The sequence below is a fragment of the Actinacidiphila bryophytorum genome, assembly GCF_016916835.1.
In the GTDB taxonomy this organism is placed as follows: Bacteria; Actinomycetota; Actinomycetes; order Streptomycetales; family Streptomycetaceae; genus Actinacidiphila; species Actinacidiphila bryophytorum.
This window is the reverse complement of record NZ_JAFFIX010000005.1, coordinates 55,592-113,262: the sequence shown is the minus strand read 5'-3', so window position 1 is coordinate 113,262 and position 57,671 is coordinate 55,592. Positions and strand designations below refer to the sequence as shown.

Genomic DNA, 57,671 nt, shown 5'->3' with positions numbered 1-57,671 from the left:
CGGCGGTCCTGTCCGGGACCGACGACCACGAACCCGTGCTCTGCTCGCCGTTGTGCACGGCGATCCGCAGCTCCACGGTCAGCGACGTCAGGGTCTGACTCGTGGTCAGCTGGACGTCGCTCTGCGTCCAGTAGTCGTTGCTGGCGGACGCGATGGCGCCGTTGGACGACAGCGGCCCGTCGGCCTGCGGGTGCGCCCCGCCGGGGGTGCCGCCCGTTGGCCCGGGCGAGCTGCCCTGCCCGGCCGGGGGCGGCACCTGCGTGGGCGGCACCGCTGGGGTGGTGCGGCCCGGTGTGCCGTGCGGCGGGGCGCTGGTCTTGTGGTGCCCGCTCACCGCCGAGCTGTGCCGCGGCACCGGAACCCGGCCGTCGGCGCTGCCCGAGGTGCCGGCGGAGGCGGGCGGCGAGGCGGCGCTGCTCGTGCCGCCCGAGGTCACCACGGTGCCGGACTGCTGGCCCGTGCCGGTCACCGCTCCCACGGCGAGGCCGCCGATGCCGATCGCGCCGGCCACCGCAGCGGTCACCGCCGTCACCCGCATCCAGGGCGCCGCGGGCGGCCGGTCGTGGCCCCTGGCGCCGGAGTCCGCGCCGTCCTCGGCCATGGCGTGCTCGACCCTGGCCAGCATGCGTTCCCTGTCGGGCCGGTGGGCGCCGGCCGCGTTCCGCAGCCGCTCCGGCAGATCGGTCATCACATTCCCCGTCCCGTACGAGTACGAGCACGAGTCACAGGACCCGCCGCACCCAGCAATCGCTGTGCACCCGGGCCGATTCCACCCGCAGCGCCGTCTGCCGCACCGGCCGTGCCGTCCGGTTGCCCGGCGAGCGGCAGGCGCTGACGACCGGCGGAAGCACGTACGGCAGCCGTACCGGCCTCCTGCACCGTACCGGCTTCTGCTGTCCAGGGTTCGAGCAGCCTTTCCAACTCCGCGATGCCGCGGGAGGTCTGGCTCTTCACCGTGCCGACCGATATGCCCAGCGCGGCCGCCGTGTCACGCTCCGACAGGTCGAAGGCGTGCCGCAGGACCACGCAGGCGCGCTTGCGGAAGGGCAGCCGCTGCAGCGCCTCCCGCAGGTCCAGCACCGCCGGCAGGTCGGGTCCGTCCGTGCGCTCGGGGCGCTGCGACCAGAACAGGGCGACCCGGCGCCGCTCGCGCACCGCGCTGCGTATCCGGGAACGGGCCAGGTTGGCCACCACGCCGCGCGCGTACGCCACCGGGTGGTCCGCGTCCCGCACCCGGTCCCAGCGCCGCCACAGGGCCACCAGGGCGTCCGCCGCGAGGTCGTCAGCGGCATCCGCCTCGCCGGTCAACAGGTGGGCCAGACGGGCGAGTTCGGCGTAATGCCGTTCGAAGAACGCGTGGAACGCGACGGCATCGTCGTCGACGGCAGTGCCCACGGTCACCTCTTCCTGCCCGGACCTCCCCGCCACGGCGCGGCGAGAGCGTAGCAGCGGGGAAAGGCTCTGGGCAGAGGTCGGGAATCATCTTCTTTCCCGCGGTAACCGCTGGTCCACGTGGTGTGACCGCGGCGGGGCCGGGTGATTGCCGCCGGCATGGGCGGCGGGCATCAGCCGCCGGAGCGCACGCACCGCTGGACGCGGGTCACCATGGGCAGGTCGAACTCGCCCTCGGCCGTCTCCGGTTGCGCCCGCAGGTAGTCCCGCAGGCCCGCCTTGACCGCCTCGCGCTCGGCCTCCTCCATCACCAGGATGTGCGAGTGCGTCGCCACCGTGGCCACCAGCGACTCGACGGTCCGCCGCATGGCGTGCGGGAAGTCCGCGTCCACCGCGACCGAGAAGTCCGGGTGCGGCTCGATCCTGCGGCCCGGGCTCGTCGCCCAGCCCAGGTACGACACCTGGGTCGGCGAGACGTCGCCGGCGCCGGCGACCCACGGGACCCGGTCGTCCTCGGCGTTGGAGAGCGTGGCCAGCGCGCCGCCGGGACGCAGCACCCGGGCGATCTCCGGCAGCGCCTTGTCCTGGTCGAACCAGTGGATGGCCTGCCCCACGACGACCGCGTCCACCGAGGCGTCGGGCAGCGGGATGTCCTCCGCGCTGCCGTTGAGCGCGGCGGCCTGCGGGGCCTGGCGGCGCAGCTCGTCGAGCATCGCCGGGTCGGGCTCCACCGCGGTCACACGGTGGCCGAGGGCAAGCAGGCCCCGGGTGAGCTTGCCGGTGCCGGCGGCGAGGTCGAGGACGTGCAGTTGCGTGGTCCGCGCTGCGGCGGGCGCGAGCGCCCACTGGATGGCCGCGGCCGGATAGTCCGGGCGGTGTGCGGCGTACTCGGCTGCCACCGCGCCGAAGGACGATGCTCGTTTCGCGTACAGCTCCGGGTCGTACCCGGTCCCCTGGTTGCCCATGCACCCGACCCTACGGTCGTCCCTCCGCGGGCGGTCGGGCACCCCTGGGGCAGGTCCTGGGGCACGTCTCTGGGGCACGGGGGCGCCGGGCCACCGGGTCAGAGGCGGCGGGTGGCGAGCAGCAGGCGGTCGCGGGCGTCGAAGAGCGCGTCCTTGATCATCTGCTCGTGCGCGGGCGTCAGCCGCGCCACCGGCACCGAGCAGCTCACCGCGTCGCGCGCGGGCGTGCGGTAGGGCACCGCGATGCCGAAGCAGCGCAGGCCCAGGGTGTTCTCCTCGCGGTCCACCGCGAAGCCCTGCTCCCGGATGACCGCCAGTTCGGCGATCAGCTTCTCCCGGTCGGTGTGGGTGTGCTCGGTCAGCGGCTCCAGCGTCTCCGGCAGCAGCTTGCGCACCTGCTCGTCGGTGTACGTGGCGAGCAGCGCCTTGCCCAGCGACGTGGAGTGCGCGGGCAGCCGGCGGCCGACCCGGGTGAAGGGCCGCAGGTAGTGCTGCGACTGCCGGGTCGCCAGGTAGACCACGCTGGTGCCGTCGAGGCGGGCCAGGTGGATGGTCTCGCTGGTGTCGTCCGACATCCGGTCCAGCGTGGGGCGGGCCGCGGCCACGACCTCGTCGCCGTCGATGTAGGACGTGCCGACCAGCAGTGCGCGCACGCCGATGCCGTAGCGCGTACCGGTCGCGTCCGTCTCGATCCAGCCGAGGTCGACCAGGGTGCGCAGCAGCATGTAGAGGCTGGACTTGGGGTAGCCGACCGACTCCTGCACCGACGCCAGGCTGTGCATGCCGGGGCGGCCCGCGAAGAACTCCAGCAGCTCCACCGTGCGGACCGCGGACTTGACCTGGGAACCGGCTCCCTCGGCAGCACCCATTGCGCTCGACCCCTCTTGTTCGCGCGGGAGGCCCGGACGTAGGCTCCCCTGAGATTCACATGTGAAGACGTTGTTCAGTATATAGAACTGACGACGGTATGAGTGCGGAAATGTGGAGGTTATTCCGGTGGCAGTACCAGTCTGGAGCGTCGACCCCCGTACCGGGAAGCAGCGCGAGCAGGTCGCCGTCGAGGCCACGGCGGAGGACGTCGACGCCGCTGTCCGCGCCGCAGCCGCCGCGATCCCCGCACTCGCCGACCGCAGCGTACGCTCCCGGCTGCTGCGGGCGGCCGCCGGGGCGCTGGAGGAATCCGCCGCCGACGTCGTCGCCACCGCCGACGCCGAGACCGCGCTGGGCGCCCCCCGACTCACGGGCGAGCTGGCCCGCACCGCCTACCAGCTGCGCGCCTTCGCCGACGTCGTGGACGAGGGCGCCTTCCTCGACGTGATCATCGACCACGCCGACCCGGCCGCGCAGCCCATCCCGCGGCCCGACCTGCGCCGGATGAAGATCCCGCTGGGCGTCGTCGCGGTCTACGCGGCAAGCAACTTCCCGCTCGCCTTCTCCGTCCCCGGCGGCGACACCGCAAGCGCGCTCGCCGCCGGCTGCCCCGTCGTCGTCAAGGCCCACCCCGACCACCCGGCCACCTCCGCGCTGTGCGCCGGGCTCCTGCGCGGCGCCGCCGAGTCCGTCGGCCTGCCCGCCGACACCGTCGTGCTGCTGCACGGCTTCCAGGCCGGCGTCGAGCTGGTACGCCACCCCGCCGTCGCCGCCGCGGGCTTCACCGGCTCCGTCCCCGGCGGACGCGCCCTCTACGACGCCGCGGCGGCCCGCCCGCAGCCCATCCCCTTCTACGGCGAACTGGGCAGCCTCAACCCGGTCGTCGTCACCGAGGCCGCCGCCGCCGAGCGGGCCGAGCAGATCGGCACCGGGCTCGCGGGTTCCTTCACCCTCGGCGTCGGGCAGTTCTGCACCAAGCCCGGCCTGGTGCTCGCCCCCGCCGGCTCCGACGGCGACCGGCTGGTCGCCGCGCTCACCGGGGCGGCGGACTCCGCGGCGCCCGGGGTGCTCCTCGACTCCCGCATGCGCACCAACTTCCTGGCCGGCGCCGCCGCCCGCGCGGCCCTCCCCGGCGTGTCCGCGCCCGTCGCGCCCGCAGGCGAGGGCGAGACCGGGGTACGGCCCGGCTTCGTCACCGTCCCGGCCGCCGAACTGACCGACCTGCTCCTGGAGGAGTGCTTCGGCCCGCTGACCGTGGTCGTACGCTACGGCTCCGCGGCCGAGCTGTCCGCGGTCCTCGACCGCCTCCCTGGCAACCTCACCGCGACCGCCCACCTCGGCACGGCGGAAGCCGCCGAGGAGGACGGCCCCGCGGCCACCCTGCTGTCCCGCCTGACCGCGGTCGCCGGCCGCGTCCTGGTCAACGGCTGGCCGACCGGCGTCGCGGTGGCCCCCGCCCAGCACCACGGCGGCCCCTACCCGGCGACGACCTCCACGTCCACGTCGGTCGGCGCCACGGCGATCGAGCGCTGGCTCCGCCCCGTCACCTACCAGGACACCCCCCCGGCCCTGCTCCCGGCGGAACTCCGCGAGTCCAACCCCCTGTCCCTGCCGAGGCGGGTCGACGGGGTGCGGTCGTAGGCCGCCGCACGCGGCGCCGGGTCAGGGCTTCCAGCCCGCCTGGACGCAGGCCCGGGTCAGGGCGTCGGTGTGGGTCTGCCAGTAGGCCGTGTCGCCTGCGACTCCGTCGCCCAGGGACTTGGACTCGGACGCGATGCCGTTCGTGTGGGACTTCCGGGCCGACGTGTCGACCTTCTTGTACAGGGCCTGCTGCTCGCTCGTCGTCTTCGCCGAGGCGAGGCCGTGGGCCAGGTCGTCGCAGGCCTGGCGGGCCGGGGCGTCCAACCGGGTCGGATCGGTGGGCTTCGCGTCGTCGCCGCCGGACGAACAGGCGGTGAGGGCCAGGAGGGCGGCGGCGAAGGTCACAGCTACGAGTCGTGGTCGCATCCCACCAGCGTGGCCGAGGGCGGTCGGCGCCGCGGGCTTGTGACAGCTCTGTGACTCATGTGGTCCGGGCCGGCCGCAGGGCGAGCGCGGTGGCCAGGGCGGTCAGGGTGACCAGGGCCGCCGCGATCAGCAGGCTCCGGCGCATGCCCGTCAGGAAGTGGGCCTGGTCGGCGACCAGGGAGCCGAAGAGGGCCACGCTCAGGCCGCCCGCGACCTGGCGGCCCGCGTTGAGGACGCCGGCCGCCAGGCCTGCGCGCTCCGCCGGGACGGCGCCCATCGCCGCGGCCGTCAGCGGAGGGACCGCGAGCGCCCCGCCGACCCCGAGCGGCACCATCGCCGCGGCCAGCAGGGCGACGGGGGTGGCGGCGCCGACGGGGAGCAGCAGGAGCAGGCCCGCGGCCATCAGCAGCTGGCCGGCGAGCATCGGCAGGCGCGGGCCGTAACGGGTGGTGAGCCGGCCCGAGATGACGTTGACGGTGGAGATCAGCAGGGTCATGGGCAGGAACATCAGGCCCGCGGTGAGCGCGGACTGGCCGCGTACCTCCTGGAAGAACAGGCCGAGCACGAAGAACATCCCGAAGAAGCCGACGCTGAGCGCGGAACCCGCCGCGATCGACACGGCGACGACGCGGTTGCGGAACAGGCCGAGCGGCACCACCGGGTGCGGGTGCCGGGACTCGATCAGGAAGAAGGCCGCGGTCGCCACGGCCGCGACCCCCGCCGCCGCCCACCCGGCGCTTCCGCCCTCGACCACCGCGAAGGTCAGCGCGGCCAGCGCCACCACGGCGGTGAGCTGGCCAGGGGCGTCCAGCGGCGCCCGGCGGCGCTCGGAACGGGCCGCCGAACGGGCGGGGAGGAGCAGGGCCAGGACGGCGAAGGGCAGGTTCACCAGGAAGATGCCGCGCCAATTCCACGCCGTGGTCAGTGCGCCACCCGCGACCGGGCCGAGCGCGATCGCCGACGAACCCCCCACCGCCCACAGGGAGATGGCCCTGGCCCGCCGGGCCGCGTCGGGGTAGGCCTGCCTGACCAGGGCGAGCGAGGACGGCAGCACGACCGCGGCAGCCGCACCCTGCAGAACCCTCGCCGCGATCAGCACGCCGAGCCCGGGGGCCGCGCCGCAGGCCAACGAGGCCGCCGCGAAGACCGCGACGCCCCAGGCGAAGGCCCGCCCGGCGCCGATCCGGTCGGACAGCGCGCCGGTGGACAGCATCAGCGCGGCGAAGGCCAGCGTGTAGCCGTCGACCACCCACTGCAGCGCGGACAGCCCGCCGTGCAGGTCGCTGCCGACGGCGGGGAGCGCCACGTTCACGACGGAGGCGTCGAGGGTGATGAGGAAGAAGCCGAGCAGTGCGGCGGCCAGGGTGCGGCCGGCGGACACGGGCGGCGGCACGGCGGCCGCCGCGTCATCCCGGGTGGGGGAGGGGCGCCCGGCACGTGCGGTGAGGTCCTGAGGCATGCCCACCAGCCTGGCCGGGCACGGCCGCGTACAGTAGTGGCCGCAATGCCAAGCACCCGGAGGTTCTGGCCATGCCCAGCACGCCCGCCGAACCACCCGCGCCCGACGCCCGCACAGCCCGTACCGCCCCCCACCGCGTCGCCGTCATCGCGGGCCGACCGGTGTCGATGTTCAACCTCGCCGTCCCCGAGATGCTCTTCGCGAAGGTCGAGGTGGACGGCGGCCCCGGGTACGAGGTCGAGCTGTGCACCCCGCAGCCGGGCGTCGTCGGCACCAGCGGCGGCGCGGAGGTGGTGATCCGCAGCGGGCTGGACGCGGTGGGGCGGGCCGACACGGTGATCGTGGCGGGTACGGGGTCGCGGGCCGAGCCCGACCCGCGGGTGCTGGCCGCGCTGCGCACCGCCGCCGCCGCGGGCAAGCGGGTCGCCTCGATCTGCACGGGCGCCTTCCTCCTGGCCGAGGCGGGCCTGCTGGACGGCCGCAAGGCGACCACCTACTGGACGTACACCACGGAACTCACCGCCCGCTACCCGGCGGTGGACGTCCAGCCCGACGTGCTGTTCGTGCAGGACGGGCAGATGGTGACGTCGTCGGGGTACGCCGCGGGCATCGACCTGTGCCTGCACATCATCCGCACCGACTACGGCGCCGCCGTCGCCAACAGCGTGGCGCGGTACGCCCTGGTGGCACCCGTACGGCCCGGCGGCCAGGCGCAGTTCACCGAGACGCCGCTGCCCGCCGAGACCGGCACGTCCTTCGCCGAGACCCGCGCGTGGGCGATGACCCGGCTCGACCAGCCGCTCACGCTGACCGACCTGGCCCGGCACGCGGCGGTCAGCGTCCGCACCCTGACCCGGCGCTTCCACGCCGAGACCGGGCTCAGCCCCCTGCAGTGGCTGCTGCACCAACGGGTCGAGCGGGCACGCGAGTTGCTGGAGACGACCACGCTGCCGGTCGACCAGGTGGCGCGGGCCAGCGGCCTGGGCACCGCGGACTCGCTGCGCCAGCACCTGCTGCGCCGGGTCGGCCTGACCCCCAGCGACTACCGCAGCAGCTTCAGCCGGCTCACGGCGGTGTGAGCCGGATCAGCCGCGCGCCCGGGGGCGGACCCCGGGGCGGCCGCGTCAGGCGCCGCCGACCTCGTACAGTGCGGTCATGGGCGACGTACTGCACATCAAGGGCCGCATCCTGGCAGGACCGGACGACGTACACGACGAGCTGTGGGTCGTCGGCGGCCGGATCAGCTACCGGCGGCCGGCCGCGGAGGCCGTCACCGTCGAGGGCTGGGCGCTGCCCGGCCTGGTCGACGCGCACTGCCACGTCGGGCTCGACGCGCACGGGGCCGTCGACCGCGCCACCGCGGAGAAGCAGGCACTGAACGACCGGGACGCGGGGGCGCTGCTGCTGCGGGACGCGGGTTCGCCCAGCGACACCCGCTGGACCGACGAGCGCGACGACCTGCCGCGGATCATCAGGGCCGGCCGGCACATCGCCCGCACCCGCCGCTACATCCGCAACTACGCCCACGAGATCGAGCCCGGCGACCTGACCGCCTACGTGCGCCGGGAGGCCAGGCGCGGCGACGGCTGGGTCAAGCTGGTCGGCGACTGGATCGACCGGGAGCAGGGCGACCTGGCGCCCTGCTGGCCCAAGGGCGCGCTGGCGGAGGCGATTTCGGCCGCGCACCAGGAGGGCGCCCGGGTCACCGCGCACTGCTTCGCCGAGGACTCGCTGGCCGACCTCGTGACCGCCGGCATCGACTGCATCGAGCACGCCACCGGGCTCACCGACGAGACGGTGCCGCTGTTCGCCGAGCACGGCGTCGCGATCGTGCCGACGCTGGTCAACATCGCCACCTTCCCCCGGCTCGCGGCCGGTGGCGAGGCCAAGTTCCCGCGCTGGGCCGAGCACTTGAGGCGGCTGCACGCCCGCAGGTACGAGACCGTACGCAACGCCCACGACGCCGGCATCGCCGTCTACGCCGGTACGGACGCCGGCGGCAGCCTCCCGCACGGGATGGTCGCCGCGGAGGTCGGGGAGTTGGTGACCGCGGGCCTGCCGGTCGAGGCGGCCCTGTCCGCGGCGACCTGGGGGGCACGCAAATGGCTCGGCCGCCCGGGCCTGACCGAGGGCGCACCGGCCGACCTGGTCGTCTACGGCTCCGACCCGCGCGCGGACGTGCGGGTGCTGGCGGCGCCGCGCCGCGTCGTCCTGCGCGGCGCGGTGGTGGCCTGACCTCACGGCGGCAGGGCGGTACGGCGGACCCGCGCGGCTTCGCCCGTACGGTACGCCGCCCGCCGCGTGTGCGCGGGCGCACTGCTGACGCGGCCGTAACGCCACGCGGTGGCGGCGCGTTGGACACCGCCGTGCGATCCGGCACGTCAACGGGCGTGCGGGCGTGATCCTGCCGGACGAGTGACGCACGGGAACTTCCGTGCAGCGGAATTCGAAGATACTCACGGAAACCACCCTTATGGGTGAACTAGCGGCGCGTAGCCGCGAATTCACTCTCAGTGCGTAAACATGGCTGCCCTAGTAGCCCTGGCAGCTGTCCCCAGCACCACTTCGCTGCCCGGGCAGTCCGTCGAACCCGACTTCACCCGTGGGGGTCCCACACCGTGTACCGCACCATCAACTTCCGTCTGCCCGCCCGCCGTTCGGCCGCCGCCGCGGGCGCGGCCGTCGCCCTCGCCGCAGGTGCCGCCGCCTTCGCCCCCACCGTGCAGGCGGCGCCCGCCGGCGCACCGGGCGGCGGCACCTCCAGTGCGGCCGTGCTGCGGGCCGGCCTCGACCTCTCGCTGCTCGGGCGGAGCGTGGACGTCCCGGTGAACGTGTCGCTCAACGACGTGCGCGCACCCGCGGACGCCCGCAAGACCGCGCTCACCGTGAAGGTCGGCAGCGGTGTGGAGGGCGGGCGCGGCATCAGCATCCTGCGGGCCGACGTGGCCACCGCGAACGCCACCGCCGACGCCGGGAAGGCGGAGGGTTACGCCAACGTCGCGCACGCCGAGGTCCACCTGCCGGGCCTGCCGCTGCTCGCCCTGGTCAAGGCCGACACCATCACGTCCAAGGCCACCTGCGAGGCCGGGCACCGGCCCACCGCCCACTCCGAGCTGCTCGGGCTGACCGTGCTCGGGCAGCGGATCACGCTCGGCGCGGTCGGCACCACGGACCTCACCGTGCCGGGGGTCGGCCGGGTGAGTCTGGACCTCACCAGGACCTCGACCACCACCGCGTCGGCAGCCGCGACCGCGCTGCAGCTCAGGGTGCACCTCAACCCGCTGAGCCTGGGTGTGGCCGAGATCAGCGGCCAGGTCACGCTGGCGCAGGCCACCTGCACGACACCGCACAAGGGCGGCTCGGCGTCGGGCGGTTCGACCACCGGGTCGACCTCGGGCTCGACGTCCGGGTCGACGTCGGGGTCGACGTCGGGGTCGACCTCCGGTTCCACCTCCGGCTCCACCAGCGGCTCCACGTCCGGTTCGACCTCCGGCTCCACCAGCGGCTCCACGTCCGGCTCCACCAGCGGCTCCACGTCCGGCTCGACCAGCGGCTCCACCACCGGCGGCTCCGGCAACGGCGGCTCCACCTCCGGCAGTTCCGCGGCCGGCGGCGGCAACGGCGGCGGTGCGGCCGGCGCCTCCGGCGGCAGCGGCTCCGCGGGCGGCACCGCCATCGGCGGCAGCGGCTCCTCCGGCGGCGCCGACACCGTCACCCAGACCACCCCGAACACCGGCAACCTCGCCGAGACGGGCGCGAGTTCGTCCACGCCCTACCTGGCGATCGGCGCCGCGGGTCTGGTGACCGCGGGCGCGGCGACGTACCTGCTGACCGCCCGCCGCCGCAGGACCGCCTCCGCCGCCGACGCACAGGACTGACGGCATAGGGAGACAGACCCGTAGCAAGGTCACAAGGGGGGAACGAAAGCCTCCAGGGCGGCGTCGCACCACGGACGCCGCCCTCTAGGCTTTCCCCCGAGACCGGCGACTCGCCAGGGTCCTGACGAGTCGGCGCGGGTCTGACTCGGCTCGGCGCTGGGGGACACGGTGGGCGCTGGGCACACAGGCGGGCGGGGCAGGGATGACGGACGGGCTTTTCGCGGGGCGCTACCAACTGCAGGAGCTGCTCGGCGCCGGGGGCATGGCCCGCGTCCACCGGGCGCAGGACACCCGCATGGGCCGTACCGTCGCCGTCAAGACGCTGCTGCCGGAACTGGCGGGCGACCCCGACGCCCGGCGCCGCTTCGCCCGTGAGGCGCAGGCGGCGGGCGCGCTCAACCACCCGGGCATCGTCACCGTCCACGACCAGGACGAGGTCCGCGACGGCGACGATGTGGTGCCCTACCTCGTCATGGAGTACGTGCGCGGCGGCACCCTCGCCCAACTCGTGCGGCAGCAGGTCTACTTCGCCCCCGAGCGGGCGGTGCGGATCACCTGCGACATCCTCGACGCGCTCGCCCACGCCCACCGGCACGGCACCGTCCACCGCGACGTGAAGCCCGCGAACGTGATGGTCACCACCGAAGGTGTCGTCAAGGTCGCCGACTTCGGCATCGCCCGCGTCCTGGACACCGACGCCCGGCTGACCACCACCGGGTCCGCCATCGGCACCCCCAGCTACATGTCGCCCGAGCAGATCAACGGCGCCGAGGTCGACGCCCGCAGCGACGTCTACTCGGTCGGCTGCGTCCTGACGGAACTGCTCACCGGGCGGCCGCCGTTCACCGACGGCAACCCGATCAACCTGATGTACTGGCACGTCCACACCCCGCCGCCCGCCCCCTCGGCCCGCAACCCGCGGGTGCCCGCGGAACTGGACGCGCTGGTGCTCACCGCGCTCGCCAAGGACCCGGCCGACCGGCACTTCGACGCGGCGGTCTTCCGCGACCGGCTGCGCAACTGGCTGACGGTGTCCGGGCATTCGGCGCTGCTGGCCGGTCCTGCCGCGCCGCCCGCCGACGACCGGGCGACCCGGCCGCTGGGCTCCGCCACGGGTGACCCTCGGGCCACCTTCGGGACGGGCGCGGGCCTTCCCGCGGCCCCGTCCCTGCAGAAGCCGCCGACGCCCGCGCAGCCGTCCACGCCCCCGCAGCCGGTGCCCCCGCAGTCCACGCCCCCGGCGTCCACGCCGCCGCCGGCGACCCCGCCCCGGGCGAACCCCTTCGGGGCCGCCCCCGAGTCCACCCCGCCGCCGTCCGCACCGGCCGAGCACCCGGCGTACGCGCTCCGGCCGCAGGTGCCGCTGCCGCCGCCGTACCACCCCGGCACCCCGCCGCCGCTCAACGGCCCCAGCGGCACAGGTGAGTTCGACCCGGCCCGGCGGGCCAGGCGGCGCTGGATAGCGGGCGTGTCGGGCCTCGCGGTGGCCGCCGTCGCGGCGACCGTGACCTTCGTCTTCGTCCCCCTCGGCAGCGGCAAGGGCGGCGACGACCCGACGACACCGCCCACCCACCCGCCGACCGTCACCCTCGCGCAGGACGCGGCGCTGAAGATGCACGGCGGCAAGGAGGGCGCAGGATACGGCGGCGGTCTCGACGGCGTCGTCAAGCCGTCGAGCAAGCGGGGCGGCACCCTGCAACTGGCCGCGTCCAGCACCGAGGACGGCATGCTCGACCCGGCGCGCACCTACTCGCAGCCGTCGTGGAACGTGCAGCGCCTCTACCTGCGCAAGCTGGTCGACTACGCGCCGAAGCCGGGCGCCGCCGGCCGCGCCCTGATGCCCGACCTCGCCACGGACACCGGCCGGGTCAGCTCCGACGGCTACACCTGGACCTTCACCCTGAAATCCGGTGTCACCTTCCAGGACGGCACCCCCATCACGTCCCAGGACATCAAGTACGGCATCGAACGGACCTTCGACCGCACGGTGTTCGGCACAGGACCCACCTACTTCGTGGACCTTCTGGACCAGGGGCAGAACTACCCGGGGCCTTACAAGGACACCGACCCCGACAAGCTGGGCCTGCACTCGATCGCCACCCCCGACAAGAAGACGATCGTCTTCACCCTCTCCAAGCCCTTCGCCGACTTCCGTTACGTACTGGCGATGTCGATGGCCGCACCCGTGCCGCGCGACAAGGACACCGGCGGCGGCAAGGACTTCCAGAACAAGCCGGTCAGCAGCGGTCCTTACGAGGTGAAGACCTTCACCGACGGCAGCTCGCTGCGCCTGGTGCGCAACTCGCACTGGGACCCGGCGACCGACTCCATACACTCCGCGCTGCCCGACGAGATCGACCTGCGCTACTACAGCAGCCAGGAAGCCGTCGAGGACGCGCTGCTGTCGGGCTCCGCCGACCTCGACCTCAACGGGGAGACGCTCTCCGACGGTGCCGAGACCAAACTGCTCAACGACCCCGCCCTGAAAAGCCGCTCCGACCTCGTCTACAACGGGGCCACCCGCTACCTCACCCTGCAGACGGGCGTCGCCCCCTTCGGCAACCAGCAGTGCCGCTGGGCCATCGAGTACGCCGTCGACCGCTCCCAGATACGGGCCGTGCTCGGCGGGCAGTACGACGGCGGGGACGTCGCCACCACGATGCTGCCCCCCGTGGTCGACGGCTACGACCCCGACGCCACCCCCTTCGGCTACTCCGACGGCACCGCCTACCCGACACAGGCCAAGCAGCAGCTGGCGGCCTGCCACAAGCCGAACGGCTTCGACGTCACCCTTGCGGGGCCGAGCAACTCACCGAGGCTGGAGGACGCCATGCTGACCATCCAGCACTCGCTGGCCGCCGTCGGCATCCGGGTCAAGATCGTGCAGGTCAGCACCGCCGACTACTACGCCACCCTGACCGACCCCGGCAAGCTGAAGAAGGCCGGCTGGGGCATGGCGCTGACCGTGTGGGCCGCCGACTGGCCCACCGGCGGCGGCTTCCTGCGCACCCTGGTCCAGCCCGGCAACCCCAACAACTACGCAGGCCTGAACGACAGCAACCTCAACGGCATGGTCGAGAAGGCCGACACCCTCACCGACCCCGCGGCGGCCGCCGCGCAGTGGAAGAAGGTCGACGCCGCCGTGATGAGCGACTCCACGATGGTGCCCCTGGTCTACGCCCGGCACCTCGTCTACCGCGGCAGCCGCCTCACCAACGCCTACGAGCAGCAGGTGCTCGGCGGGATCGACCTCACAGCCCTGGGAGTTCAGTCCTAGCGGTGCCCAGCGCGTTGAGGAAGCCGTCGGTGGTCCTGCGGTCCCGCACCGCCACCCGCAGCCAGTCGGGGCCGAGGCCCGGGAAGGTGTCGGCCCTGCGCACCGCGTAGCCCAGCACCCGCAGCCGCTCCCTGACCCGGTCGGCGGCCGGCATCCGCAGCAGCACGAAGGGCGCCGCAGGTGCCTCGCCCGCGACCTGCACCCCGTCGAAGTCCCGCAGCCGGGACAGCAGATACGCCCGGTCGGCCGCCACCTGCCCGGCTGCCGCCGCCGCCTCCGCGAGCGCGTCCGCCTCCATGCACGCCCCGGCCGCCGCCAGCGCCGGGGTGGAGACCGCCCACAGCGGCTGCGCGCGCTCCAACTCGGCGACCAGGTCGCGCGTACCGAGGACGTAGCCGATCCGCAGCCCCGCCAGCCCCCAGGTCTTGGTCAGGCTGCGCAGCACCAGCAGCCCCGGTATGTTGCGCACCCCCGCCAGCGACTCCCGTTCGCCCGGCACCGCGTCCATGAAGGCCTCGTCCACCACCAGCGTCCGCCCGGGCCGTGCCAACTCCCGTACGGCGGCGGCCGGATGCAGGACCGACGTCGGGTTGGTCGGATTGCCCAGCACCACCAGGTCGGCGTCCGCGGGCACCGCAGCAGGGTCCAGGCGGAAGCCGTCCGCCGCACGCAGCAGCACCCGCTCCACCTCGTGCCCCGCGGCCCGCAGCGCCGCCTCCGGCTCGGTGAACTGCGGGTGCACCACCACCGCGTGCCGCGGCCGCAGCGCCCTGGCCAGCAGCACGAAGGCCTCCGCGGCGCCCGCGGTCAGCAGCACCTCCCGCTCGTCCGCCCTGCCGTGGCGCAGCGCCACCGCCCGCCGGGCCGCCCGCCCGTCCGGATACGCCGCAAGTCCCGCCAGCGAGGCGGCGATCCGCTCGGCCAGCCACGAAGGGGGCGTATCCGCACGGACGTTGACCGCCAGGTCCACCAGGCCCGCGCCGACCTCGGCGTCACCGTGGTGCGCCAGGTCGTGGTCGACCCCCGCGGGCTGCGCGCCGCGCTCAGTGGGAGTGAGCATGGGTGTGCCCCTGGCCGCCGTGGGTGTGGCCGCCGTGCGTGTGCGACGGGTCGTCGGGGTGGTGGTGCGGCTGCTGCGGCAGGCCCACCCGGTCCTCGAAGCCGGGCATCGCCACCCGGTAGACGCAGGCGTCGCAGTTCATCCGCACGTCCCCGGCGACCGCCTCGCGGTAGCGCTCCATCACCAGCCGCGCCAACTCCGGCTCGGGGCCGATGACATCCGCGCACCGGACGTCCACCCCTGCGCCCAGCCCCGCCGCCCACACCGCGGCCTGCTCCCGCACCCGGTCCGGCAGCACCCCGCTGAAAAGGAAGTACGGCAGCACCACGACGGTGCGCGCGCCCAGCCGCAGGCAGCGGTCGAGACCCGCCGGGACCGACGGCTCGGCCAGCGACACGAAGGCGGTCTCCACGCCCGCGTAACCGCGGCCCTCCCACAGCAGCCGGGCCGCCTTGGCGACCTCGGCGTTCGCGTCCGGGTCGGTCGAACCCCGTCCCACCAGCAGCACCGTGGCGCCCGCGCGGTCCGCGCCCGCCAGCGCCTCGTCCACCCGCCGCTCCAGCACCGCGAGCAGCCCCGGATGCGGCCCCAGCGGGCGCCCGTACGCGAACGACGTCCCCGGATGGCGCTGCTTCTCCCTGGCCAGCGCCGCCGGGATGTCGCCCTTCGCGTGCCCCGCCGACACCAGCATCAGCGGGACCGCGGCGAAGGTGCGCGCGCCCGCGCCCGCCATCGCCGCGACCGTGTCCGCCAGCGGCGGCGGCGACAGCTCGATGAAGCCGCCGCCCACCGGCAACTCCGGGTGTGCGGCGCCCAGTTGCGCCACGAAGTCGCGGAAGGCGCGCGCGCCCGCCTCGTCGCGGGTGCCGTGCCCGACGAGCAGCAGTGCGGGAGGGGTCACAGGTCGTTCTCCTTGCGATCGTGCGCCGCCACCGGGGTGTACAGCAGCGCGTTGAGGGCGGCCGCGGCCACCGCGGAACCGCCCTTCTCCGAGATGTTGCTCACCGCGGGAAGCCCCGAGGCGCGCAGATGCGCCTTGCTCTCGGCCGCCCCCACGAAGCCGACCGGCATGCCGATCACCAGGGCGGGGGCCGCGTCCAGCACGAGCAGTTCCTCCAGCGCGGTCGGCGCGCAGCCGATCACCCACAGCGCGCCCGGGCCGACCTGCTCGAACGCCAGCCGGACCGCGTGCGCGCTGCGGGTCAGACCCGGGCGGGCGACCGCGTCGCCGAGCCGGCACACCGCCGTGCGGGCCGTGATGCCCGCCGCGACCATGCCGACGTCGGCCACGACGGGGGCGCCCGCGTGCAACGCGGTGTGCGCGGCAGTCAGCTGGGCCTCGTCGGCGACCAGGTCGTCGGCGTAGGCCAGGTCCGCGCTGGAGTGGATCACCCGCTCAAGCACCGCGCGGTGCAGGCGCGGAAGCGCGGAGGTGTCCAGGCGGGACCGCAGGATCCGGAAGGACTCCTGCTCGATCGGGTGGACCGTGCGGGTCATACGCCCTCGCCCCCTTCCGCGGACTGCCAGCGGTAGCCGCGCGGGGTCACCATCCGGCCCGCGACCACGCGGGAGGCGGTGTTGCCGACGACCACCACCGACACCATGTCGACGGTGGACGGGTCCACCTGTGACAGCGTCGTGACGGTGACCTGCTCGTCAGGGCGGGACGCCGCCCTGACCACCCCGACGGGGGTCGCGGACGAGCGGTGCTCGGCCAGCAGGGCCAGGGCCTTGGGCAGTTGCCAGTCCCGGCCGCGGCTGCGCGGGTTGTAGAACGTCACCACCAGGTCGGCCTCCGCCGCCGCCCGCACCCGGCGCTCGATCACCTCCCACGGGGTGTGCAGGTCCGACAGGCTGATCGACACGTGGTCGTGGCCCAGCGGTGCGCCCAGCAGCGCCGCCGCCGCCAGGGCCGCGGTCACGCCCGGGACGCCCACGACGTCGATGTCGTCCGCGGCCTCCGCGAGGGCCGGGGAGGCCATCGCGTACACGCCGGCGTCGCCGCTGCCCACCAGCGCGACCGCCCGGCCCGCGCGGGCCTCCGCCACGGCGGTACGCGCCCGCTCCTCCTCCGCGCCCAGGCCCGACTCCAGCACCCGGGTGCCAGGTGCCAGCAGGTCGCGGACCTGTGCCACGTACTGGTCGAGGCCGACCACGACGGACGCGCGGCGCAGTTCCTGCACCGCCCGCGGCGTCAACAGGTCCCGGGCGCCCGGCCCCAGCCCCACCACCGCCAGCCGCCCGCGCGGCCTGCGCCGCGCCACCGCCGCGGTGGCCATCGCCGACTTCCGCTTCTCGACCAGGAGTTCACCTCCCGGCCCGGCGCCGAGCAGTGCCGCCGCCTCCGCCACGGACGGCGTCCCCACCGCCTGCAGCGGTGCCGCGGAGGGATTCGGAACGGCGACCTGGGCGAGTTCGGCTGCCGGGTATGTCACGAGGGGTACGCCGAGCCGTTCGGCGGCCCCGACGATCCCGCCCTCGTCCGCCTTGGCGTCCACGGTGGCCAAGGCCCACAGACTCCCGACGGCAACTCCTCCCGCCCCCAGGCACTCCCGCACGAGCCCCACAACCTCCTCGACCCCGACCCCCCGGCTCCCCCCGACCCCCACAACCAGCGAAGGCGGCCGCACCACGACCATCCCCTCCCGCCCCCCCACAACCCTGTCGGTCACCCACACGACGTACTCCCCCGAGGACCGGTGCGCCGGAACCCCACGCCCGGGTACCCCCGGGGCTGCGGGCCGCGGGCCGCCCCCGCCTTCCGGCGCGGCGGCGGTGCGGGTTGCCGGGACCTGCGGGGCCAACCCGCCTTCCGGCGCGGCGGCGGGAAGCGAAGTGTCGCTGCCCGCCGGTACCGGGCGGGCCTCGGGCGGGGTGGTTTCGGCACTGCCGGGTTGCGCCGTCTCGTGTCCCGCCGTTGCGGCGGGGTGGGGTGCTGGGGCCTGCGGGGGGCCTCCGCCTTCCGGCGCCGCGGCGGGAAGGGGATTGGTGCTGTCCGCCGGTGTCGGGCGGGCCTCGGCAAGGGGCGCCGTGCTGGTTGTGGGGAGGGCGGGGAGGGGCCAGGGAGGGGAGTTGTGGAGGTGGACGGGGGTGCCGTCCAGGAGGGCGCGGGTGACGGAGGGGATGGCGCCCTCGGCGGGGTAGGGGAGGGCGTCGAGGGCCGTCGTGGACGTCGCGTCCGTGGCCGTCGTGATGACGGGGGTGGTCGTCAGGACCTGGGAGACCGCCTGGGCCAGGGAGTTGGCGCCGGCGGCGTGGCCGCCGAGGAGGGCGACGGCGTGACGGTGGGCCTCGTCCACCGTCACCACGCCCGGGTCGGACGCCTTGTCGGCCAGCAGCGGCGCCAGCAGGCGTACCGCCGCACCCGTGGCGAGGAAGACGACGAGCTGGTCGCACTCCGCGAAGGCGGCCTGCACGAGGTCGCGGACGGCGCCGCCGTCGTAGCGGCGGGTACGGTCCGGCCACGCGGCGGCGAGCCGGTCGCAACCGGCCCTGCCCGCCGCGGTGGTGGCGATGAGGCCGATCACGCGGGTGCTCCTTCGGAACGGGGGGCGGGCCGTTCGGCCCACAGGACGAAGACGGGGTTGGCGGCGGCGAGCCGGGTGACACCGCCGGGCAGCGGCGCCAGCCGCGAGGACTGCAGAAGGACGCCGTCCGGGGTGAGGCCCGCCGCCGCGAGGGCGGCACGGACCTCGGCGACCCGGTCGACCGCGGCGAGCGTCACGACGACCGCGCGCCGCGCCCGCCGCGCGCACGCGGCCACGACGGCCGCCACGTCGGACCCGCCGCCGCCGACGAAAGCGGCGTCGGGTTCGGGCAGTTGCCCGAGCACGTCGGGCGCGCGGCCGACGACGGCCTCGACGTCCACCCCGTGGGCGGACGCGTTGGCCCGCACCCTCCCCACCGCTTCAGGGGACTTGTCCACGGCCACCACCGCAGCCCCGAACCGCGCGCACTCCACGGCCACGGACCCGGAGCCGGACCCGATGTCCCAGACCAGCTCACCGGTGCGCGGCCCGAGCCGCGCCAGTGCCAGCGCGCGCACCTCGAACTTGGTGACCATGGAGTCCCGGTGCGCGAAGTCCGCCTCGGGCAGCGCCCACCCGGCGGGCGCGGGCCGCGGACCCGCGACCGTACCGGCGGCGGGCGGCACGCACGCGCCGGACCGCAGGCACAGCACCACGCTGACCGCGTCACCCCAGTCCCGGTCCGCGGCCTCCCGCGGCGAGAGCGCCACCACCGACTCCGCGTCGGAGCCGAGTCCGCTCGCCACCACGAGGGTGCGGTCCAGCCCGGCACGTGCCAGGGCAGCGCCCAACTCCGCGGCCCCGGCGCCCGGTCCGGTCAGGACCGCCGTCTTCGGGTGCGCCCGGCAGACGTTGACCGCGGTCCGCAGGTCCCGCCCGTGCGCGCTGACCACGACCGCGTCGTCCCAGCTCAGCCCGGCCCGGGCGAAGGCGACCGCGACGGACGGCGCCGACGGCCGTACGTCCAGCGCGCCCGCACCGAACCGCGCACCCAGCGCCCGTACGATCCCGAAGAAGCCGGGGTCGCCGGACGCCAGCACCACCACCCGGCGGCCCGCGTCCGCGTACGCGCCGATCTCGTCGAGAGCGGGGGCCAGCGGCCCGAGCACCAGGCGCCGTACCCCGGGCGGGAGTTGGGCCGCGTCGAGGTGCCGGGCCGCGCCCACCACCAGGTCGGCGGCGCCGACGGCGGGCGGCGGCCCGCCCGTACCCGCCCCGAGGACCGTGATCACCGCGTCACCCACGGGACTCGCGCAGTTCCCGCCGCGCGGCGGGGTCGGCCCGCCGGAAACCGTGGAAGTGCCCCGGGTGGTACAGGTGCGACCGCGTCCCCGACGCGGACAGCGCAGGCCCGACCAGGAAGAGCGTGTGCTTCCACAGCCGGTGCGCCTTGACCGTCTCCTCCAGCGTCCCGACCGTGCAGTGCAGCAGCAACTCCTCGGGCCAGCTCACCTGGTGGGCGACGATCACCGGCGTGTCCGTCGGATACCCGCCCTCCAGCAGTTCGCCGGCGAGCTGCCCCGACCTGGCCGCGGACAGGAAGACCGCCATCGTCGTCCCGTGCCGGGCGAACTCCCGCACCTCCTCACCCGGCGGCATCGGCGTCTTCCCGCCGCCCAGCCGGGTCAGCACCACCGACTGGGCGACCTCGGGAATCGTCAACTCCCGCCCGGCCGCCGCCGCGACCGCGGAGAACGACGACACGCCCGGCACGACCTCCACCTCGACGCCCAGCTCGGCGCACCGGTCCACCTGCTCCTGCGTACCGCCCCACAGCGCGGGATCACCCGAGTGCACCCGGGCGCACCGCAGGTCCTCGCGCCGCACCCGCTCGTAGACCGCGACGACGTCCTCCAGCGACATCGCCGCCGAGTCCAGGATCTCCGCGTCCGGCCTCGCGTGGTCGAGGACCGCCGCCTGCACCAGGCTCGCCGCCCAGATGACGACGTCGGCCGCGGCGATGGCCGCGGCGGCCCGGAAGGTGAGCAGGTCGGCCGCTCCCGGCCCCGCGCCGACGATGGTGACCTTGCCGCTCACAGCTTTCCTCCCCTGCCCTCGCGCCGTGCGGGCGCGATCAGCGTCGACAGATACGGCAGCGGGCCGTCCAGCAGCTCCGCAGCGGGCCGGATCGACTCGTCCGGCAGACCCAGCGCGCTGCCCCACACCGCGCCCCCGGTCCTGCCGGTCGCCGCCAGTGCGGCGGCCACCTCGGCCGCCAGCCGCCCGAACTTGTACGCCACGACCGTGCCGGGGCCTTCCAGCGCCGTCTTGAGCACCGCGGCCCCCGCCGTCACCGGCACCAGCGTCAACGGCTCGGTGCCCTCGGTCAGTACGGCGCCGCTGCGGGCCGCCAGGTCCTGCATCGCGGTGATGCCCGGCACCGTCTCGACGGCCAGGCCCGGCAGCAACTCGCCGACGGTGTGGGCGAGATACGTGAACGTCGAGTACACGTTCGGGTCGCCGATCGTCGCGAACGCCACGGAGCGGTGGGTGCGCAGGAGTTCGGCCACCCGCGCACCCGCAGCGTCCCAGGCCGCCTCGCGGCGGGCGCGGTCGGAGCGCTCGTTCAGCGCGAAGACGACGCGGACGATGCGGTCCGCGGCGACGTAGTGGCGTACGGTCGCCTCGGCCCTGCCCGTCTCGCCGGTGTCCATCACCGGCACCACCACCGCGCCCGCGGCGCGCAGCGCGTTCACGCCCTTCACCGTCACCAGCTCGGGATCGCCGGGGCCGACCCCGACCCCGGTCAGACACAGGTCCATGCGGCACACCTCTCGACGAAACGGGTCGCGAGCGACGGCTCGGCGGCCCAGTGCAGATGCAGGTACGAGGCGTGCACGGAGCCGTCGGTGAAGCCCTCCGTACGGCGCTCCGGGTGCGTGAAGCCCCACGCGGGCGCGGCGCCCCGCGCCGGGTCCACCGCGGTGCGGTGGAACTCGTGCCCGCGCAGGCGGGTGCCCTGCGCGGCCAGCGGGCTGTCGCTCAGCGCGACGGCCTCGCGGTAGCCGAGGGTCAGGCGGCCGGTCATGGTCGCCGTCACCGGCAGGCGCCCGCACATCGACTCGCCGTCGAGGGCGCGGGACAGGTAGAGCAGGCCTGCGCATTCCGCTGCGACGGGGGCGTCGAGGGTCCTTATCTCCTCGCGGAGGGCGGAGTTGGCGGACAGCTCCGCCGCGTGCAGTTCGGGGAACCCGCCGCCGAGGATGAGGCCGCTCGTGCCTTCCGGCAGGGACTCGTCCCTGAGCGGGTCGAACTCCACGACCTGCGCGCCGGCGGCGGTGAGCAGTTCCATGTTCTCGGCGTACCGGAACGTGAACGCGGCCCCCGCCGCGACGGCTACCACCGGCCCCGCGGCCCCCGCGTCCACCCCCCGGCGCGTCCGCAAACGCCGGACGGGCTGGGTTTGCTGCCGAGGACCGGGGTCCGGGGCGGAGCCCCGGATACGGGAAGGGGCGGGGTGGGGGAGACCGCCGGAGGCCAGTTCTGATGCCGGGTTCCAGGGGGGCTCCTGGAGGGGTGGGGCCGTGCGGGCCAGGGAGAGGAGGGCGGGGAGGTCGCAGGCGGTGCGGACGCGGGCGGCCGCGGCGCGGACGAAATGACGCGCAGCGGCTAGGCGCTCAGCGGCCGGCACGAGCCCGAGGTGCCGGGACGGCACCACGAGGTCGTCCCCCCGCCGGAGGACGCCGAGACACGGCACCCCCACTTCGTCGAGCGCGCCCCGCAGGACGTCCTCGTGCCGCGCGGAGCCGACCTTGTTGAGGACGACCCCGCCCACCCGCACCCGCGGGTCGAAGGACGCGAACCCGTGCACGAGCGCGGCGACCGACCGCGCCTGCGCGGACGCGTCGACGACCAGCACCACCGGCGCCCGCAGCAATGTGGCGACCTGGGCCGTCGAGGCAAGTTCGCCGTGCCCTGAGGCACCGTCGAAGAGGCCCATCACCCCTTCCACGACGGCCAGTCCGCACCCGGCGGCCCCGTGCAGGAAGAGCGGGGCGATGCGCTGCGGCCCGCACAGGTAGGGGTCGAGGTTGCGGCCGGGCCGCCCGGTGGCCAGGGCGTGGTAGCCGGGGTCGATGTAGTCGGGGCCGACCTTGTGCCCGGACACGGCAAGGCCCGCGTCCGCGAACGCGGCCATCAGGCCCGTCGCGACCGTGGTCTTGCCGCTGCCCGAGGCGGGCGCGGCGATGACGAGGCGGGCTACCACTCGATGCCCCTCTGCCCCTTCTGCCCGGTGTCCATGGGGTGTTTGACCTTGGACATGTCGGTGACGAGGTCGGCGGCGTCGACCAGCGCGGGCGGCGCGTTGCGGCCGGTGATCACGACGTGCTGGGTGCCGGGGCGGTCCCGCAGGACCGCCACGACCTCGGTGGTGTCGACCCACCCCCAGTGCATGGGGTACGCGAACTCGTCCAGCACGTACAGCCGGTACGTCTGCGCGGCGAGGTCCCGCTTGACCTGCTCCCAGCCCTCGCGGGCGGCCTCCTCGCTGGTCTCGGGGGAGCGCTGCACCCACGACCAGCCCTCGCCCATCTTGTGCCAGGCCACGGTGCCGCCCTCGCCGGAGGCGCCGAGCACGCGCAGCGCCCGCTCCTCGCCGACCTTCCACTTCGCGGACTTCACGAACTGGAACACCCCGACCGGCCAGCCCTGATTCCATGCGCGCAGCGCGAGCCCGAAGGCTGCCGTCGACTTGCCCTTGCCGACGCCGGTGTGCACGATCGTCAGCGGCCGGTTGCGCCGCTGACGGGTCGTCAGACCGTCATCGGGTACGACACTCGGCTGTCCCTGCGGCATTACGCGGCCCTCCTGACGTCCTTGACGAGTGCGGAGACCGTGTCGGCCCGCAGTTCGCCGAGCGTGACCGCCACCGCGCCCAGGTCGGCGGCGAGCGCCCCGGCCAGGCCCAGGCGTACCGGTCCGGTCTCGCAGTCCACGACCACCGCGGCCGTGCCCGACGCGGCCAGCAGCCGGGCCGCGCGGGCGCCCAGCGCCACCGGGTCGGGGCCGCCGGTGGCCCGGCCGTCGGTCACGACGACCAGCAGGGGCCGCCGCGACGGGTCGCGCAGCCGTTCGACCCGCAGCACCTCGTGCGCCTTGAGCAGGCCCGCGGCCAGCGGGGTACGGCCGCCCGTCGGCAGCTTCTCCAGGCGGGCGGCGCCCGCGTCCACCGAGGACGTGGGCGGCAGTGCCACCTCGGCGCCGGTGCCGCGGAAGGTGACCAGGCCGACCTTGTCGCGCCGCTGGTAGGCGTCGAGCAGCAGCGACAGCACCGCGCCCTTCACCGCCGACATGCGCTGCCGGGCGGCCATCGAGCCGGACGCGTCGACCACGAAGAGCACGAGGTTGCTCTCGCGGCCCTCGCGCACGGCCTCCCGCAGGTCGTCCCTGCGCAGCACAAGTCCGGGGCCGCTGCGGCCCCTTGCCCGCTGGTACGGTGCCGCGGCCTGCACGGTCGCCGCCAAGTGCAGCCGCCCCAGGGCGCCTTCCGGGCGGCGGGCGCCGGTCGTACGCCCCTGGGCCGTCCGTGCCCGCGAACGCCGTCCTGCCGCGCCCTCTCCGAGGCCCGGCACCGTGAGCGTCCGTGCCGTGAACGGTTCCGCGGCGGGCGCCGCGGGCTGCTCATGCGGTGCGCCGCCGGGTGCCGCGGTCCGGTCGTGGCCCTGGCCCTGGGCCGGCTCCGCGCCCGCGCCCGGGTCCGCGGGGGAGTCCTGCGGCTGCGGCGCACCGCCACCGCCGTCGTCGTCGGGGCCGTCCGGGCCGTCGCCGCCGGGACCGCCGTCGCCGTCCGGGTCCGGGTCGTCCTCGCCCGAGTCCGAGTCCGAGTCCGAGTTCGCGCCCGGCTCCGACGCGGACTCGGCCTCCGACCTGGCGCGTTCCAGCGTCTCGTCCAGCTTGTCCTCGTCAAGTCCCGGCGCGTCGAAGGGATTGCGGCGGCGCCGGTGCGGCAGCGCGAGCAGGGCCGCCTGCCGTACGTCCTCGGCCAGGACGACCGTGCGGCCCGCCCATGCGGCCAGCGCGGTCGCGGTGCGGGCCATCACGATGTCGGCGCGCATGCCGTCGACCTCGAAGGCCGCGCAGGTCGCGGCGATCTGCCGCAGCGCCGCGTCGCCCAGCCGCACCTCGGGCAGCAGGGCGCGGGCCTCGGCGATCCGCGTCCGCACCTGCTGCTCCTGCGGCGCCCAGCGGGCCGCGAAGGCGGCAGGGTCGGCGTCGTAGGCCAGCCGCCTGCGCACCACCTCGACGCGCTCGTCGGTCTCGCGGGACGCCGCGACCTCGACGGTCAGGCCGAAGCGGTCGAGCAACTGCGGGCGCAGCTCGCCCTCTTCGGGGTTCATCGTGCCGACCAGCAGGAAACGGGCCGCGTGCCGTACGGACACGCCCTCCCGCTCGACGTAGCTGGCGCCCATCGCCGCGGCGTCCAGCAGCAGGTCCACCAGGTGGTCGTGGAGGAGGTTGACCTCGTCGACGTACAGCACGCCGCGGTGCGCCGCCGCTAGCAGGCCCGGCTCGAAGGCCTTCACACCCTCGGCGAGGGCACGCTCGATGTCGAGGGCGCCGACGAGCCGGTCCTCCGAGGCGCCGACGGGCAACTCGACCAGGCGGGCGGGGCGTTGCGACGCCCCGCCGCCCTCGGCGGGGTGCGGGCCGTCCGGGCACTGCGGGTCGGCGGACCCGGGCTCGCAGGAGAACCTGCACCCGGGGATGACGCCGACGTCCGGGAGCAGGGCGGCGACCGCGCGCACCGCTGTGGACTTGGCGGTCCCCTTCTCGCCCCGGACGAGCACGCCGCCCACGGCGGGGGAGACCGCGTTGAGCACGAGGGCCAGGCGCAGGTCGTCCTGCCCGACCAGCGCACTGAACGGATACGTCACGCGCCCCACTCCCCCCGGCACCCCGCGGCGGTGTGCCCCGCCCCGACCGCCTGCGGGCCAGCGCCCCCCTCCGCCCGGCACCCCGCCGCGGCCCGTCCCGCCGTCGCCGTCCGCAGGCCGGTGCCCCCCCGCCCCCTACCTTCGACGGGGGGACCCCCAGCCGTGCGGAACGATGGCCCACAACCTGTTCGCTCTGCGCGGCGGCTCCCAGTCGCGCGGGACGATTGCCCGCAAGGGGGATGGACGTCTGCCAGGTGGACGCGTGAGGCGTGCAAGATCAGCCCGTCCGGCGTTTGAGGACGCGCTGGGGAGTGGACGCAGGAGCCGAGCAAATCCAGCCCTTCCGGCGAATGAGGTGGGGTCATGAGTCGCCCTCCAAGTCGCCCTCAAGGGCGAGATAGGTGTCGCGCAGGCGCGTAAGCGTGTCCGGGGAAGGCGCGGACCACAGTCCCCGCTCGGCCGCTTCGAGCAGGCGCTCGGAAATCCCCCGCAGAGCCCACGGATTGGACTTGCGCATGAAGTCCGCGTTCTCCGCGTCGAAGACGTACTCAGACGCCAGCCGCTCGTACATCCAGTCGTCCACGACGCCGGCGGTGGCGTCGTAGCCGAAGAGGTAGTCGACGGTGGCGGCCATCTCGAAGGCGCCCTTGTAGCCGTGGCGCCGCATCGCGGCCATCCAGCGGGGGTTGACGACGCGCGCGCGGAAGACCCGGTGGGTCTCCTCGCCGAGCGTGCGGGTGCGGACCTGGTCGGTGAGGGCGCTGTCGCCGACGTAGGCGGCGGGGGAGGTGCCGGTGAGGTGGCGGACCATGGCCACCATGCCGCCGTGGTACTGGAAGTAGTCGTCCGCGTCGACGAGGTCGTGTTCGCGGGTGTCGACGTTCTTGGCGGCGACCTGGATGCGGCGGAAGGCGGCTTCCATGTCGCCGCGGGCGGGCCGCCCGTCGAGGCCGCGGCCGTAGGCGTAGCCGCCCCACACCGCGTAGACCTCGGCGAGGTCGGCGTCGGAGCGCCAGTTGCGGGCGTCGATGAGCGGCAGCAGCCCGGCGCCGTACGCTCCCGGCTTGGAACCGAAGATGCGGGTGGTGGCCCGCCGCCGGTCGCCGTGCTCCGCGGTGTCCTGGTCGGCGTGCGCGCGCACGTAGTTGGCGTCGGCGGGCTCGTCCAGTTCTGCGACGGCCCGCACCGCGTCGTCGACGAGGGCGACGACGTGCGGGAAGGCGTCGCGGAAGAAGCCGGAGATGCGGACGGTGACGTCGATGCGCGGCCGGCCGAGTTCGGCCACCGGGACGATCTCGAAGCCGGTGACCCGGCGGGACGCGTCGTCCCACACCGGGCGGCAGCCGAGGAGCGCGAGGATCTCCGCGATGTCGTCGCCCTGGGTGCGCATGCAGGAGGTGCCCCACACGGTGAGGCCGACGGAGGCGGGGTAGCTGCCGTTGTCGGCGAGGTGGCGGGCCAGCAGCGAGTCGGCGAGTGCGGTGCCGACGTCCCAGGACAGCCGGGAGGGGATGGCCTTGGGGTCGACGGAGTAGAAGTTGCGGCCGGTGGGCAGCACGTTGACCAGGCCGCGGGTGGGCGATCCCGAGGGGCCTGCGGGGACGTAGCCGCCGCGCAGCGCCCGCAGGATGTGGTCGATCTCGTCGGTGGTACGGGCCAGCCGCGGTACGACCTCGGCCGCGGCGAAGTCCAGCACCCGCACGGCCGCCGGGACGTCGGCGCCGTCGAGGACCTCGCGCACCGCCTCGGCGGCTGACCCGGCGGCCCAGCCGCGCAGCTCCATCGTCTCGGCGAGCCGCCTGGCCAGCTGCTCCAGCAGGTCGACGGCGTCGGAGCCGGTGCGGGCGGGGCCTTCGGCGAGCGCGGTCAGCGCGGGCGGTACGGCCGCGGGCGCGCCGGGCGCGGCCAGCAACTCCTTCTCGGCCAGGCCGAAGTGTTCGGCCAGCGCGGCCCGCAGCCCGGGCAGCGCGTCACCCGCGCCGCCCCACACCTGCGCGGAACGCAGCACCGCCAGCACCAGGTTGACCCGGGCCTCGCCGACCGGGCCGCCGCCCAGGACGTGCAGGCCGTCGCGGATCTGGACGTCCTTGATCTCGCAGAGCCAGCCGTCGACGTGCAGCACGAAGTCGTTGAAGTCGACCTCGTCGGGCTGCTCATCGACGTGCAGGTCGTGGTGCAGCTCGGCGGTCCGCACCAGTTCCCAGATGCGGCTGCGGATCGCCGGTGCCTTCGCCGGGTCGAGGTCGTTGACGAGGGCGTACTCGTCGAGGAGCTGTTCGAGCTTGGCGAGGTCGCCGTAGGTGTCGGCGCGGGCCATCGGCGGCACCAGGTGGTCCACCACGGTGGCGTGGCCGCGCCGTTTGGCCTGGGTGCCCTCGCCGGGGTCGTTGACGATGAAGGGGTAGACCAGGGGGAGTTCGCCGAGCACCGCGTCGGGTGCGCAGCCCGCGGACAGGCCGAGGCCCTTGCCCGGCAGCCACTCCATCGTCCCGTGCTTGCCCAGGTGGACGACCGCGTCCGCGCCGAAGGTGTGCTCCAGCCAGCGGTAGGCGGCCATGTAGTGGTGCGAGGGCGGCATGTCGGGGTCGTGGTAGATGGCGATGGGGTTCTCGCCGAAGCCGCGCGGCGGCTGGATCAGCACCACGACGTTCCCGAACCGCAGTGACGCCAGCACGATGTCGTCGCCGTCCACGTACAGCGAGCCGGGGGGTTCGCCCCAGTGCCGCACCATCGCGGCCCGCAGATCCTCGTCCAGCGTCTCGAACCACCGCCGGTAGTCCGCGAGCGGCACCCGGGCCGGGGCCGCGGCCAGCTGCTCCTCGGTCAGCCACTCCACGTCGTGGCCGCCCGCCGCGATCAGCCGGTGGATCAACTCGTCGCCCCCGGCCGGGTGTTCACCGGTGGCATAGCCCGCGTCGCGCAGCGCCTCCAGCAGCCGTACGGCCGAGGCGGGTGTGTCCAGGCCCACCGCATTGCCGACCCGGGAGTGCTTGGTCGGGTAGGCGGTGAAGACCAGCGCGAGGCGCTTGCCGGCGTTGGGCTTGTGCCGCAGGGCCGCGTGCCGGACCGCGATGCCCGCGACCCGGGCGGCGCGCTCGGGGTCCGCGACATACACCGGCACATCGCCCTCGCCGGTCTCCTTGAACGAGAACGGCACGGTGATCAGCCGCCCGTCGAACTCGGGGATCGCCACCTGCATCGCCGCGTCCATCGGCGACAGCGCCGCGTCCGACTCCTGCCACGCCTTGCGTGACGACGTCACGCACAGGCCCTGCAATACCGGCACGTCGAGTTCGGCGAGCGCGCCGACGTCCCACGCCTCGTCCGCCCCGCCCGCCGACGCGTCGGCCGCGACCGTCCCGCCGGACGCCAGCACCGTCGCCACGATCACGTCGGCCCGCCCCAGCAACTCGTACAGCCCCGGGTCCGCACTGCCCCTCTCACCCGTGCGCGCTTCACCGCGCAGCGAACCGCAGTACACGGGCAGGGCGTTGGCGCCGCGCGCCTCGACCGCCGCGCACAGGGCGTCCACGAAGGCGGTGTTGCCGGACAGTTCGTGCGCCCGGTAGAAGAGCACCGCCACCGTCGGGCGGTCCGGCTCGTACGCGTAGCCGCCGTGCAGTCCGAACTGCGGCATGGGGCGCGGCGGTTCGAAGCCCTCGCCGGTCAGCAGCACCGTGTCGGACAGGAAGCGGGCCAGCTCCGCGAGGTTCGCGGGGCCGCCTTCCACCAGGTATCCCAGCGCCTCCGCGACCACGCCCGCAGGGACCGAGGACAGCGCCATCAGCTCGGCGTCCGGCACGCTCTCGCCGCCCAGCAGTACCGACGGCACCCCGGACGCGGCGATCACCGCCAGGCCCTCCTCCCAGGCCCTGCGCCCGCCCAGCAGCCGCACCACGGCCAGGTCCGCGCCCTCCAGCAGACCCGGCAGGTCGGTCTGCGGGTCCACCCGGGAGGGGTTGGCGACGCGGTAGGCCGCACCGCCCGGGTGCTCCGCGGTCGCGGCACGCGCGGCCAGCAGGTCGGTGTCGGCGGTCGACAGCAGCAGAACGGTCGTCATGGTGCCCCCGGTGGGACGAAGGGGAGTCCGGCGGGTGCGCCGTCCTCGATGAGCCGCAGCAGCGCGGCGGTGTCCATGTGCTCCTCGACCAGGTCGCCGAGCCGGTCGAGCTGCGCCTCGCGCAGCGCGCCGAAGTCCGTGTCCGGCGCGGGCACGAAGCGGCGGCCCGCCGCGGCGGCGACCCGGCGCAGGAACGCGCGGCGGAAGCCGTCGCTCTCCAGCGAGCCGTGCCAGTGGGTGCCCCACACCGCGCCGACGCGGCTGCCGTCGAGGAAGTCCTCCTCGCCGCCGAGGAGTTCGGCGACGCCGTGGTGGATCTCGTAGCCCTCGACGTGCTCGCCGTACTCCCGACCCGCGGGCCTGGCCAGCGTCTTGGCGGCGGCGAAGCGGATACGGGCGGGCAGCAGACCCAGACCCGGCACCGTGCCGGCGCGGGACTCGACGTCGTCCTCGATGCGCTCGGCCAGGATCTGGAAGCCGCCGCAGATCCCCAGCACCGGGCGGCCCTGCGCCGCGCGGCGCTCCACCGCCGCCGCCAGGCCCTGGGCGCGCATCCACTCCAGCGCCTTAACGGTGCCGCGGGTGCCGGGCAGCACCACGAGGTCGGCGTCGGCGACGTCCTCGGCCCGGTCGGTGAAGCGGACGCTCACGCCGGGCTCGGCGGCGAGCGCGTCGAGGTCGGTGAAGTTCGACATCAGCGGGAGCGCGACGACCGCGACCCGCAGGGTCTCCTGCCCGTACGGCTCGCCCGCCCGCGACTCCCTGACCCGCAGGCCGTCCTCCTCGTCGATGCCGAGGCCGCGGGCGTACGGCAGGACGCCCAGCGTGGGGCGGCCGGTGAGCTTCAGCAGCATGGCGAGGCCCGGTTCCAGCAGGCTCACGTCGCCGCGGAATTTGTTGACGACGTAGCCGGCGACCAGCGCCTGGTCCTCGGGGGCGAGCAGGGCCGTCGTGCCGAAGAAGGACGCGAAGACGCCGCCGCGGTCGATGTCGCCCACGACCAGGGCCGGGATGCCGGCGCGGCGGGCCAGGCCCATGTTGACGATGTCGGTGCGCCGCAGGTTGATCTCGGCGGGGCTTCCCGCGCCCTCGCAGATCACCGCGTCGTACGAACGCCCCAGCTCGGCAAGGCAGTCCGCGACGACGTCCAGCAACTCGCCCTGCCTGCCGCCGTGGTACCCGCGCGCGGACATCTCGCCGACGGGTCTGCCCAGCAGCACGACCTGGCTGCTGCGGTCGCTGCCCGGTTTGAGCAGCACCGGGTTCATCAGCGCCGACGGCTCCACGCGGGCGGCCTGCGCCTGCATGGCCTGCGCCCGCCCGATCTCGGCGCCCTCCCGGGTCACGTACGAGTTGAGCGACATGTTCTGCCCCTTGAACGGGGCGACCCGCACACCGCGGCGTACCAGGAAGCGGCACACCCCCGCGGTGACGACGCTCTTGCCGGCGTCGGAGGCCGTCCCGGCGATCATGAGCCCTCTCACGGCGCCTCCCGGCGGGTTCGGAACGGGGGATGCGGCACGTTCGGCACCGCCGGCCCGCGCCGCGTCGCTTCCCGCCGTCGCGGCGGAAAGAAGGCCGACCTGCGGTCGGCGGCTTCGCGGGCTGCGCTCGCGGGGCGGGGGAGGGGAAATTCTTTCCGCCGCAGCGGCGGGAAGCGCAGGAGTGCAGTCCTGCGGTGCAGGACCGGCCGGGGGGCGGGGTGGTCACCCCGGGGGAGGAGAGCAGGGATCAGGCTCAGCGCCAGCGCCAAGGCGGAGACGCGGCGGGAGAGGGTGATCGCGCGGGGGATGTCGGCGGGGGTCGGGGCGGGGTAGTGGGCGCCCAGCAGGGGGCGGTGCTCGGTGCGGCCCGCGTAGGACAGGGTGCCGCCCAGGCGCAGCCGGAGGGCGCCGGCGAAGGCGGCTTCGACGGGGCCCGCGTTGGGGCTCGGGTGGGCGGCGGCGTCGCGGTGCCATGTGCGCAGGGCGTCCAGCGGGTGCGCGGAGGCCAGGGCCGCGAGCGTGGCGGTCAGGCGGGCGCCGGGCCAGCCTGCGGCGTCGTCGAGCCGGGCCGCCGCCCACCCGAAGCGCAGGTGGCGCGGCGAGCGGTGCCCGACCATCGCGTCGAGCGTGTTGACGGCCCGGAACCCGGCGAGCCCGGGCAGCCCGAGGGCGGCGCCCCACACCAGGGCGCCGACGACCGCGTCGGAGGTGTTCTCGGCGACGGACTCCACCACCGCCCTGGCGATCTGGTCGGCGTCCAGGTGCTGCGGGTCGCGCCCGCACAGGTGCGGCAGCCTGGCCCTGGCGGCCTCGATGTCCCCGGCGTCCAGCGCCGCCGCGACGGCCCGGGCCTCCCGGGCCAGCGACGTACCGCCGAGCACCGACCAGGTGCAGGCCGCGGTCAGCCCGGCGGACAGCGCGGCGCTCGGCCGCACCGCCCGCCCGGCGAGCGCGGCGGCACCGGTCACGGCACCGGCGCACAGCGCGGCGTAGGCCGCGCCGCTGAGCCGGTCGTTACGCCACATCCGGGTTTCCAGCGCCCCCGCCGCGCGCCCGAAGGCCGCGACCGGGTGGCCGCGGCGGGGGTCGCCCGCGAGGAGGTCGCCGAGGAAGCCGAGCGCGGCGCCGTACGCGTATACGCGATCGGCACGCATCAGCTCAGACCGCCGTCACCCTCCGAGAGGACGGGGTACAGGAACACGTGCCGGGGGGTTCGTGGATGGCGCCGGGCATGGCAGGAGTCCTCACTCAGGGTCCGCGCCCTGGTTCGACGTGACCGGCGGTGAGAGTCTCCTGGCTCCCGGATCTACGCACTCCCGGTCTTCCAACCGGCGAGCCGGCCGTGACGTACGGGTTGGGAGTGCACTCCCCGGTGACAGTGGCGGGACCGCGCCGGATTCGCACCGGACTTCCTCTCCTGCCGCCGTATGGCACCCGCAGTCCACCACGTGCGCGTGATGTCGTCAACTGCCCCTTGACCTGCGGCGACGGAGTGTGGTGAGGTCCACACCCCGCCGCCTGCGGGGCAGTTACTTCGCGACGATGAGCCAGATGCCCCACGCGACGGCTGCCGCGCACGCGGCGAAGCAGACGTACGCACCGCCGCGGGCGGCGGTCGCGCCGGGCCGGGACAGGCCTACGACGCCGAGGGTGAAGACGCCGACCAGGCCGACGGTGGACAGCAGCGTGACGGCCAGGACGGACCAGAGGGCGTGCCAGTCGATGCTCATAACGGGACTCCTCCGGGTGCTCAGGCGGTCGCGGTGGACGGTGCGGTGGGTCCTGCCGGTGCGGCCGTCGCGACCGGGGCGGCAGGCGCCGCCGGTACGGTGCCGGCCGGCGGCGGGATGACCGCGGCGATCGCGGCGGTGACGGCGCCCTGCGGCTCGGCCGCGGGCTCGGGCGCGTCGTTGACGTTGGCGTGGGTGATGGGCTTGCGGCGTGCCGCGGTGCGGATCGCCGCGCAGATCGCCAGACCTGCGACGGCGACGGTGACGACGCCCCAGGTGCCCTGGTCGGTGAGCAGCGCGGCGCCGGCCGCGACCAGGCCGGCGGCCGGCAGGGTCAGCGCCCAGGCGGCGACCATCCGCCCTGCGGTGCTCCAGCGCACGACGGCGCCGGTGCGGCCGAGCCCCGCGCCCATCACCGAGCCGGAGCACACCTGCGTGGTGGACAGTGCGAAGCCCAGGTGGGAGGAGGCCAGGATGGTGGCGGCGGCACCGGTCTGCGCCGCGAAGCCCTGCTGCGGCTGGATGTCGGTGAGGCCCTTGCCCATGGTGCGGATGATCCGCCAGCCGCCGATGTACGTGCCCAGGGCGATCGCGGCGCCCGCGGAGACGATGACCCACAGCGGCGGGTCGGAGTGCGGGGCGACGACGCCGCCGGTGATCAGCGCGAGGGTGATGACGCCCATGGTCTTCTGCGCGTCGTTGGTGCCGTGGGCCAGCGAGACCAGGCCCGCGGAGGCGATCTGCCCGGCCCGGTAGCCCTTGGCGGTGGCCTCCGGGTCGGCCTTGCGGTCGAGCCGGTAGCTGAGCCGGGTGGCGAGCGCGGAGGCCAGGCCCGCCACGATCGGCGCGGCGAGCGCCGGGATGAGGACCTTCATGACGACCGCGTCGCCGTGCACCCCGTGCCGGCCGACGGCGACCAGCGTGGCGCCGATCAGGCCGCCGAAGAGTGCGTGCGAGGAGCTGGAGGGCAGTCCCGCCAGCCAGGTGAGCATGTTCCAGACGATCGCGCCGACCAGCGCCGCGAAGATCATCTCGGGTTTGATGCCGGCGGACTCGTCGATGATGCCGCCGGAGATCGTCTTGGCGACCTCGACGGACAGGAAGGCGCCGACGAGGTTGAGCACGGCGGACATGGCCACCGCCGTCTTGGGTTTGAGTGCACCGGTGGAGATGGTGGTGGCCATCGCGTTGGCGGTGTCGTGGAAGCCGTTCGTGAAGTCGAACACGAGTGCGGTGGCGATGACGATTCCGATCAGGAGCGTCATGTGTTCCATGGACCCAGGCAATCGTTCGATCGGACAGTGGCGAGGTGACCGTACGGATCATTGATGAACGGAAGGTGAACTGGCGACGGACTCGCGGTGCCGACATGACGCGATGGTGAACGTGATGCCAACGGCGGCCGCTGCCGGAAGGCGTCGCGGCCGCCGAATGTCCGCTTCGTCACATCTGGGTACCCGGTGGGGGCCGGGCAGGGGTCAGTGCCGCCCGGAGATCCGGTCGGCGTACCGCGCCACCGCGTCGGTCGCCGCACTGCGCCCGGCCAGCTCCCGCCGGTCCGCACCGCGGTAGGCCGCGTACATCCCGCGCACCCCCGCCCAGCGCAGCGGCTCCGGCTCCCAGCGCCGCACCCGGTGGCCCACCCACGGCAGCGCCGTCAGCTCGGTGCCGTGGCCCTGCCCGGAGTCCTGCTGGACCAGGTCCCGCAGGGTGCGGGCGGCCAGGTTCGACGTCGCCACCCCGCTGCCGACGTAGCCGCCCGCCCAGCCGAGCCCCGTCGTACGGTCCAGCTGCACGCTCGCGCACCAGTCCCGCGGCACCCCCAGCACCCCCGACCAGGCGTGCTCGACCGCGACCCCGGCCGTCGCGGGGAAGAGCCGCACCAGCACCTCGCGCAGCGCGGCGACCGTACGCTCCGAGGTCCGCCCGTCGTTGTCGGTGCGCGAACCGAAGCGGTACGGCACCCCGCGCCCGCCCAGCGCGATCCGGCCGTCGGCGGTGCGCTGCGCGTACATGTACGCGTGCGCCATGTCGCCCAGCGTCTCGCCGCCCTCCCAGCCGATCGTGTCCCACAGCTCCTGCGGCAGCGGCTCGGTCACGATCATCGAGGAGTTCATCGGCAGCCAGGTGCGGCGCTGCCCCTTCACCGACGCGGTGAAGCCCTCCGTGCAGCGCAGCACGTACGGTGCGCGGACCGTGCCGTACGGGGTGACCGCGTGCTTCGGGCGGATCTCGGTCACCGCCGTCGACTCGTGGATCGTCACCCCCAGCCGCTCCGCCGCCGCCGCCAGCCCCTGCAGCAGCTTCACCGGCTGGATACGGGCGCCGTGCGGCGTCCAGCTCGCACCGACCGTGCCCGCCGCCCTGATCCGCCGCGCCGACTCCGCGGCGCCCAGCAGCAGCCGGTCCTTCTCGCCGAAGGCCGCCTCCCGCTCGTGGTACGCCCGCAGCCGCGCCAACTGCGCGGGGGAGTACGCCACTTCCAGGACGCCGCCCTGCTCGATGTCCGCGTCGATGCCCTCCGCGGCGGCGACCCGCACCACCTCGGCGACGGTGGAGTTCATCGCCTGCTGCAGCTGTACGGCCGCGTCGTGGCCGTGCAGCTTGGCGTAGCGGTCGCGGCCGGCGATGCCGTTGTACAGCCAGCCGCCGTTGCGCCCCGAGGCGCCGTAGCCGCAGAACTTCGCCTCCAGGACGGTGATCCGCAGGAAGGGCACGGCCTGCTTGAGGTAGTACGCCGTCCACAGCCCCGTGAAGCCGCCGCCGACGATCACCACGTCGGCCTCCGCGTCCCCCGGCAGCGGCTCGCGCGGCAGCGGTATGCCGGTGCCTGCGTACCAGAACGAGATTCCGCCGTTGACGGTGGCCATAATGCACCTGCAATCGCCGTGGAGCCCTGTGATGTGCGGGGACGCTACTGCGCCGCCGACGGCCACGGCAACGCCTGAGCCCGTAACGGAGGCCGTTGTGCCCGAAGTGCCAGACGCAGTCGAGAAAGCCTGGTCGGACGTGGTCGAAGCGGCCCGCCGCACCGTTGCCGACGGGCTCGTCGTCGGCAGGTCGGGCAACGTGTCCGCACGGGTCGGCGACATCGTCGTCGTGACGCCCACCGGGGTGCCGTACGGCGACCTGCGGCCGCAGGACGCCGTGGCCGTCGACCTCGACGGGCGGCAGGTCGCGGGCGAACTCGCGCCCACCAGTGAGCTGCCGCTGCACCTGGCCGTCTACCGCGGCACCGACGCGAAGGCGATCGTGCACACGCATGCGCCGCACGCCACGGCGGTGTCGACGCTGGTGGATGTGCTGCCGCCCATCCACTACGTCACCGCCACCCTCGGCGGGGCGGTGCGCGTCGCCCCCTACGCGCTGTACGGGACCCCCGAGCTGGCCGCGGCGGCGCTGGCCGCGCTGGAGGACCGTACCGCGTGCTTGCTGGCCAATCACGGGACCATTGCGTACGGTGCGTCGCTCCGGCAGGCGTACGAGCGGACCGCTCAGCTCGAATGGCTCGCCCGCGTCTGGCTCCTGGCCTCAGCGGCCGGAGCCCCCCGCCTCCTCCCCCCGTCCGACCTCGCCACGGCGGCGACCCGCCTCTCGACCTACGGCCAAGACCGGCGGTCCGCCCGCTAAGTGCCTGCCCCTTGCGGTGGCCGTTCGCCTTTCCCCCCGCGGTGGCTGGTCTCGCAGTTCCCCGAGCCCCTGGGCGATTGCCCCTTGCGGTGGGCTCGCACCTTTCGGCGCGTGAATTGGCGCTCCGTTCTCCCCCAGAGGGGGTACCCCCACGCGCCCCTGATCTCCCCCTTCCCGCAGAGGCGGCGCTTTCAGGCGGCGCCCTCTGGCGAGGAGGGTGAGCGTTTTTAGGGGCGCGGGGAACTGCGCGATAAGCCCCCACCGGGCCGGAAGGTGCAAGCGCACCGCAAGGGGCAATCACCTGCGCACCCCGCAAGGGGTACGAGTGGCCGGAGGGCGGGGGGTCGGTGAGACTGGACGGGATGCGACTACGAACCGCCGTGGCCACGGCCACCGCCGCCCTGGGTGCCGGCACCGCCGCCGTCGTGGCGGTCGGCCGGTACGGATCGCGTTTCGCCCTGCGTCCCTCTCCGGAGGGACCCGCCCCCGAGGGGTCGGTGACGGTGCACGCGGTAGGTCAGGACCGCGTGGTCCTGACCCGCACGGCCGCCTCCGCCCGCCGCGGCACGTACGGCCTGACCGCCGACGGCCTGCACGCGCTGACCGGCGACGTGGTGGACGGCACCGCGTACTCGGTGACCAGGAAGCTGCTGGCCGTGCCGCACGGCGCCCTGGACCCGGGCGTCCCGGTGCGGATGACCCCGCAGCTGCACTACGGCAACCCGCGGGTGGCGCTGGGCCTGGACTACACCGAGGTGGACGTGCCGGGCGAGCTGGGGCCGCTGCCGGCCTGGTACCTGCCGGGCGCCCGCACCACGTGGGTGATCACGGTGCACGGCCTGGGCGCGACCCGCGCCCACGCGATGAACGTGCTCCCCGCCCTGCACCGCCACCGCTTCACCCAGTTGGCCCTGGGCTACCGCGGCGACCCCGACGCCCCGCCGTCGCCCGACGGGATCGGCCACCTGGGGCGTACCGAGTGGCGCGACCTGGACGCGGCCATGCGCTACGCCGTCGAGTACGGCGCCGAGCGCATCGTGCTGTACGGCTGGTCCACCGGGGCGACGATGGCGCTGCACGCGCAGCGGCTGTCCGCGGTCAGGGACCGCGTCAAGGGCCTGGTGCTGGACTCGCCGGTCCTGGACTGGCGCTCGACGGTCGCGGCGGCAGCCGAGTGGCACGGCCTGCCCGCCACGCTGTCACCGCTGGCGATCCGCGCGGCCGAGGGGCGTACGGAGCCCCCTGGGCGGCACGGCGCCGCCCCCGCGGACCCGGCGCCCCCCACCGTGCCCACCCTGGTCTTCCACGGCCCGGAGGACACCCTGGCGCCCTGGGGCCCGTCGCGTGAACTCGCCGCCCGCCACCCGGACCTGGTGGTGCTGCACAGTGTGCGCGGCGCCCAGCACGGGGCGATGTGGAACGCCGACCCGGTGCGCTACGAGGAGATTCTGGGTCGTTTCCTGACCCCGCTCATGTGAGCGGAGTTCGGCGGAATCCCCGGCCGATTGGGAATCTGGGCGCACAACGGCGAGACTGCTCCAGTGACGTCCCGTAGCCCGCGAGACACTCCGCTCCGCCTCGTCCCCCGCCGGCCGCTCACGGCCGCCCGCAGGACCGCGACCACGCGCAGGCCAAGACCGCCGCGCCCGCCGGAAGGCACGCCTCCGCTCCCGGACCTCGCCCGGCTCGCCCGGGCCGAACTCGCCGCCGCCGTACGGCTCGCACGCTGGGCGGGCACCGGCCCCGGCACCGCGGGGCCGACCGGGATACTGCCCCCCGACACGCTCGCGGCGGCAGCGGCGGCACTGGACCTGACACCCGGCCAGATCCGCACCGCATGGGACCGGGCCAGGCTGTCGGGGCTGATCGAACTGCACGGCGGCACCGCCCGCCCCGGCTGGCGGCTGCGGGCCTGGGACACCGACGACACGGCGGTGCTGCGCGGCTGGGTCGCGCTCTTCGACGCCTGGTCGCTCGCCCACCCCTTCCTGCCCGGCGACCGCAGCGGCCCCGACCCGTCGCTGGTCGCCGAAGTCGTGGAGGCGGCACCGCAGTTGCTGTCCTTCCTGCACCTGTCGAACGGCCCGGTGCCGATCGACACGCTGCTCGACCTGCTCAGGCAGCGCGTCGCGGAGCTGCGCACCGAGCGCCACGAGCCGCCCGCGGACGGGGCGGGCGACCCGCTGCCGACGCTGCTGGACTGGACGCTGGAGGCCGCCGTGCGGGTGGGGGCGCTCCGACCGCGCGACCCGCAGCGGCCCGACGAGGTCACGCTGACCGCGCTGGGCAGCTGGGCGGTGTGGGTCAAGCTGGAGCAGATCTGCGTGGCGGCCCAGGGTCCCGCCGGGCACATGGAGCAGTCCGCCGCGACCATGCTGCGGGCCTGCGCCCGCCTCTCGCCGGGCCCCGCGCGGGCCGAATACCGGGCCTGGCTCGCCGCCCGGCCGGTCGCCCCCGCGGTCGCCGAGCTCCTGGACACCGCACGCGGCGACGACGCGCTGCTGCGCGGGCTGGCCTTCGAGGCGCTGCGGGTCGTGGGCGACCCCGCGGAGCCCGCGGTGCGCTCGGTGGTCGACGAGCCGGTGCTGCGGCCGTACGCGGTGCTGTGGCTGGCCGAGCTCGACGGCGGCGACCCCGACACCGCCACCGGGCTGCTCACCCGCGAGGAGGCGACCTGGCTGTGGGTCGACACGGCCGCCGCGGTCGCCGACCACGGCGAGGACCACCTGCTGGTCAGCCACCTGGAGACGGCCGTGCAGGGCTCGGTCCCGGGGCTGCTCGAAGAGGTCCGTGACGTCGGCCATCCGCGGACCGTCCAGGTACTCGTCGCCCTCGCCGCCGCCCACCCCGACCCCGTCCTCGCCAAGGCCATGCGCAAGGCCGCCTTCCAGGTCCACACCGGCGAGGCCTGACCTTCCCCGCGCCCCGTGGGGGCCTGCCCCGCACGCCGGGGTCAGGCCCCCACGGGGGCGACCCGGGAAAGGCGGTTGCGCACGCCGGTAGACTGGCCCGCATGGCCCACCCGGCCGTGAGGCCGTCCGTTACGCCATGGAGCCAACCCCGTGATCACTGCCACCGGCCTTGAGCTGCGCGCCGGCGCCCGCATCCTCATCGAGTCCGCGTCCTTCCGCGTCGCCAAGGGCGACCGCATCGGCCTGGTCGGCCGCAACGGTGCGGGCAAGACCACCCTGACCAAGGTGCTGGCCGGCGAGGGCCAGCCCGCCGCGGGCAGCGTGACCAGGTCGGGGGAGGTCGGCTACCTCCCGCAGGACCCGCGCACCGGGGACATGGACATCCTGGCGAGCGACCGCATCCTGGGCGCCCGCGACCTCGACACCGTGCTGCGCAAGATGCGCGAGAACGAGGAGCGGATGGCGAACGGAAAGGGCGCCACCCGCGAGAACGCGATGAAGAAATACGCCCGCCTGGAGACCGAGTTCCTCACCAAGGGCGGTTATGCCGCCGAGGCGGAGGCGGCGACGATCGCGGCGGCACTCGGCCTGCCCGACCGCATCCTCGGCCAGCAGCTGCACACCCTTTCGGGCGGCCAGCGGCGCCGGGTGGAGCTGGCCAGGATCCTGTTCTCGGACGCCGACACCCTGCTGCTCGACGAGCCGACCAACCACCTGGACGCGGACTCGATCAGCTGGCTGCGCGACTACCTCAAGACGTACCGCGGCGGATTCATCGTCATCTCGCACGATGTGAACCTCATCGAGACGGTCGTCAACAAGGTCTTCTATCTCGACGCGAACCGCTCGCAGATCGATGTGTACAACATGGGCTGGAAGCTGTACCAGCAGCAGCGGGAAGCCGACGAGAAGCGCCGCAAGCGGGAACGCGCGAATGCGGAGAAGAAAGCCGCGGCGCTCAATTCGCAGGCCGACAAGATGCGCGCGAAGGCCACCAAAACCGTGGCGGCGCAGAACATGGCGCGGCGGGCCGACAAGCTGCTGGCCGGCCTCGATGCGGTGCGGGTCTCGGACAAGGTCGCGAAGCTGCGCTTCCCCGACCCGGCCCCGTGCGGCAAGACGCCGCTGATGGCCAGCGGCCTTTCCAAGTCCTACGGTTCGCTGGAGATCTTCACCGACGTGGACCTGGCGATCGACCGGGGCTCGCGGGTGGTCATCCTGGGCCTGAACGGTGCGGGCAAGACGACGCTGCTGCGGCTGCTGGCCGGGGTGGAGCAGCCCGACACCGGCGAGGTGACCCCGGGGCACGGGCTGAAGCTCGGCTATTACGCGCAGGAGCACGAGACGCTCGACCCCGAGCGCACGGTGCTGGAGAACATGCGCTCCTCCGCGCCGGACACCGACCTGGTGGAGATCCGCAAGATCCTCGGCTCCTTCCTCTTCTCCGGCGACGACGTCGACAAGCCGGCGGGCGTGCTGTCCGGCGGTGAGAAGACCCGGCTGGCGCTGGCCTCGCTGGTGGTCTCCAGCGCGAACGTGCTGCTGCTCGACGAGCCGACCAACAACCTCGACCCGGCCAGCCGCGAGGAGATCCTGGGCGCCCTGCACACCTTCAGCGGCGCGGTGGTGCTGGTCACCCACGACGAGGGCGCGGTGGAGGCGCTGCAGCCCGAGCGGATCATCCTGCTGCCCGACGGTGTCGAGGACCTGTGGGGCCAGGACTACGCGGACCTGGTCGCGCTGGCCTGACCGCCGGCCGGCCCGCCCTGCCCGACCGGCGTCCGACCTGGGCGGACGCCGGGTGATCATGCGGATTCGATCATTCGGCCCACCGCGGGTCCGTCATCTGTGTGAGTCCGGCTGGTACTGCCCGTGCACTGTCGCCTGCGGGGCGTCAGCGCTTGGTGATCAGTGGTGTGACGTCGGCAAACACCTTACCGATGCCCGCTGACCTGCTGGTATTGCGCGGGCACGCTTCGCGCCCGGGAATTGCGTGGCGGAAATTTCCCGCCGGGGCCGCTTCTTCGCCGTGTATCGCGGCATTCCCGCTGCGAATGTCGGGTGACGGACCTTGTCGAATGGGTGGCCAGGAAGGCGCTTAGGGGTGATCATGAGAGTCCATAGCGCACTTCCCTGGAGGAGGCACGGGTGGCCGAGACTCTGAAGAAGGGCAGCCGGGTGACCGGCGCCGCGCGCGAGAAGCTCGCGGCAGACCTGAAGAAGAAGTACGACTCCGGAGCGAGCATCCGGGCACTGGCCGAGGAGACCGGCCGGTCCTATGGATTCGTGCACCGGATGCTCAGTGAGTCCGGCGTGACCCTGCGCGGTCGCGGCGGGGCGACCCGCGGCAAGAAGGCGGTCACGGCCTGAGGCAGGCCCTGACGACCGGAAGCCGACGGAGGGACCTCTCCCGCACCCAGCGGGTCGGCGTGCCGACCGGTTGATTACTCTTCAGTAGTAATCAGTCCGCGGTCCGTCCGGAGGTGCCCGATGCCCGATGACAAGATCCTGCTCGAACGCGACGGAGTCCGGCTCGCGCTGGACGGCACCGGCACCGTCGCGACCGTCACGCTGTGCAATCCGGCCAAGCGCAACGCCCAGTCGCCCGCCCTGTGGGGCGCACTGACCGAGGCCGGCCGGATGCTGCCGGGGCAGGTACGGGTCGCGGTGCTGCGCGCCGAGGGCCCGTCCTTCTCCGCCGGTCTCGACCGGCAGGCGTTCACGCCCGAGGGCTTCGACGGCGGTCCGTCGTTCCTGGAACTCGGGCGCGGCTCGGCGGCCGAACTCGACGTGATCATCGCCGGGTACCAGCAGGCCTTCACCTGGTGGCGGCGCACCGACCTGATCACGGTCGCCGCCGTCCAGGGGCATGCGATCGGGGCCGGCTTCCAGCTCGCGCTGGCCTGCGACCTGCGGGTGTGCGCGGACGACGTGCAGTTCGCCATGCGGGAGACGAGCCTGGGCCTGGTGCCCGACCTGACCGGCACCAAGCCGCTCGCCGAGCTGGTCGGCTACGGCCGTGCGCTGGAGATCTGCGTGACCGGCCGCTATGTGCACGCCGAGGAGGCCGCGCGCACCGGGCTCGCCAACCTCGTGGTGCCCGCCGTCGAGCTGGACGCCGCGGTGGGCGACCTGACGGCGGCCCTGCTGGCGCCGCCGCGCGACGCGGTCAACGAGACGAAGGCACTGCTGCGTACGGCACTGGCCCACACCGAGGCCGACCAGTTCGCGGCAGAACGCGCCGCCCAGGCCCGCAGGCTGCGCAGCCTGACCGGCGCCGACGACTAGGCCGTGTTTTGGAAGTAGCGCCGTCCGCCCACAGGGCGGGCCGCGCGGCGTCCGGTGCGTGCGATCGCAAGGCGGAGGGTCGTCCTCGTAGTGGGCCTACTCGGACGACTCCGACAACGCAGCGAGCGTGCGTGCCAGACGCCGCGGGGCAGGCGGACTTCCAAAACACGGCCTAGGGCACCGGACGGGCCCCGGGCCACCGGTCCGGCGGCTCAGCAGGTGTCGGTCACCACGACCGCGGTCGTCACGGGACCCGGCGCGTCCGCCGCGGCCACCGGGGCGACGGCCGCGGTCACCGCCCGCGCCACCACGGCCGGTCGGTGGCCCGCCGCCACCGCGAACTGCAGCTGGACCCGGCGGCCCGCCGGCGTATCCGCGCCCGCCGCGCTGTCGCGGACCCGGACGCCGGAGCCGAGCCCGGCCAGCCGCCGGGTCAGCCGCAGCACCCCGGGCACCGCCAGCGCGGCGGCCGCCACCCGGGGCGCGGGCCCGCCGGCCGCCGCGTCCTGCGCCAGCTCCTGCGGCCCCTCACCGTCCTCGACCACGACGCCTTCGAGGACGGCTTCCCCGGCCGGCCCGCCGTCGAGCAGCCCGGTGACGGCCAGGTCGACGGAGTGCACGGGCACCCCCAGCCAGTCCTGGGCCGTCGCCCACAGCGCGGCCCGCAGCCGCTCGGCGGTGCGCGGCAACGGGTCGTCAAGTCCTGCCTCGAAGTCCGCGGTGATCCGCAGCGGCCGGTGCGGCAAGGCTCCCACCGGCGCGGCGCCGTCCGCCGCCGCCGGCTCCTGCCCGTCCTCGCCGAGAGCCAGCGCCACCGCACCCAGCCGCACCCCGGGCACCTTGCCTGCGGCCCGCCGCAGCGCGCCGACCGCGGCGCTCTCGGTGATCCAGGCGGCGTCCGCTGCCTCGCCCAGCGGGAGGAGCCGCCCGAGGGCCACCTGTTCCCGCACGGTCCTGGCCAGTCGGTCCATGGTCACCAGGTTTCATCGCCTTCCGGTGTGCCGACCACTCGTATGGGGGTGGCGGCCTTCCCCTGTGGACGCATCCCCGCAGCGCGCCAGGGCATGCGGACTTAGTGTGGTGCACGGAGCAGCCCAGACGAAGGGACGACTCGCGATGACCGACAGCGGGCAGTACGGCCGGACGGAGCCGGAAGGTTCGTCGATGACGCCGGAGAACGGAAGGACCCTGGACAAGGGCACCGCGGGGGGTTCGGCCCGCAAGGCGCTCGGCGACCCGGCGAGCCGGGGGCGCACCACCATCGCCGACGGTGTGGTGGAGAAGATCGCCGGGCTGGCCGCCCGCGACGTGGTGGGCGTGCACGCGATGGGCACCGGCCTGTCCCGCACCTTCGGCGCGGTGCGCGACCGCGTCCCGGGCAGCACCCGCTCGGTGACCCGCGGCGTCAAGGCCGAGGTGGGCGAGGTGCAGACCGCACTCGACCTGGACATCGTCGTCGACTACGGCGTCTCGATCGTCGATGTCGCCCGCGCGGTACGGGAGAACGTGATCGCCGCGGTCGAGCGGATGACCGGTCTGGAAGTGGTCGAGGTCAACATCGCGGTCGGCGACGTGAAGCTGCCGGACGAGGACGATGACGACGACCGTGAGCAGCGGGTCCAGTAGTGGCACCGGTGCGGCACAGCGGCACGCAGACGCGGCCCGCGGCAGTGCGGGCGGGCGCAGCAGAGCGGACGGGAAGCAGACGATGAGCATGGCGGTGATCGGCCTGGCGGCCGGCATGGCACTGGGGTTCGCCGGGTACTTCGGCGGCTTCGGGGCCTTTCTCGTAGTGGCGCTGCTCGGTGCGGTCGGCTTCGTCGCGGGCAAGTTCTTCGACGGCGACCTGGAACCGGGCGACTTCTTCCGGACCCGGGACCGGGACCGCGACCGTGACCGGCGGCGCTGATGGCCTCAGCCGTACCCGGACAGCTGCCCGCCGCCGACCGCGGTGCGCTGCGGATCGCCGACCGGGTGGTCGCCAAGATCGCCGCGCAGGCGGCGGGTGAGGTCCTCGCCGACGCGCCCGGCGCCGACCTGGTGCCGCGCGACGTCCAGCCGCACGCCTCGGTGTCGGTGCGCAAGGACACCGCCCGGCTGCGGCTGGCCCTGGAACTGGGCTACCCGGCGAACATCGGCGCGGTGTGCGGTACGGTCCGCCGCCATGTCACCGGCAGGGTCGAGGCGTTGACGGGTATGGATGTACCCGAGGTGGCCGTCGAGGTGGAGCGGCTGCACTCGGCGGCAGCGCGCCGCAAGGACGAGGGGAGGGTGGAATGAGCGACGAGGGGGGCAGCCACGTCTACCGCGAGCAGGACCCGACCGGGTCCGACGCGGACAACGCCAGGGTCAGCATCGCCAAACGCCCCGAGATCGAACCGTACGCGGTGACCTCGGGCCTGCCCGGCGGCGGGCAGGGTCAGAAAGTGCGCCGCTTCTGGTCCGGCCGCCGCATCCCCGCGGCGCTGACCGCCGCGGTGCTGCTGGGACTTGCCGGGCTCTTCCTCTACGACATCGCCTCGGTCCGCGCCGACCGCAAGGCGATGCAGTGGCGGGTGACGCTGGCGAACGAGCTGGCCACCCGGCACCTGGACGACGTCTGGATCATCCTCGGCGCCTCCGTCGCGGCGGCCCTGGGCCTGTGGCTGCTGGTCCTCGCCCTGACCCCCGGCGAGCGCGGCGTTTTGCCGATGGCCCGCAGCGGAACCGCCGGGGTGCGCGCGGGACTCGACCGGCGCGCGGCAGAACTGGTGCTGCGCGACCGGGCGATGGAAGTGTCCGGTGTCCGCTGGGCCAGGGTCGACGTGGGTCGCCGCAAGATCAAGGCCCGTGCCACCTCGCACTTCCGCGAACTCGAAGAGGTGCGCGACGACCTGACCGCGGCCCTCGGCGAGGCCGTACGGCAGCTGGGCCTTGCCAGGTCGCCGCAGCTGAGCATCCATCTGCAGCGGGCCGAGAAGAAGGGGTGACCGGGCGATGCGCACCACACTCAACCGGGTCCTGCTCGCGCTGACCGGCCTCGTCCTGCTGGTGGTGGGCCTGTCCGTGCTGGTCGGCAGCCTCGACCTGCAGCGGCACTGGGACTTCACGGTGCCCGGGTGGTGGCCCTTCACCGGCCCCAAGGACGTGCTGCTCACCGATCACAGCAGGACCCGCTACCGCTCGGACGGCTGGTGGTGGCCGGTGGTCTTCGCCGTGCTCGGCGTGCTCTTCCTCGCGGCTCTGTGGTGGCTGCTGGCGCAGGCCCGCACCCGGCGGCTGCGGCAGATCAGGATCGACAGCGGCGACGGCCAGGGCGCACTGCTGCGCGGCCGGGCACTGGAGAGCGTGCTGCGCTCGGAGGCCGAGGACTACGAGGGCGTCGAGTGGTCCAACGCGGTGCTCACCGGCCGCCGGGGCACCCCGGAGGCGCGGCTGGTACTGGGCCTGGCCCCGCACGCCACTCCCCAGGACGTGGTGGAGGGCCTGGACTCCCAGGTCCTGGAGCGCGCCCGCAACTCCGCGGGCCTGCCCGACCTGCCGGCCGAGGCGCGGCTGCGGGCGGTGCGCCACCGCGCGGCCCGGGTCAGCTGACCGGGCCGCGCGGCGGACGGGGTGCCGCTGCTCAGGACGTGGTGTGTCAGGACGTGGTGTAGATGTGGTGCACCTCGTCGGGGGTCAGGGCGACCGGGTAGGTGCGGACGTCGGCGATGGAGCCGCCCCACTGGTTGTAGGGGGCCGTGCTGCCGATGATCGCGTTGGCGCCGATGTTGAGGTGGCCGCCCGAGTTGTAGACCGGGGTGGCGTTGTGCGCCGCGACATCGGCGGCGACGCCGTTGACGTACAGCGTCTGGGTGTCGCTGTCGGCGTCGTAGACCCCGGTGATCAGGGTCCACACGCCGGTCGCCGGGGTGCGCTCGGTGCCGCCGGCGTCGCGGGTGCCGCCGTGCGCGGTCTGGAAGGTGGTGCTGGTCTCGTCACTGGTCGTGGTCTGGAAGTACCAGTGGCTGGTGGTGGATTGGAAGCCCAGGTAGAAGGCCTGGTGGTTGACGGTGCTCTGGCTGACCGCGGTGATGGTGGCGGCGGTGGAGCTCAGGTTGACCCAGGCCGAGACGGTGTAGCTCTTGCTGGTGTCGACGGCCGCGTGCGCGGACTGCAGGAAGCCGGTGGAGCCGTCGAGGACGACTGCCGAGTTCACGGCTCCGGTGTGGTCGGCGCCCCAGCTCGTGGTGCCGTGCGCGGTCGCGGGGTTGAGGGTGTCGATGTCGGTCAGGGTGTTCTTCAGCGGCCACTGGTCGGCGGCCGTGCTGTTGCTCCCGATGGTGAAGTAGGCGGCGGTGCCGGTCACCGGTGAGCCGCTGGAGCCGGTGGCGGTGGTGCCGGGCCTGACGTTGAGGCTGCCGGCGCTGGAGACCGACCACAGGTCGGGGATGCCGTCGCCGGTCAGGTCGCCGTCCGAGCCGACCACCGGGTCGCCTGCGACGACGAGGTTGCCGATCTTGGTGCCGGCGCTGACCGCGGTGACGGTCGGCACGGGGGTGTCCAGCGGGTCGCCGTTGGCGTCGGTGGAGGCCGTGCCGGTGGTCAGGGTGCGGCTGAGGATGTCGCCGGTGCTGCGGTCGCGGGTCCACAGGCCCGGCTTGCCGGTTCCCGCGGTGTCGCCGGGCGACATCAGGTCCATGTTCTTCCAGCCGCTCGCGGCGACCTTGACCGGTGCGCCGAGCAGCCCGTAGGCCACCGTCGGGTAGAACCACAGGGCCGCGTCGCCGGTGCTGGTGGTCTCGGTGGTGAGCAGCCCGGTGTAGTTGCCGAAGTGGCCGGCGTCCAGGCTGGTGCTCGCCACGTCGCCGAGCGCGGCCACCTGGAGGGTGGTCGACCAGTCCGCCGCGTAGTCGGTGCAGCCGGCGCAGGGCGGTTTGGCGATCTCCTGCTTCTTGTCGAACCGCCCGTCGGTGCCGGTGTTGCCGGGGTTGAAGTAGAAGACCATCGACGGCGAGCCGGTCTTGTGGACGATCAGGTCGTCGACGTTCAGTCCTGTGCGCATGCTGCCGCGGTGGGTGATCTGGTAGCCGTTCTTCCAGGCGTCGCCCGCGGGGGAGTCGGCGGCCTTGGCGGCCAGGCTGACCGCGGGGCTGGTGGCCTGGGTGTTGCCGGGCACCGAGTGGGCGTAGAGGTTGCCGTCGCTGCCGGGCGCGACGACGTCGGGCGAGCCGTCACCTGTGGTGTCGCCGAAGACCGGGGCCGGCCCGCTCGGGTTCCACGGCACGTAGAAGGCGTAGGCGACGATGCCGGAGTAGTTGCCCGCGTTGTCCTCGGCCTGGATGTAGACGATGTTGGTGCCCCAGTGGGTGGGGAAGGCGGCCAGGCCCGAGGCGCCGGGGAGCTTGGAGCCGCACTGCCAGGCCGCGTCGGCGAGCGTCGGGTCGAAGCTCCAGTGCATGCAGGCCAGGCCCGAGGGGGTGCCGGCCGGTGCCGGGTCGGTCGCGCTGAAGGGCACCCAGCCGCCGCCGCCCACATGGACGCCGGTGACCTGGCCGTTGCCGGACGGCGGGAAGGTGACGGGCAGCGCACTGGCCGAGATCTGGTCGGGCGCCGTCGGCACGCTGACCGTCGGCGGCGTCATGTCGACCCGGAAGTGGCAGTGCGCGCTGGGCGCGGCGGCCGAGCCGAGGATGCCGTCGTTGGCTGAGACGTCCCAGCCGTAGGAGCCGCCGTCGACGAGTTTGCTCGACGGGACGGTGTACGAGACCTGGTTGCCGGAGGAGACGTAGCCGGTGTAGCCGGTGGCGACGGTTCCCGCGGTGTCCCACAGGTCGAAGTAGCCGCGGACGGGCTGCGCGGGGCTGGTCGGGCTGGAGACGGTCGCCTTGAGCTGGAGGCCCTGGGCGCCGGGGTTGCCGAGGAAGGCGGAGGTGGTGCTGTTCGCCGTGGTCTCGCAGGCCTGGGTGGTGCCGGCCGAGGCGTAGCGCGGGGTCGGGGAGGCGGTGAAGCCGGTGGGCGGGTTGGGGGTGCTGTCGTAGGTGACGCTCAGGGTCGCCTTGTTGGAGACCCGCTTGAGGCCGTTGGCGTCGGACTCGTCACCGTAGATCCCGAAGGTCATGACGCCCGGGTTGGTGCCGCCCATCGCGGTGCGCACGGCGCTGAGCGCGTTGTACGTGAACGACACGTCGCCGCAGTCGGCGGAGCCGGTACCGCCGACGCTGTCGGTGCCGACGAGGCTGCCGCCCGGCTGGTTGTTCCAGTTGGTGCCGTGCCCGATCGCGGTGCTCGACGCGTAGGCGCGCACCGCGTACTTGTTGGTGCAGCTCCAGTCCGCCGAGTAGGTCTGGGTGACCGTCAGGGTGGCGGCGCCCAGGGTGTCCTCGACCGAGTGCAGGCTGGAGGTGTTGAACTGGAAGTACGTGCGCTCCTTGTCGGCGGGTACGCAGCTGCCGCCGTTGGGGTAGGTGCCGCACACGCCGACGCCGGGCTGCGAGCTGTGCGAGGTGCCGTACTGCCCGAAGTTGTCCGCGGTGGGGTAGGCCGACTGGACCCAGGTCCAGGTGGGGGCGCCCGCCTTCCACGGCAGGTAGGACGGGTCGATGTAGACCGGGTAGCGGGTTCCGGTGCCGCGCAGCAGGTCGGCGGAGGGGGTCAGGGTGACGGCGTCGGCGCTGGCGCTGACCGGGATCTGCGCGGTCTGGGCGCCCGTGCCGGGGCCGTCCGGGGTGCTGGGGTCGGCGCCCGCGGCGGTCTGCGGCTCCGCGGCTGCCGCGGTCCTGGCGCCGGCGGTCCCCGAGGTGCTGTCGGGGGTGCTGGAGTCCCACATGGTGGGGGTGGGTGCGACGAAGTCGACCGCCCCGGTGGAGTCGACGGCCTGCAGGCCGCCCTGCGCGTCGGACTGCATGGTCAGGCCCGCGCCGGTGGTGGAGAGCCGCAGTGTCGCCAGCTCAGGGTTCGCCGCGGCCGCCGCGGACTTGACGACCAGGACCTCGCGGATGCCACCGACGTCGGTCGCGGTGACGTCCAGGTCCACGCCGGGCAGCACGTCGGCGTAGACGGCGGTGTCGCCGTCGGTGGTGGGCACCGGCAGCGGGAAGGGCATGCCGATCGCCAGGCTCTTGCCGTCCGGGCTGGTCAGGGTGGCCAGCGGGGCGGTGCCGCCGCCGGAGAGGGTCAGCGTGTTGAGCGAGGCCTTCGTGGACAGGGTCCCGTCCGCGTTCGCTGTGAGGGTGCTGTCGACCGGCACCCAGTGGCCGCCCTGCTGGACCCGGGAGGGCGTCGGGGTGCTGTCCTGGGTCAGCGTGCCGTCGGGGTTGGCGGTGGTCTGCGCGTACGGCGTGGTCAGCGCGTCGACGACGACCGGCTGCCCGGTCGCCTGGGCCTGGGCCATGGCCTTGGCCTCGGGTGTGGCGTCCGGCGGCAGCGCGGTGACGTGACCGTCGCCCGGGTCGCCGTCGGCGGCGGCAGGCCCCGCAAGCCCCGCCGTTGCGACGCCTGCCAGTGTGAGTGCGAGCGCCAGCAGGACGCCTACCGGCCTGCGTCCTGACCTGTCCGCGCGGCGCTTTCTGCGAACGGATGAACTGATGCCCCCCATCGGGCTTCCTTCCCCTTGCGGCGCCCGTCGGCGCCGTGGAGCCGCACAGTAAGGGCACGTGGGAGGCGTACGTCAAGCGGCGAGATCCGACAAGTCGCTCATCGGACGGTGTGTCAGATCACCCTGGGACAGCGGCCGGTAAAGATATCCTCAAGGTATTTTCCAGACTGGAGAATTTACGGGATCCGAATTATATGGTCGCCGCCTCACCTGTGACCGCCGGGGAACTGCCCCCGGCGGCCGGTCGCTTGCGAGGGAGTTCTCGTGGGTCATTGGGGACAGGCGCGGCCCGGCGTGGCGAAGGGCCGTTCACGGTGGACCGACGTGCTGACGGTGCTCGCCACCGTCGCCGCACTGCTCGGTCCGGTATCGGCGGAGGCGACGGCGCAGCCCGTCGACCCGCACACCATCTGGTCACCTCCGGACACACCACTGCCGAAGACCCCCTCGGTCGCCGGCCACGACCTGGCACCACCCGCGCACAACGCACCGGACCGCCCCGTACCCGCCCCGTGGGCAGGACCGCCCGCGGCGGCCGCCGCGGCCACCGGCACCACGACCCTCGACCTGCCCGCCGCCGCGGCCGGCCGGCCGCGGCCCGCACGGGCCGCGAAGCTCGCCGTGTGGGTGCGCCCCGGCGGCGCGGCCGCCAAGGGCGTCGCCGCCCGCGCCGCCGACGCCCCCGCGGCGCCGGCCGCCGCCGGCACCCCGGTGACCGTGGACGTGGTCCCGGCCGCGACCGCCGCCGCGGCCGGCTACCGCGGCCAGGTCGTGGCGCTGTCCAGGGCCGCCGCGGGACCCGCCGCGTCGGTCGAGGTCGGCGTGGACGTCAGCGGGCTCGACGCCCTCTACGGCGCCGACGCCGCCGCACGCTCCCGGCTGGTGGCGATCCCCGCCTGCGCCCTGACCACCCCTCAGGCGCCCGGCTGCGCGGCCTCCACGCCCGTCCCCTCGCACTACGACCCGGCCACGCACCGCCTGGTCGCCGACGTGGCGGTGCCCGCCACGTCCGCGGCGGCGACGTCCGCGTCGTCGGCCGCCGCGAGCGGCCTGGTGCTGGCCCCCGACATCTCGCCCGCGGGCGGCGGCGGCACGTACGCGGCCACCAGCCTCAGCCCCAGCGCCGCCTGGACCGCGGGCTCGGCCAACGGCGGCTTCGGCTACAGCTACCCCATCGAGGTGCCGCCGGCGCCCGGCGGCGACACCCCGACCGTCGCGCTGTCCTACGACTCCTCTTCGGTCGACGGCATGACCTCCTCGACCAACGCCCAGTCGTCCTGGATCGGCGACGGCTGGGACTACTCACCCGGCTACGTCGAACGCTCCTTCAAGAGCTGCAACGACGACGGCATCGCGCACTCCAGCGACATGTGCTGGGGCGGCTACAACGCGACGCTCTCGCTCGACGGCCAGTCCAGCCAGCTGGTGCGCGACGACACCGACCACGACCTGTGGCGGCTGCAGAACGACGACGGCTCGAAGGTCGAGTTCCTCTCCGGCGCCGCCAACGGCACCTCCACCGGCGAGTACGTCAAGGTCAGCACCAGCTCGGGCAGCACCTACTACTTCGGCCTGAACCACCTGCCCGGCGGCGACGGCACCGACCCGGCGACCAACTCCGCCTGGACCGAGCCGGTCTACTCGCCCAAGAGCACCGACCCCTGCTACGACGCCGCCAAGGGCGACGCGTCCTGGTGCCAGACCGCCTGGCGGCTCAACCTGGACTACGCCGTCGACTCGCACGGCAACCTGACCACGTACAGCTACGCGCCGGAGACCAACTACTACCAGCGCGGCGCCGGCCAGAACAACGGCACCGGCACCCTGACCTCCTACGTCCGCGACGGCGCGCTCACCTCGATCGCCTACGGTGTGCGGCTGCCCGACCAGGTGGCCGCCAAGGGCACGCTGAAGACGCCCGCCCGGGTGGTCTTCACGCCCGCACCCTACGGCCGCTGCTCCACCGCCGGCGGCTTCACCTGCGACGGTGCCACGCTCGGCAAGGACAACGCGGCGCACTGGCCCGACGTCCCCTACGACCAGAACTGCGACAAGGGCAGCACCACCTGCAAGAACTACGGCGAGAGCTACTGGTCGAACCTGCGGCTGCAGTCCATCACCACCCAGGTGCTCTCCGCCGGCGCGTACAAGGACGTCGACACCTACGCCCTCAGCCAGCACTTCCCCGAGCCCAACGACGGCACCAAGCCCAGCATGTGGCTGGACTCCGTCACCCGCACCGGTGACGACGGCACCCCGAAGCTGTCGCTGCCGCCGGTGACCTTCACCCCGGTGGAACTGCCCAACCGGGTCGACGGGACCGACCTCGTACCGGCGCCTGCCATCTTCAACCGGCCGCGCATCCAGACCATCACCACCGAGACCGGTGAGCAGATCCAGGTCGACTACCGGCTGCCCGACTGCTCGCGGATCTCCGGCAGGATGCCGGCGTCGGCCGCGACCGACACCATGGCCTGCTACAACGTCAAGTGGTACCCGCCGGGCAGCGTCTACGGCGCCGACCCGGTCTCCGACTGGTTCAACCGCTACCAGGTCGACTCCGTCAGCCAGAACGACCCGGTCGCCCACACCAGGTCGATCACCACCAGCTACGACTACGGGCCGGCCGCCTGGCACCACGACGACAGCGAGCTGACCGACCCCAAGACCCGCACCTGGAACGACTTCCGCGGCTACGCCTCGGTCACCGCCGTCACCGGCGGCGGCGAGGACGGCCCGCCCTCGCAGATCACCACCCACTACCTGCAGGGCATGGACGGTGACGACAACGGGGCCGGCGGCCACCGCAGCGTCACGGTCAAGGACACCCTGGGCGACTCGGTCACCGACTCCGACTGGCTGTCGGGCCAGCTCTACCAGACCGACACCTACGACAAGGCCGGCGGCAGCGTCGTCGCCTACGACGTCAGCACCTCCACCGCGTCCGCCCCGACCGCGACCCATGCACGCGGCTCGGGACTGCCCGACCTGACCGCCCGCTTCGGCGGCGTCAGGACGGTCGCGACCTCCAAGGCCCGCAAGAAGGACGGCACCTGGCAGAGCGTGGCCACCACCACGGTCAGCGACCCCGCCCACGCCAACCGCACGGTGACAGTCGACCGGGTCGCCGACGGCCAGCCGGAGCAGTGCATCCGCTCCTCCTACGCCACCAGCAGCAACCCCCTGATCACCGGACTGAACGACGAGACGCTCACCGTCTCGGGCGCGAGCGCCTGCACCGCCCAGCCGACCGCGGCCAACACCGTCGCGGACAAGCGGACCCTCTTCGACAACAAGTCCTTCGGCCAGGCCGGCGGCACCGGCAACGCCACCTCGCTGCAGGTCCTCGACCACTACGACAGCTCCGGCAACCCGGTCTACGCCACCACCGGCACCAGCGGCTACGACCTCTACGGCCGTACGGTCTCGGCGACCGACCCCAACGCCACCGACAGCGCGCACCCGGACGGCGCCACCACGACCACCAGCTACGACTCCGCCCACCCCGGCGAGCTGGCCTCCACCGTCACGGTGCTCAGCCCCGCCCCGGGCAGCAGCACCGACTGGAAGTCGGTGACCACCCTGGACGCGGCCCGCGACCTGTCGCTGACCTCGACCGACCTCAACGGCAAGGTCACCACCGCCGCCTACGACTCGCTGGGCCGGCTGGTCAAGGTCTGGAACCCCGGCCGCACCAGCACCCAGAACCCCAGCATCGTCTACACCTACACCGTCAGGGGCTCCGACGGCCCCTCGGCGATCACCACCGCCTCGCTGACCAGCGACGCACCGCACTACAACGTGTCCACCGACATCTTCGACGGCTTCGGCCGGCAGCTGCAGCACCAGGACACCCCCGGCATCTCCGCCTACCACGGCAGGCTGCTGACCACCACGGTCTACGACTCGCAGGGCCGGGTCAGGGAGACCCAGGCGGCGCGCTACGACGACAGCGCCCCGCCCGGCACCACACCCTCCCTGGCCGACGACGACCACGTCGCCGGTGAGACCAGCACCGACTACGACGGGCTGGGCCGCGCGGTCGACTCGGTCTTCTCCTCCTTCGCGGTCGAGCAGTGGCGCACCACCACCGCCTACCCCGGCATCGACGAGACCGACGTGACGCCCCCCAAGGGCGGCACGCCGACCAGCACCCTCACCGACTCCCTCGGCCAGACCACCCAGCTGTGGCAGTACCGGACGGCGACCGCCACCGGCAAGGCGTCGGACGCCGACGTGACGGCGTACACGTACACCGCCGACGGGTCGCAGGCCACCCAGACCGACGCCACGACCAAGAACACCTGGACCCACACCTTCGACCTGCGCGGCCGGCAGATCTCCGCGACCGACCCCGACACCGGCAAGGCGTCCTCCACCTACGACGCCGACAGCCGGGTCAAGTCGGTCACCGACGCCCGCGGCATCACGCTGACCTACGACTACGACCTGATCGGCCGCAAGACCGCCGAGTACAGCACCACACCGCCCAGCACCGCCAAGGTCCAGCTCGGGGCGTGGACGTACGACACCGTCGACGGCGCCAAGGGCGAGCCGGTCAGCTCCACCCGCTACCTGAACGGCGACACGAGCAAGCCGTACACCAGCACCGCCACCGGGTACGACAGCGGATACCGGGCCACCGGCACCACGGTGAGCCTGCCGTCCTCCGAAGGCGCGCTCGCCGGCCCCTTCACCACGACCTCGACGTACAACCAGATCAACGGCACCCTGACCTCGTCGCGCACCGACGCCCGCGGCAACCTGCCCGCCGAGACCGTCACCTACAGCTACGACACCAACGGGGCGCTGCTCGGCTTCGGTTCCACCGCCTCGGTCTACGACCTGTCCACCGACTACGACGCCTTCGGGCGCCCGGTGCGCACCACGGTCAACCCGTGGGGCACCGAGGTCGTCGCGACCGACAACTACGACCAGGCCACCGGCTCGCTGCTGTCGTCCTACCTGGACAAGCAGACCGCGGGCACCGGCGCCGTCCAGCAGACCACCTACACCCACAACGCGGCGGGCCAGACCACGGCGATCCAGAACATCGCCGACAACACCCCGTCCCAGACCGACCTGCAGTGCTTCGGCTACGACTACCTCGGCCGGCTGACCACCGCATGGACCGACACCGGCGGCCTGACCACCAAGCCGCAGCCGTCGGTGCCCGGCGTCGGCGGCTGCAAGAACAGCACGCCCACCAGCGGCGCCGCCACCGGCGCGACCACCGTCGGCGGCCCGGCACCGTACTGGACCTCCTACGGCTACGACACCGTCGGCAACCGCAAGCAGCTGGTCCAGCACGACATCACCGGTGACACGGCGAAGGACGTCACCACCACCCAGGTCTTCGCGCCCGCGGGCCAGCGGAACACGCCAAGCACCGCGCAGAGCACCGGCGGCGGCACCGGCGGCCCGCACGCCCTGATGTCCACCACCAGCACCGGCCCCGGCAGCCCCGGTGCGACCTCCTACCAGTACGACGCACTCGGCGACACCACCGCGGTCAGCGGCACCGCGGGCACCACCAGCATGACCTGGAACGCCGAGGACAAGCTCGACTCGGTCACCACCGCCGGGACCGTCGGCAGCACCACCTACGTCTACGACGCCGACGGCAACCAGCTGCTGCGCCGCAACCCCGGCAAGACCACCCTCAACCTCGGCGGCGACGAGCTGACCCTGGACACCGCCACCGGAGCGGTCACCGACGTCCGCACCTACGCGCTGCCCAACGGACTCAGCGCCGTCCGCCAGGCCACCGGCACCGCCGGCCTGACCTGGCAGCTGTCCGACAACCACGGCACCGCGACGCTGTCGCTGGACGCCGCCTCGCTGACCGAGACCCGCCGCCCGGTGGACCCGTTCGGCAACACCCGCGGCACCAAGCCCGCCTCGTGGGCCGGCGACCACGGCTTCGTCGGCGGCACCCAGGACCCGGTCACCGGGCTCACCAACCTGGGCGCCCGCGAGTACCAGACCAGCACCGGGCGCTTCCTCAACCCCGACCCGGTCATGGACGGCACCCGGCCGCAGCAGTGGAACGCCTACGCCTACGCCGACAACAACCCCGTCAACCTCGCCGACCCCGCGGGCACCGACCCGGCGGGCACCCAGAACAGCTGCCAGTACGACCAGTCCGAGTGCGGCCCGCACCCGGGCGGCGGCAAGTCCGACCCGCCCCGCTGCAACGGGCGTCCGCCGTGCGCCAGCAACCCGGCGGGCGACGCCGGCACCGGTTCCGGCGGCTCCGGCTCGGGCGGCAAGTCCAAGCCGAAGAAGGCCGGCGGCTTCACCATCGGCACCGCACAGGACGGCCAGCCCACGCTGGACGGCATCCGGCTGCCCACCGTCACCGAGCTGTACCGCATGGACCCGTACGCGCCCAACCGCAACTACGGCCAGATCCTGGAGGACTGGGCGCACGGCAAGTGCGACTGGGACGGCGACGCCGCCGGCGTCGCGCAGTTCTGCAAGCACGCCCGCGAGGCGGGGCTGCTCGGCGACGACTCCGGGATCAAGCTGACCTGGGCCGACCTCGACCCCTTCGGCGTCATCGACACCTACAACTGCATCAAGCACGGCAAGTCCTGCGGCTCCGCGGCCATGGACATCGGCATGGACCTGCTCTTCCAGTCCGAGAGCAAGGAGGCGGCCAAGGTCGCGGAACGCGCGGCGGCCAAGGCCGCGGAGGACGCGGCAGAAGGCGACGGGGCGAAGGCACTCGAGGACTTCCTCAAGTGCTCGAGCAACAGCTTCCCCGGTGACACACCGGTCCTGATGGCCGCGGGAGGAACCGAGCCGATCAGTCGACTCGCCGTCGGCGACGAGGTGATGGCCACCGACCCGATCACCGGGCTGACCGGACCGCACAAGGTCACCCGGGTGATCAGGACCCTGACCGACACCGACTTCACCGACCTGACGGTCGGTACGCCCGGCGGCCCGGCAGTGATCACCTCCACCCAGCACCACCCGTACTGGGACGTCACCCGTCACCGCTGGGTGGACGCCGCAGAGCTGCACGCGGGCGACCGCCTGCGCACCGCCGACGGCCGCACCGTGCAGGCGAGCCGTATCCGCAACTACACCGGCCACATCGTCACCTACAACCTGACCGTCGACCGGGTGCACACCTACTATGTGCAGGCCGGCTCGGCACCGGTGCTGGTCCACAACAACAGCTGCCCGGTCTTCCCCAACCAGATGAACGACCCGGAGATCCTCGCGAAGGAGCTGGCGGACGCCGCCGCGGCGGGAGTGTCCCCGCTCAGCGTCGGCAGCCACGCCTTCCACGACGCGGTCAGCAAGGGCGGCACCTACCTGTGGGCGGTCGGCGAGAACGGCGAGCTGCGGATCATCGCCGACGTGTCGGACAAGATCAAGCACTCGGTGCTCTTCGACGGCGCGGACGTCCGCGGCGCGGGCAAGGTCGTCTTCGAGAACGGCGAGGTCAGCATGATCGACAACGAGTCCGGCCACTACTGGCCCTTCTTCACCGAGGAGGACACCTCGCAGTTCCTGCCCTCGGGCGCCGACGCCTTCCGCAACGCGGGCGTCAACGTGCCGGAGAGCGCCGTCACCCCGTTCGACCGGGACTGGTAGCAAAGGAGCGGGACCGCACATGAGCGACGTGATGTCCGACTACCGCCGCCTGGCCGGGCTGGCCGCACCGCAGCAGGTCGCGGAGCAGGTC

The 57,671-nt window shown here is 74.0% G+C and carries 40 protein-coding genes, 2 pseudogenes and 1 riboswitch (2 of these 43 running past the window's edge); of the genes and pseudogenes, 18 read left to right on the top strand and 24 right to left on the bottom strand.

All coding sequences use genetic code 11. The annotated features are described in order from the left end of the window. From JT723_RS09765 to JT723_RS09750, 4 genes and pseudogenes are all read right to left on the bottom strand, one after another. Positions 1 to 688, bottom strand: partial view of a hypothetical protein gene (locus JT723_RS09765; protein WP_205044125.1) — the 5' portion only. The gene continues 197 nt to the left of window position 1, outside the view; 688 of the gene's 885 nt are visible here — the first part of the coding sequence; it begins with the start codon at positions 686 to 688; its stop codon lies beyond the left edge, outside the window. 140 nt (positions 689 to 828) lie between these two features. Further along, a pseudogene (locus tag JT723_RS09760) lies at positions 829 to 1,395 on the bottom strand (SigE family RNA polymerase sigma factor); the annotation flags it as partial. 170 nt (positions 1,396 to 1,565) lie between these two features. After that, positions 1,566 to 2,357 carry a class I SAM-dependent methyltransferase gene (locus JT723_RS09755; protein ID WP_205044123.1) on the bottom strand — a complete coding sequence of 264 codons (792 nt, stop codon included), beginning with the start codon at positions 2,355 to 2,357 and terminating at the stop codon, positions 1,566 to 1,568. A gap of 98 nt (positions 2,358 to 2,455) precedes the next feature. Next, a complete protein-coding gene (locus JT723_RS09750; RefSeq protein ID WP_205044122.1) occupies positions 2,456 to 3,226 on the bottom strand; it encodes an IclR family transcriptional regulator in 771 nt (256 codons plus the stop codon). 127 nt (positions 3,227 to 3,353) lie between these two features. Between JT723_RS09750 and JT723_RS09745 the strand changes: the two genes are divergently transcribed. Then, positions 3,354 to 4,868 (top strand): aldehyde dehydrogenase (NADP(+)), encoded by a 1,515-nt coding sequence (locus JT723_RS09745; RefSeq protein WP_205044121.1) that lies wholly within the window; start codon positions 3,354 to 3,356, stop codon positions 4,866 to 4,868. 21 nt (positions 4,869 to 4,889) lie between these two features. Here JT723_RS09745 and JT723_RS09740 read toward each other — a convergent pair whose 3' ends face one another. Both JT723_RS09740 and JT723_RS09735 read right to left on the bottom strand, forming a co-directional pair. After that, positions 4,890 to 5,234 (bottom strand): hypothetical protein, encoded by a 345-nt coding sequence (locus JT723_RS09740; protein WP_205044120.1) that lies wholly within the window; start codon positions 5,232 to 5,234, stop codon positions 4,890 to 4,892. 55 nt (positions 5,235 to 5,289) lie between these two features. Further along, positions 5,290 to 6,693 carry an MFS transporter gene (locus tag JT723_RS09735; protein WP_205044119.1) on the bottom strand — a complete coding sequence of 468 codons (1,404 nt, stop codon included), beginning with the start codon at positions 6,691 to 6,693 and terminating at the stop codon, positions 5,290 to 5,292. Positions 6,694 to 6,764: 71 nt separating this feature from the next. Here JT723_RS09735 and JT723_RS09730 point away from each other — a divergent pair, with 71 nt between their 5' ends. The 4 genes from JT723_RS09730 (at position 6,765) to JT723_RS09715 (ending at position 13,848) form a co-directional block, all read left to right on the top strand. Then, a complete protein-coding gene (locus tag JT723_RS09730; RefSeq protein ID WP_205044118.1) occupies positions 6,765 to 7,772 on the top strand; it encodes a GlxA family transcriptional regulator in 1,008 nt (335 codons plus the stop codon). A gap of 76 nt (positions 7,773 to 7,848) precedes the next feature. Next, positions 7,849 to 8,928, top strand: coding sequence for an amidohydrolase family protein (locus tag JT723_RS09725; RefSeq protein ID WP_205044117.1), 1,080 nt, complete (start codon positions 7,849 to 7,851; stop codon positions 8,926 to 8,928). Between the two features lie 383 nt (positions 8,929 to 9,311). Beyond that, complete coding sequence (locus tag JT723_RS09720; protein WP_251512910.1) at positions 9,312 to 10,571, top strand: SCO1860 family LAETG-anchored protein; 1,260 nt, start codon at positions 9,312 to 9,314, stop codon at positions 10,569 to 10,571. A gap of 202 nt (positions 10,572 to 10,773) precedes the next feature. After that, positions 10,774 to 13,848: an ABC transporter substrate-binding protein gene (locus JT723_RS09715; protein WP_205044116.1), complete on the top strand. Its 3,075-nt coding sequence runs from the start codon at positions 10,774 to 10,776 to the stop codon at positions 13,846 to 13,848. Here the strand turns inward: JT723_RS09715 and cobC are convergent. The 16 genes and pseudogenes from cobC to JT723_RS09630 form a co-directional block, all read right to left on the bottom strand. After that, positions 13,823 to 14,908 (bottom strand): Rv2231c family histidinol phosphate aminotransferase CobC, encoded by a 1,086-nt coding sequence (cobC, locus tag JT723_RS09710; RefSeq protein WP_205044115.1) that lies wholly within the window; start codon positions 14,906 to 14,908, stop codon positions 13,823 to 13,825. The two genes, JT723_RS09715 and cobC, sit on opposite strands and share 26 nt — an antisense overlap. After that, on the bottom strand, positions 14,892 to 15,809 hold the full coding sequence (locus JT723_RS09705) for a sirohydrochlorin chelatase (protein ID WP_205044114.1): 918 nt from the start codon (positions 15,807 to 15,809) through the stop codon (positions 14,892 to 14,894). Before JT723_RS09705 ends, cobC begins: the two co-directional genes overlap by 17 nt. Continuing rightward, entirely contained in the window at positions 15,806 to 16,405 is a 600-nt protein-coding gene (locus JT723_RS09700; RefSeq protein ID WP_205044113.1) for a precorrin-8X methylmutase, read from the bottom strand. Before JT723_RS09700 ends, JT723_RS09705 begins: the two co-directional genes overlap by 4 nt. Next, positions 16,402 to 18,435 carry a precorrin-3B C(17)-methyltransferase gene (gene cobJ / locus JT723_RS34995; RefSeq protein ID WP_251512922.1) on the bottom strand — a complete coding sequence of 678 codons (2,034 nt, stop codon included), beginning with the start codon at positions 18,433 to 18,435 and terminating at the stop codon, positions 16,402 to 16,404. Before cobJ ends, JT723_RS09700 begins: the two co-directional genes overlap by 4 nt. Further along, positions 18,432 to 19,667 carry a precorrin-6y C5,15-methyltransferase (decarboxylating) subunit CbiE gene (cbiE, locus tag JT723_RS09685; RefSeq protein WP_205044112.1) on the bottom strand — a complete coding sequence of 412 codons (1,236 nt, stop codon included), beginning with the start codon at positions 19,665 to 19,667 and terminating at the stop codon, positions 18,432 to 18,434. Before cbiE ends, cobJ begins: the two co-directional genes overlap by 4 nt. A 4-nt stretch (positions 19,668 to 19,671) precedes the next feature. Further along, positions 19,672 to 20,472, bottom strand: a complete 801-nt coding sequence (cobM, locus tag JT723_RS09680; protein ID WP_205044111.1) for a precorrin-4 C(11)-methyltransferase — start codon at positions 20,470 to 20,472, stop codon at positions 19,672 to 19,674. Further along, positions 20,469 to 21,197: a precorrin-2 C(20)-methyltransferase gene (gene cobI, locus JT723_RS09675; protein ID WP_205044110.1), complete on the bottom strand. Its 729-nt coding sequence runs from the start codon at positions 21,195 to 21,197 to the stop codon at positions 20,469 to 20,471. The genes cobM and cobI overlap by 4 nt, the downstream gene beginning before the upstream one ends. Then, positions 21,182 to 22,642 (bottom strand): cobyrinic acid a,c-diamide synthase CobB, encoded by a 1,461-nt coding sequence (locus JT723_RS09670; protein ID WP_205044109.1) that lies wholly within the window; start codon positions 22,640 to 22,642, stop codon positions 21,182 to 21,184. Before JT723_RS09670 ends, cobI begins: the two co-directional genes overlap by 16 nt. Next, positions 22,636 to 23,232 (bottom strand): cob(I)yrinic acid a,c-diamide adenosyltransferase, encoded by a 597-nt coding sequence (cobO, locus tag JT723_RS09665; protein WP_205044108.1) that lies wholly within the window; start codon positions 23,230 to 23,232, stop codon positions 22,636 to 22,638. The genes JT723_RS09670 and cobO overlap by 7 nt, the downstream gene beginning before the upstream one ends. Continuing rightward, on the bottom strand, positions 23,232 to 25,310 hold the full coding sequence (locus tag JT723_RS09660; RefSeq protein WP_205044107.1) for a putative cobaltochelatase: 2,079 nt from the start codon (positions 25,308 to 25,310) through the stop codon (positions 23,232 to 23,234). The genes cobO and JT723_RS09660 overlap by 1 nt, the downstream gene beginning before the upstream one ends. Before the next feature lie 361 nt (positions 25,311 to 25,671). Then, complete coding sequence (gene cobN / locus JT723_RS09655) at positions 25,672 to 29,370, bottom strand: cobaltochelatase subunit CobN (RefSeq protein WP_205044106.1); 3,699 nt, start codon at positions 29,368 to 29,370, stop codon at positions 25,672 to 25,674. After that, positions 29,367 to 30,842, bottom strand: coding sequence for a cobyric acid synthase (locus JT723_RS09650; RefSeq protein ID WP_205044342.1), 1,476 nt, complete (start codon positions 30,840 to 30,842; stop codon positions 29,367 to 29,369). The genes cobN and JT723_RS09650 overlap by 4 nt, the downstream gene beginning before the upstream one ends. Before the next feature lie 236 nt (positions 30,843 to 31,078). Beyond that, a pseudogene (locus tag JT723_RS09645) lies at positions 31,079 to 32,008 on the bottom strand (cobalamin biosynthesis protein); the annotation flags it as partial. 111 nt (positions 32,009 to 32,119) lie between these two features. Continuing rightward, positions 32,120 to 32,307, bottom strand: a riboswitch (cobalamin riboswitch). 76 nt (positions 32,308 to 32,383) lie between these two features. After that, the gene (locus tag JT723_RS09640; RefSeq protein ID WP_205044104.1) at positions 32,384 to 32,584 is read right to left on the bottom strand and encodes a hypothetical protein; all 201 of its coding nucleotides are present in this window, start codon (positions 32,582 to 32,584) and stop codon (positions 32,384 to 32,386) included. A gap of 20 nt (positions 32,585 to 32,604) precedes the next feature. After that, positions 32,605 to 33,858 carry an inorganic phosphate transporter gene (locus tag JT723_RS09635; RefSeq protein ID WP_205044103.1) on the bottom strand — a complete coding sequence of 418 codons (1,254 nt, stop codon included), beginning with the start codon at positions 33,856 to 33,858 and terminating at the stop codon, positions 32,605 to 32,607. Between the two features lie 204 nt (positions 33,859 to 34,062). Then, complete coding sequence (locus JT723_RS09630; protein ID WP_205044102.1) at positions 34,063 to 35,454, bottom strand: NAD(P)/FAD-dependent oxidoreductase; 1,392 nt, start codon at positions 35,452 to 35,454, stop codon at positions 34,063 to 34,065. Positions 35,455 to 35,485: 31 nt separating this feature from the next. On the opposite strand from JT723_RS09630, the gene JT723_RS09625 reads away from it, so the two are divergent. The 6 genes from JT723_RS09625 to JT723_RS09600 all read left to right on the top strand — a co-directional run bounded on the left by JT723_RS09625 (position 35,486) and on the right by JT723_RS09600 (position 42,414). Beyond that, positions 35,486 to 36,214 (top strand): class II aldolase/adducin family protein, encoded by a 729-nt coding sequence (locus JT723_RS09625; protein ID WP_205044101.1) that lies wholly within the window; start codon positions 35,486 to 35,488, stop codon positions 36,212 to 36,214. Between the two features lie 362 nt (positions 36,215 to 36,576). After that, a complete protein-coding gene (locus tag JT723_RS09620) occupies positions 36,577 to 37,692 on the top strand; it encodes an alpha/beta hydrolase family protein (protein ID WP_205044100.1) in 1,116 nt (371 codons plus the stop codon). A gap of 63 nt (positions 37,693 to 37,755) precedes the next feature. Beyond that, positions 37,756 to 39,126: a hypothetical protein gene (locus JT723_RS09615; protein ID WP_205044099.1), complete on the top strand. Its 1,371-nt coding sequence runs from the start codon at positions 37,756 to 37,758 to the stop codon at positions 39,124 to 39,126. Between the two features lie 150 nt (positions 39,127 to 39,276). Continuing rightward, complete coding sequence (locus JT723_RS09610; RefSeq protein ID WP_205044098.1) at positions 39,277 to 40,875, top strand: ABC-F family ATP-binding cassette domain-containing protein; 1,599 nt, start codon at positions 39,277 to 39,279, stop codon at positions 40,873 to 40,875. Between the two features lie 399 nt (positions 40,876 to 41,274). Further along, a complete protein-coding gene (locus JT723_RS09605) occupies positions 41,275 to 41,496 on the top strand; it encodes a helix-turn-helix domain-containing protein (RefSeq protein WP_031522969.1) in 222 nt (73 codons plus the stop codon). Positions 41,497 to 41,616: 120 nt separating this feature from the next. Beyond that, on the top strand, positions 41,617 to 42,414 hold the full coding sequence (locus JT723_RS09600; protein WP_205044097.1) for an enoyl-CoA hydratase/isomerase family protein: 798 nt from the start codon (positions 41,617 to 41,619) through the stop codon (positions 42,412 to 42,414). 212 nt (positions 42,415 to 42,626) lie between these two features. Here JT723_RS09600 and JT723_RS09595 read toward each other — a convergent pair whose 3' ends face one another. Further along, positions 42,627 to 43,391 carry a nucleopolyhedrovirus P10 family protein gene (locus tag JT723_RS09595; RefSeq protein ID WP_372441259.1) on the bottom strand — a complete coding sequence of 255 codons (765 nt, stop codon included), beginning with the start codon at positions 43,389 to 43,391 and terminating at the stop codon, positions 42,627 to 42,629. Positions 43,392 to 43,530: 139 nt separating this feature from the next. Here JT723_RS09595 and JT723_RS09590 point away from each other — a divergent pair, with 139 nt between their 5' ends. From JT723_RS09590 to amaP, 5 genes are all read left to right on the top strand, one after another. After that, positions 43,531 to 44,040, top strand: a complete 510-nt coding sequence (locus JT723_RS09590) for an Asp23/Gls24 family envelope stress response protein (RefSeq protein ID WP_205044096.1) — start codon at positions 43,531 to 43,533, stop codon at positions 44,038 to 44,040. Positions 44,041 to 44,122: 82 nt separating this feature from the next. Further along, entirely contained in the window at positions 44,123 to 44,323 is a 201-nt protein-coding gene (locus tag JT723_RS09585; RefSeq protein WP_031522979.1) for a hypothetical protein, read from the top strand. Continuing rightward, entirely contained in the window at positions 44,323 to 44,694 is a 372-nt protein-coding gene (locus tag JT723_RS09580; RefSeq protein WP_205044095.1) for an Asp23/Gls24 family envelope stress response protein, read from the top strand. The genes JT723_RS09585 and JT723_RS09580 overlap by 1 nt, the downstream gene beginning before the upstream one ends. Further along, positions 44,691 to 45,383 carry a DUF6286 domain-containing protein gene (locus JT723_RS09575; RefSeq protein ID WP_205044094.1) on the top strand — a complete coding sequence of 231 codons (693 nt, stop codon included), beginning with the start codon at positions 44,691 to 44,693 and terminating at the stop codon, positions 45,381 to 45,383. Before JT723_RS09580 ends, JT723_RS09575 begins: the two co-directional genes overlap by 4 nt. Before the next feature lie 7 nt (positions 45,384 to 45,390). Beyond that, the gene (gene amaP / locus JT723_RS09570) at positions 45,391 to 45,987 is read left to right on the top strand and encodes an alkaline shock response membrane anchor protein AmaP (protein WP_205044093.1); all 597 of its coding nucleotides are present in this window, start codon (positions 45,391 to 45,393) and stop codon (positions 45,985 to 45,987) included. Between the two features lie 46 nt (positions 45,988 to 46,033). On the opposite strand, the gene JT723_RS09565 is transcribed toward amaP, so the two are convergent. Then, positions 46,034 to 49,969, bottom strand: a complete 3,936-nt coding sequence (locus JT723_RS09565) for a LamG-like jellyroll fold domain-containing protein (RefSeq protein WP_205044092.1) — start codon at positions 49,967 to 49,969, stop codon at positions 46,034 to 46,036. A 264-nt stretch (positions 49,970 to 50,233) separates the two neighbouring features. Here JT723_RS09565 and JT723_RS09560 point away from each other — a divergent pair, with 264 nt between their 5' ends. Together JT723_RS09560 and JT723_RS09555 are read left to right on the top strand one after the other, a co-directional pair. Then, positions 50,234 to 57,580 carry an RHS repeat-associated core domain-containing protein gene (locus JT723_RS09560; protein WP_205044091.1) on the top strand — a complete coding sequence of 2,449 codons (7,347 nt, stop codon included), beginning with the start codon at positions 50,234 to 50,236 and terminating at the stop codon, positions 57,578 to 57,580. A 19-nt stretch (positions 57,581 to 57,599) separates the two neighbouring features. Continuing rightward, positions 57,600 to 57,671, top strand: partial view of a hypothetical protein gene (locus tag JT723_RS09555; protein WP_205044090.1) — the beginning only. The gene runs 591 nt beyond the window's last position; the window shows 72 of its 663 coding nt (coding positions 1–72); the start codon lies at positions 57,600 to 57,602; its stop codon lies off the right edge, out of view.

What these genes read in the sequence shown, in the direction of transcription:
- JT723_RS09755 (WP_205044123.1), bottom strand. Translation starts at nt 2,357, where the DNA reads ATGGGCAACCAGGGGACCGGGTACGACCCGGAGCTGTACGCGAAACGA.
- JT723_RS09580 (WP_205044095.1), top strand. Translation starts at nt 44,323, where the DNA reads ATGGCCTCAGCCGTACCCGGACAGCTGCCCGCCGCCGACCGCGGTGCG.
- JT723_RS09575 (WP_205044094.1), top strand. Translation starts at nt 44,691, where the DNA reads ATGAGCGACGAGGGGGGCAGCCACGTCTACCGCGAGCAGGACCCGACC.
- cobI (WP_205044110.1), bottom strand. Translation starts at nt 21,197, where the DNA reads ATGGACCTGTGTCTGACCGGGGTCGGGGTCGGCCCCGGCGATCCCGAG.
- cobC (WP_205044115.1), bottom strand. Translation starts at nt 14,908, where the DNA reads ATGCTCACTCCCACTGAGCGCGGCGCGCAGCCCGCGGGGGTCGACCAC.
- JT723_RS09625 (WP_205044101.1), top strand. Translation starts at nt 35,486, where the DNA reads ATGTGCGGGGACGCTACTGCGCCGCCGACGGCCACGGCAACGCCTGAG.
- JT723_RS09585 (WP_031522979.1), top strand. Translation starts at nt 44,123, where the DNA reads ATGAGCATGGCGGTGATCGGCCTGGCGGCCGGCATGGCACTGGGGTTC.
- cobN (WP_205044106.1), bottom strand. Translation starts at nt 29,370, where the DNA reads ATGACGACCGTTCTGCTGCTGTCGACCGCCGACACCGACCTGCTGGCC.
- JT723_RS09750 (WP_205044122.1), bottom strand. Translation starts at nt 3,226, where the DNA reads ATGGGTGCTGCCGAGGGAGCCGGTTCCCAGGTCAAGTCCGCGGTCCGC.
- JT723_RS09715 (WP_205044116.1), top strand. Translation starts at nt 10,774, where the DNA reads ATGACGGACGGGCTTTTCGCGGGGCGCTACCAACTGCAGGAGCTGCTC.
- JT723_RS09700 (WP_205044113.1), bottom strand. Translation starts at nt 16,405, where the DNA reads ATGACCCGCACGGTCCACCCGATCGAGCAGGAGTCCTTCCGGATCCTG.
- JT723_RS09565 (WP_205044092.1), bottom strand. Translation starts at nt 49,969, where the DNA reads ATGGGGGGCATCAGTTCATCCGTTCGCAGAAAGCGCCGCGCGGACAGG.
- JT723_RS09590 (WP_205044096.1), top strand. Translation starts at nt 43,531, where the DNA reads ATGACCGACAGCGGGCAGTACGGCCGGACGGAGCCGGAAGGTTCGTCG.
- JT723_RS09640 (WP_205044104.1), bottom strand. Translation starts at nt 32,584, where the DNA reads ATGAGCATCGACTGGCACGCCCTCTGGTCCGTCCTGGCCGTCACGCTG.
- JT723_RS09735 (WP_205044119.1), bottom strand. Translation starts at nt 6,693, where the DNA reads ATGCCTCAGGACCTCACCGCACGTGCCGGGCGCCCCTCCCCCACCCGG.
- JT723_RS09730 (WP_205044118.1), top strand. Translation starts at nt 6,765, where the DNA reads ATGCCCAGCACGCCCGCCGAACCACCCGCGCCCGACGCCCGCACAGCC.
- JT723_RS09740 (WP_205044120.1), bottom strand. Translation starts at nt 5,234, where the DNA reads ATGCGACCACGACTCGTAGCTGTGACCTTCGCCGCCGCCCTCCTGGCC.
- JT723_RS09635 (WP_205044103.1), bottom strand. Translation starts at nt 33,858, where the DNA reads ATGGAACACATGACGCTCCTGATCGGAATCGTCATCGCCACCGCACTC.
- cobO (WP_205044108.1), bottom strand. Translation starts at nt 23,232, where the DNA reads ATGCCGCAGGGACAGCCGAGTGTCGTACCCGATGACGGTCTGACGACC.
- amaP (WP_205044093.1), top strand. Translation starts at nt 45,391, where the DNA reads ATGCGCACCACACTCAACCGGGTCCTGCTCGCGCTGACCGGCCTCGTC.
- JT723_RS09620 (WP_205044100.1), top strand. Translation starts at nt 36,577, where the DNA reads ATGCGACTACGAACCGCCGTGGCCACGGCCACCGCCGCCCTGGGTGCC.
- JT723_RS09650 (WP_205044342.1), bottom strand. Translation starts at nt 30,842, where the DNA reads ATGATCGCCGGGACGGCCTCCGACGCCGGCAAGAGCGTCGTCACCGCG.
- JT723_RS09600 (WP_205044097.1), top strand. Translation starts at nt 41,617, where the DNA reads ATGCCCGATGACAAGATCCTGCTCGAACGCGACGGAGTCCGGCTCGCG.
- JT723_RS09725 (WP_205044117.1), top strand. Translation starts at nt 7,849, where the DNA reads ATGGGCGACGTACTGCACATCAAGGGCCGCATCCTGGCAGGACCGGAC.
- JT723_RS09630 (WP_205044102.1), bottom strand. Translation starts at nt 35,454, where the DNA reads ATGGCCACCGTCAACGGCGGAATCTCGTTCTGGTACGCAGGCACCGGC.